We start from the raw sequence: 57671 nt of genomic DNA, 5'->3' as shown, positions 1-57671 counted from the left end.
ATTGTAAAAAGAATATAGAAAGTATAAAGCATGCATAAAGTGAAACTTCCATTAGTATTTTTTTATTCCCACTGATGGAAGACCTGCCCAATCGGACACGTGCCAGCAGTTATCCCCCACCTATCTTCTTTGTTTCTCTCTACATAACGAGTTAATGTTATTTTATAGATACGTCTAAATCTTTAGCAGCTGTATTTAGGTTATCGCGGTTAACTTTAATGAGATTTAAAGCCTTGTTTTTATCTTTACTGTTTAATGCATCCTCTAATGCATCAAATTTGCTGTGCATATCATTCGCATATGTATCTCCTTTTTTGTCTTTCAGAGGACCAAGGATATTAGAATGATATTCCTCATGCATCCCTTCAAGCGTATCACCAGCACCTTTAAAATCGTCCTTGTTAACGTCTGCCTCGATGGTTGTTAGTCCATTTAACTCATCTTGTATTGCTTTTGTTATTTGAGTTTTACCAGGTACGGATTTTGATTGGTCCGATTGATCATGTGTATGTTTTTGTGCAGTGCTACATCCAGCTTGGCCTAAACCCAATAATAGAATGAGTGAAACTGTTAAAAAGCCTTTTACTCTCATTAGTTATATCTCCTTTTCATTCGTTTAACTACTACAGTTTTGTATGATGTTTTGTTTTAAACCACATCCATATACCTGTGATACTCAAAGTAACCATACAAATTGCACCCAAGTCAGTCAACCATATTATTGATATATTACCCAAAGCACCAGAATGAAGAGAAAAAAGGAACATTTGCATTTTCATTGCTGTATCGGAATTATATCCAATAAGAGAACGATGATTAAGTAATATTCCCGTTATCGCCATTATTAAAACTAACAAAGACCCAATTATTCCAGCAATTCGGTGAATCACTCTTAAAATTCGTAACATAAATTTATCCCCTCAATCAGCTGTATATACCTAACTAAACCATTACTATTCTTAATAGAAATATCAATCATTGCAGGTTTTTTTAAAAAAACAGAACATTTAAATTTAAATACAAACTTTTTTCTCAAAACTCTTACTTAGTATATGTTTCGTTAGTTCTTTTAACTACGTAGAAGAATTGTAAATGAATTCAACAAATTTTCACAAATCCCTCACACCTATTATATATATTAAAAATCGATTTAAAATTCTTCATGACATGTGTAAAGAGAAATAAGGACATGAAAGAAATAGGGGGAGAACAAAGTATGCTTGCAGGAGAACAAAAAGTAGACCACTCTGCAACAGAGAATGCAGATAAGTCAGAGGTTTCAAAGGCACAATCTTTATATCGTGCTGTGTGGCGTTGGCATTTTTATGCCGGTATTATTTTTGCTCCATTTGTTATTTTATTGGCAATTACAGGTATCATTTATTTGTTTAAGCCACAAATTGAGAATGTAATGTACAAAGATTATTACTATGTACAAGCAGGGCAAGAAAAGATGACAACCGAAAAGCAAATAGAAGCTGTTAAAAAAGCTTACCCTGATGCGTCTATCACACGATATAAACCTTCTTTTGCAGCAGACCGTTCAGCAGAAGTCGGCATCACTGATAAAAACAGAGTAATGACAGTATTTGTGAATCCCTATAATGGAAAAGTTTTAGGAAACTTAAAGAATGACGAGAAATTTATGAATGAAGTGGAGCGCCTGCACGGTAAACTTATGATAGGGACAGTAGGAGATCGAATTGTAGAAATGGCTGCTTGTTGGGCAATGATTTTACTTATTACTGGATTATATTTATGGTGGCCACGCAATAGAAAATCCATCTTCGGCACGCTCATCCCGAGATTTTTTAAAGGAAAGCGTATTATGTTAAGGGATCTACATTCTGTTCCTGCTTTCTGGTTCTCTTTATTTGTCTCTATTTTTATACTAACAGGTCTTCCTTGGTCTGGATTATGGGGAGATTTCATTAACCGGATTGCAACAACTACACATACAGGATATCCCACAGGATTATGGGACGGTAATTTACCAAATTCAACTGTTCCGTCTAAAGATATAGCGAAAGTTCCTTGGGCTGCAGAAAATTTGCCGGTTCCAGAGTCTAAGGTAGATGCAGCTCCTCTTTCTGTGGAACAAATCATGAAAATAGCAGACGAAAATAAAGTAGGGAAAGGATACTCTATTACCTTTCCAAAAGGAGAAAAAGGCGTATACACAGTAACTGTTTCTCCTGATAAACCAGAAGGACAAGCAACTTTGCATATTGACCAATATAGCGGGAAAGTGCTGGCAGATTTGCGTTTTAAGGATTATGGAATTCTGGCCAAAGCAATTTCTATCGGAGTGGCATTACATGAAGGGCATTACTTTGGCCTAGCAAACCAATTGTTAGATCTCATTATCTGTCTTGGCTTAATTGGTATTTCTTTGACAGGTGTTATGATGTGGTGGAAACGTAAGCCATCTGGTACGCTGGGTGCTCCTTCTTTACCAAAAAACTTCAAATTAATGAAAGGTACAGCAGTTCTTATTATTGTACTAGGTATTGTGTTCCCGTTAGTGGGTGCTTCATTACTTGCTGCTCTTGCACTGGATTGGTTGGTAATAAAGAGACTACCGTCTGTGAAAAAATGGGTAGGATAATAAATTGTAGCATACTGTTTTAGAGTACTTATAGAGTGAAGAGGAATATATGAAAAAGAAAATTTTATCCTATATAGCAGCTGGTGTTTTAATAGCAATTGGTGTGTATCTGTTTATGGGCCACACCAATAAAACACAGGAAACGAAAGATACATCTACACCACCTTGCCATATAAAGAAATAGAATGCAGGAATTACTTGTATTAAATGTCCGTAAAAGTTAAGCTTTACGGACATTTTTATTAAGGGTGAAATTCTTTTAGCTTTACGTATATAAGTATAAAAATATATTGAAATCAATTATGAGAGAAGATTACACGAAAAGGAGTGTGAACACGGAGAATTGGAAGGTGTTGTTTGTAAATTCTGAAGAACAGGCGCCTTAATGATTGGATTTTCAAACAAGATAGAACCATTTGCACAATTGCTATTTCGTGTCTATGCCAAATTAACAAAACAAGTTCCTGTTTTATCTAGGTATGACCATACAACATATAGTGATATGTTGTAGTGAAACTAAATCATGTAACAGGAAACATAACAACGACAAGCTCAATATCCCTATTGTGTTGTCCTCATCGACGATTTGTTTTGATATTGATATTTTATTATGCAACTACCCCAATTTGCGTTGTCTGACAACAAAGGGTATAGAAAAAATAAATTGTTGTATAACAAAAAACTGTTGACTGAATGCTCACTCATCATATAATGGAAATAGGGACTATAAATTCAGAAAATTATTTATTTTTGAAGATTCGAAAAAGGGGATATTACACGGAGAGGGGTTGGCAGAAACATGAATAGCTTATTAATTGTGAATTGGTTGGCGACAATCGCCATCATCGCGTATGCAGCATATTTATTTGTATATCTCATACGAACGAGAATTACCTACATACAATTAGGAAAGAAAGTAGAATTTGATCGCCGCTTCAAAGAAAGATGGGATCTTATTAAGGGGAATGTCTTCGGACAAAAGAAGCTCCTTAAAGATAAAAAGAGCGGTATCATGCATGTTATGTTTTTTTACGGATTTATTCTTGTCCAGTTTGGAGCAATTGACTTCATATGGAAAGGCTTAGCACCAGGATCACATCTTCCACTTGGACCGCTATACTCTGCATTTACATTCTTCCAAGAAATCGTCACACTTATCATTTTAATCGCAGTCTTTTGGGCTTTTTATAGAAGGTATATTGAAAAACTTGTGCGCTTAAAACGCAATTTTAAAGCGGGACTCGTTTTAATTTTTATCGGCGGCTTAATGTTATCTGTTCTCCTTGGTAATGGAATGGGGATCATTTGGCATGGCGAGGAATTATCATGGAGTGAACCAATTGCTTCTGCAATCGCTTACTTATTCTCTGGAATTGGTGAAACAGCTGCGACTGTTGTGTTCTATTTTGCGTGGTGGCTGCATCTACTTATTTTATTAACGTTTTTAGTTTACGTCCCACAATCGAAGCACGCACATTTAATTGCAGGACCAGCAAACGTATATTTTAGCCGTTTAACAAACCCAGGGAAATTAGAAAAAATCGATTTTGAAGACGAAACACAAGAAACATTTGGTGTTGGAAAAATTGAAGATTTCAAACAAACGCAGCTTATTGATTTATACGCATGCGTAGAGTGCGGTCGCTGCACGAATATGTGCCCGGCAACAGGCACTGGTAAGATGCTATCACCGATGGATCTGATTTTAAAATTGCGTGATCATTTAACGGATAAAGGCGCAGCGGTGACATCGCGCGCACCATGGGTTCCAACTGTTGCATTTAATAATACAAAAGGTAATCAGTTAGCCATGATGGCGGCTGGAGATGGACAACATGAATCTGCAGCAACATTGGCATACAACCCAAGCTTAATTGGTGATGTCATTACAGAAACAGAAATTTGGGCTTGTACAACGTGCCGTAACTGTGAAGACCAATGTCCAGTTATGAATGAACATGTTGATAAAATTATTGATTTACGCCGCTATCTTGTTTTAACAGAAGGAAAAATGGACCCAGAGGCGCAGCGTGCTCTGACAAACATCGAGCGTCAAGGCAATCCTTGGGGGCTGAATCGTAAAGAGCGTGAAACTTGGCGCACGATGGAAGAAGAAGTTTCCATTCCAACTGTGAAAGAGAAAGCGAAAGCAGGGGAAGAGTTTGAATATTTATTCTGGGTAGGCTCTATGGGATCATATGATAACCGCAGCCAAAAAATTGCGTTATCATTTGCGAAGCTGATGAACGAAGCTGGTATTTCCTTTGCTATCCTCGGAAATAAAGAGAAAAACTCAGGGGATACACCGCGCCGTCTTGGAAACGAATTTGTCTTCCAGGAGATGGCGAACAAGAATATTGAAGAGTTTGAGAAAGCGGGCGTCAAGAAAATCGTGACAATTGACCCGCACGCATATAACACATTTAAAAATGAGTATCCGGACTTTGGCTTACAAACAGAAGTCTATCATCATACAGAATTGTTAGCACAGTGGGTGAAAGAAGGTCGCTTAAAACCAGTTCACCGCGTAGAAGAAACGATTACGTATCACGATTCTTGTTATTTAGGGCGCTACAACGAAGTGTACGAAGCGCCGCGCAATATTTTAAAAGCGATTCCAGGCGTGAACCTCATTGAAATGGAGCGTAACCGTGAAACAGGAATGTGCTGCGGAGCGGGCGGCGGTCTGATGTGGATGGAAGAGACTGCTGGTTCTCGTATTAACGTTGCACGTACAGAGCAAGCACTTGCTACGTCACCGACGATCATCGGTACGGGTTGCCCGTATTGCTTAACGATGATCAGCGATGGTACGAAGGCAAAAGAAGTAGAAGAACGCGTACAAACCCTTGATATAACAGAGATTTTAGAGCGCTCTGTCATCGGGTCAAAGAAAGAAGCAATGTAACATGTAAGAATTCGTACAACTTTAGAAAAAAGGGGGTGCAAAAGTTGCACCTCTTTCTCACAACAGCTGCACTGAACGAGCGTTCAATCAACGCCGTAAAATGAAGAAATGGGGGAATATGTTTTGACAAGAACAGTAATTTTAAGTGCTGCAAGAACACCTGTTGGGAAGTTTGGGGGAGCTTTAAAGGATGTAAAGGCAACGGAGCTTGGAGGAATTGCAATTGGAGCGGCATTAGAGCGTGCGAATGTTGCAGCAAGTGATATTGAAGAAGTTGTATTTGGAGCGGTTATTCAAGGTGGACAGGGACAAATTCCATCACGCCAGGCGGCAAGAGAAGCAGGGATTCCATGGGAGACGCGCACAGAAACAGTCAATAAAGTATGTGCTTCTGGACTTCGTGCAGTAACATTAGCAGATCAAATTATTCGTGTCGGAGATCAATCGTTAATTGTAGCAGGCGGTATGGAATCGATGAGTAATAGTCCATATATTTTACGCGGTGCACGTTGGGGATATCGCATGGGACATAACGAGGTTGTTGACTTAAACGTGGCAGATGGCTTAACGTGCTCATTTTCTGGCGTGCATATGGGTGTGTACGGCGGAGATGTTGCGAAAGAAGATGGTATTTCCCGCGAAATGCAAGACGAGTGGGCATGCCGCAGTCATATGCGCGCCGTTGCATCACGTAAGGAAGGCCGATTTGAAGAAGAAATTGTACCTGTATCTGTGCCGCAGCGAAAAGGCGAGCCAATAGTTGTTGCTCACGATGAAGCGCCGCGCGAAGATACAACAGTTGAAAAACTAGCAAAATTAAAACCTGTATTTGATAAGAATGCAGCGGTTACCGCAGGGAATGCACCAGGTTTAAATGATGGTGCGGCAGCGCTTGTATTAATGAGTGAAGAGCGTGCAAAGCAAGAGGGAAGAAAGCCGCTTGCGACAATTTTAGGCCATACAGCGATTGCGGTTGAAGCGAAGGATTTTCCGAGAACACCAGGTTATGCCATTAACGAGCTATTAAAGAAAACAGGTAAGAAAGTAGAAGAGATTGATTTATTTGAGATTAATGAAGCATTTGCGGCTGTAGCGATTGCAAGTGCAAATATTGCAGGTATTGATCCAGAAAAGATTAACGTAAACGGCGGAGCAGTTGCGATGGGACATCCAATCGGAGCAAGCGGTGCGCGCATTATCGTTACGCTTATTCATGCATTAAAGCAGCGCGGCGGCGGAATCGGGATTGCATCTATTTGCAGCGGCGGCGGTCAAGGCGACGCAATTATGATTGAGGTTCACTAAAAAAGGGGGTTATAAACATGACGGTACAAAACATTGTTGTAATTGGTTCGGGACAAATGGGATCGGGAATTGCACAAGTATGTGCGATGGCAGGCTATGACGTATATATGCAAGATTTAAAACAAGAACAGTTAGACCGCGGCATGGGGATTATTACGAAAAATTTATCGAGGCAAGTCGAGAAAGGCCGTATGAGTGAAGAGGATAAGCAGGCAACATTAAATCGTCTTACAACAACACTTACACTTGACTGCGTGAAAGAAGCAGATCTTGTCATTGAAGCAGCTGTAGAGAGAATGGACATTAAAAAACAAATTTTTACAAATTTAGACGAGTTAGCGCCTGAACATACGATTTTAGCAACAAATACATCATCGCTGCCAATTACCGAAATCGCAGCTGCTACGAATCGTCCGGAAAAAGTGATCGGCATGCACTTTATGAATCCAGTTCCGGTTATGAAGCTTGTTGAGATTATTCGTGGTTTAGCAACAGAGGATGTTGTATATGAAACGATTGAAGATATTACAAAGAAAATCGGCAAAGTTCCAGTTGAAGTAAATGACTTCCCAGGATTCGTTTCGAACCGCATTTTATTGCCAATGATTAACGAAGCAATTTATACGCTATATGAAGGTGTGGCAACGAAAGAAGCAATTGATGAAGTTATGAAGCTGGGCATGAATCATCCGATGGGCCCGTTGACACTCGCTGATTTTATTGGCTTAGATACGTGTCTATACATTATGGAAGTACTGCACGAAGGATTAGGAGATAGCAAATATCGTCCATGTCCGTTACTTCGTAAATACGTGAACGCAGGCTGGTTAGGGCGCAAGACAGGCCGCGGTTTTTACGTTTACGAATAATATACTTCGGTAGGGCACCTCTTTGCATGCACTAGTGGTCTTACCAAATAGTTGAATTACTATATAAAACAATTTGAGGTGGAGCATATGAACTTTCAATTTACAGAAGAACAACAAATGATGCGTAAAATGGTTCGAGACTTCGCTCAAAAGGAAATTTCCCCCTTTGTTCCTACTATGGAACAAGGGGTGTTTCCTAGAGAAGTCTTAAAGAAAATGGGCGAGCTTGGACTGATGGGAATTCCAATTCCAGCGAAATACGGCGGAGCGGAAATGGACTTTATTTCATATATTTTAGCAATTAATGAGCTTTCAAAAGTAAGCGCTACAATAGGTGTAATTTTAGCAGTACATACCTCTGTTGGAACGAATCCTATTTTGTATTTTGGAACAGAGGAGCAAAAGCAAAAGTATATTCCTAAGTTAGCAGCTGGTGAATATTTAGGAGCGTTTGCATTGACAGAGCCAGGTGCCGGATCAGATGCAGGAAGTTTGAAATCAAGAGCAGTTAGATGCGGTGATGAATACGTAATTAATGGCTCAAAAGTATTTATCACAAACGGCGGCGAGGCAGATACATATATTGTCTTTGCTTCTACGAATCCGGATGCGGGTACACGCGGGATATCGGCATTTATTGTTGAGAAAGATACACCGGGTTTAATTGTTGGAAAAGATGAGCACAAAATGGGATTATTAGGTTCTCGTACAGTGCAATTAACGTTTGAAGATATGAAGGTTCCTGCTGAGAATTTGCTTGGCGAAGAGGGCCAAGGTTTTAAAGTGGCAATGGCAAATTTGGACGTTGGTCGCATCGGTATTGGGGCGCAGTCACTTGGCATCGCTGAAGCGGCGCTTGCATGTGCTACGGATTATGCGAAAGATCGTCATCAATTTGGGAAGCCGATTGCTGCGCAGCAAGGATTAGGCTTTAAGCTAGCGGATATGGCAACATCTGTTGAAGCAGCACGTCTACTCGTATACCGTGCAGCGTCATTAAGGGCGCAAGGCTTATCGTGCGGGAAGGAAGCGTCAATTGCAAAATTATTTGCTTCCAAAACAGCAGTAGAAGTTGCAATTGAAGCTGTGCAGGTGTTAGGCGGTTATGGCTATACAAAAGAGTATCCTGCTGAGCGCTTCTTCCGCGATGCAAAAATATGTGAGATTTATGAAGGCACAAGTGAGATTCAGCGCTTAGTTATTAGCAGAGCTTTGTAAGGAGGGAAATAGAGATGCATTTTAAACTATCAGAAGAACACGAAATGATTCGGAAAATGGTTCGTGACTTTGCGAGAAATGAAGTGGCACCAACGGCAGCGGAGCGCGACGAGGAAGAACGTTTTGACCGCGCTTTATTTGATCAAATGGCGGAGCTTGGCTTAACTGGTATTCCGTGGCCTGAAGAGTACGGCGGAATTGGAAGCGATTACTTAGCCTATGTGATTGCGGTAGAAGAGCTGTCGCGTGTTTGTGCATCTACAGGTGTAACGTTATCGGCGCACACATCGCTTGCAGGATGGCCAATTTTTAAATTTGGTACAGAGGAGCAAAAGCAGAAATATTTACGCCCAATGGCAGAAGGAAAGAAAATTGGCGCTTACGGCTTAACGGAGCCAGGTTCAGGCTCTGATGCTGGTGGAATGAAAACGACAGCAAAGCGTGACGGTGATCATTATATTCTAAACGGTTCGAAAATTTTCATTACAAATGGCGGAATTGCAGATATTTATGTTGTGTTTGCGCTGACAGATCCAGAATCAAAGCAACGCGGCACGAGCGCATTTATTGTTGAAAGCGATGCGCCTGGATTTTCTGTTGGAAAGAAAGAGAGCAAGCTCGGTATTCGTTCTTCACCAACGACGGAGATTATATTTGAAGACTGTCGCATTCCTGCTGAAAACTTACTTGGCGAGGAAGGTCAAGGCTTTAAAGTTGCGATGCAAACATTAGATGGCGGCCGTAATGGTATTGCCGCACAAGCAGTCGGCATCGCACAAGGTGCACTTGATGCTGCTGCTGATTATGCGAAGGAACGTCATCAATTTGGGAAGCCAATTGCTGTGCAGCAAGGGATTGGCTTTAAACTAGCAGATATGGCAACGGGAGTAGAGGCGGCACGTTTGTTAACATATCAAGCTGCTTGGCTTGAATCGGAAGGGCTGCCGTACGGCAAAGAATCGGCAATGTCGAAATTGTTTGCGGGAGATACAGCGATGAAAGTGACAACTGATGCTGTGCAAGTATTTGGAGGATATGGTTATACGAAAGATTATCCAGTTGAGCGCTTTATGCGTGATGCGAAGATTACGCAAATTTATGAAGGAACACAAGAAATTCAACGCCTTGTTATCTCACGTATGTTAACGAAGTAGAATCTAGAAGAAGCGTAGGGAATTTCCTACGCTTCTTCCTGCAAAATGACAGGAAAAGGGGTGAAGGAGATGGTTAAGCACAATGTACAAGCGTCTGTGAAAGATGAAAGACTTATTGCACTTCGGCGTGAGCAAATGATTAAAGGTGCTGTACAGCTCTTTAAACAAAAAGGGTTTCCGCGTACGACAACGAGAGAAATCGCGAAAGCAGCAGGCTTTAGCATTGGTACGCTCTATGAATATATTCGAACGAAAGATGATGTGCTTTATTTAGTGTGCGATAGCATTTATGAACATGTAAAAGAGCGCTTAGAGCAAGTGCTGTGCAGAGAAAAAGGCAGCGTTGATAGTTTAAGAGCCGCGATTACAAATTATTTTAAAGTTATGGATGAGCTGCAAGAAGAGGTTCTTATTATGTATCAAGAAGTTCGTTTTTTACCAAAGGAATCGCTGCCTTACGTATTAGAGAAAGAATTTCAAATGGTAGGGATGTTTGAAGATATTTTGCAGCAATGTGTTCAAAATAAGGTATTTACTTTAACAAAAAAAGAGATTCAACTGCTTGCTCATAATATTTTTATTCAAGGACAAATGTGGGGATTCCGGCGCTGGGCGTTGCAGAAACTTTATACATTGGAAGAATATACAGAAATGCAAATTCGTTATGTATTAAACGGTGCTCATATGATTCCAAGCCATATAAATCCAAATTAAAAAACGACATAAAAGCATTTTTTTAGGTGGGCGAGAGCATCTGGCCATGCATAGAAGCGGACAGGGATTTTTTCTGCCACATGCGAAGTTCAAATACAAGGAGAAAGCGAGTAGTGGCTTCCTTTTTTCTGCATAGCAGTAATCTATATGTCGAAAAATCAAAATGGATTCATATAAAAGGCGAAATAATCTTCAATATGTAGGGAAATCACTTTATGATTCCCTATTTTTTTTGTGGCATATTTGGTGAAGTTTTGTTTATAATGAATAGTATGGATTTTTTTAGAACAGGCCTTTATATAATTAGGATATATTTTAAGAAAGGAAGTGCCGCATAAGTGAATTTAAAGCAATATTCACCAGAAGAGCTAAAAGAATTGTCCATGATCGAAGCTGTACATAGCTTGTTAGAGGAAAAAAAACAAGCAACAACTTTTCACGATCTAGTTCAAGAAATTGCTCAATTACTGGGACTGTCTGAAGAGCAAGTTGCTGCGAGAATCGCACAATTTTATACAGATTTAAATATCGATGGGCGCTTTATCAATCTCGGAGAAAATCGTTGGGGACTACGCGGATGGTATCCATATGAGCAAATTGATGAAGAAATCTTACCTCAACCAAAAGCTAAGAAGAAGCGTAAGGTAGAAGAGGACGAGCTAGATGACTACATCGATGATGAAGAGGACGGCTTCGAAGAAGAGGCAGAGGAAGACTTTGACGAAGATGAAGAAGAAGATGTAGATGATCTTGATGAAATTCTGGATGAAGACGATGACGATCTTGAGGATCTAGAAGACGACGATGATTTCGCCGATGACGATGAGTTAGAATACGACGAATCATCAGAAGAAGAAGAGGAAGAACTGTAGTCCTTGACTTTTTATTATCGTCCATGTAGAATCATTTTTGGGCTCTTTAAAAAAGACGATAATAACTTTTACGTGTAAATATAAAAGAAAATTGCTCCCTACTTATTACTTTCAGTGATAAAGGGAGCAATTTTCTTTTTTGTTTTTTGTTTAGAAAAACGAAAGAGTCTAACAATAAGATAAGGTAAGTGTTATCTACATACGTTGCGATTTGCAGCGGTGATTATATAACAGCAAACTAGAAGGGAGTACTTTCATGACTAAGTATATTTTTGTCACAGGCGGTGTAGTATCTTCTTTAGGAAAAGGTATTACAGCAGCATCTTTAGGAAGACTTTTAAAAAACAGAGGACTAAACGTAACAATCCAAAAGTTTGATCCATACATTAACGTGGACCCAGGGACAATGAGCCCATACCAACACGGTGAGGTTTTCGTAACAGATGATGGTGCAGAAACAGACTTAGACCTTGGTCACTATGAGCGTTTCATCGATATTAACTTAAATAAATACAGCAACGTAACAACAGGTAAAATTTACTCTTCTGTTCTTCAAAAAGAGCGTCGTGGTGAATATTTAGGGGGAACAGTTCAAGTTATTCCTCACATTACAAACGAAATTAAAGAACGCGTATTCCGTGCGGGTCGTGAAACAAATGCAGACGTTATCATTACAGAAATCGGCGGAACTGTTGGTGACATCGAGTCTCTACCATTCCTAGAAGCAATTCGCCAAATTAAGAGCGATATTGGCCGTGACAACGTAATGTACATCCACTGTACATTAATCCCGTACTTAAAAGCAGCGGGTGAAATGAAAACAAAACCAACGCAGCACAGCGTTAAAGAACTTCGCAGCTTAGGTATTCAGCCAAACATTATCGTTGTTCGTACAGAACTTCCTGTTTCTCAAGATATGAAAGATAAGCTAGCGTTATTCTGCGATATTGATCCAAAAGCAGTAATTGAAGCACGCGATGCAGATACATTATATGCAGTTCCATTATCTCTTCAAGAGCAAAATATGGACCAAATCGTTTGCGATCACTTAAAACTAGACAATCCAACTGCAGACATGACAGAGTGGAATGCATTAGTAGAAAAAGTACGCAACCTGTCTAAGAAAACAAAAATCGCTCTTGTTGGTAAATATGTAGAGCTTCAAGATGCATACATTTCTGTTGTAGAAGCACTTCGTCATGCAGGTTATAAATTTGATACAGATGTAGAAGTGAAATGGGTAAATGCTGAGCACGTAACAGCAGAAAACGTGAAAGAATTAGTTGGCGATACAGATGGTATCCTTGTACCAGGTGGTTTCGGTGACCGCGGTGTTGAAGGTAAAATCGCTGCAATTCAATATGCACGTGAAAACAAAGTTCCATTCCTAGGAATTTGCTTAGGTATGCAACTTGCGTCAATCGAGTTTGCACGTAACGTATTAGGATTAGAAGGTGCGAACTCTTCTGAAATCAATCCTGACACGCCTTACGCAATTATCGATTTATTACCAGAACAAAAAGATGTAGAAGATTTAGGCGGTACACTTCGTCTTGGTCTATACCCATGTAAGCTTACACCAGAAACAAATGCTTACAACGCGTATAACGAGCCAGTTGTTTATGAGCGTCATCGTCATCGTTATGAGTTCAATAATCAATTCCGTCCAGATATGGAAAATGCAGGATTCATTTTCTCTGGTACAAGCCCAGACGGCCGTTTAGTAGAAATTATCGAATTAAAAGAACATCCTTGGTTCGTGGCATCACAGTTCCACCCAGAACTTGTATCTCGTCCAAATCGTCCGCAACCATTGTTCCGTGACTTCGTAGAAGCTTCTATTATTAATAAAGAAGGTAAGTAATAAGAAAAAGGCGTCCTATATAGGGCGCCTTTTTTTGTTACTCATATTCATTCATAATGTCATCGATTGTAAATTTTAATCCATGATATGCAAATAAAGCTGTTATTAAACTTGGAAAGCCATAGCGAGAGCCATCGTCATCTGGAATTAATGCTTTTACAAGTTTTGTATCGATATGTGCATCGGTGAATTGCTCTAGTGACAATTCGCCTTTTTGTTTTGCAGAAATACCAACAATGAAATGACCGTTTTCTTGCAACTGTTTTGCTAATGAAATGATATCTTCATCTGTGGAAAAGCGGCTGATAAGTAGTATGCGGTCAGAGGCAGTTACGTCTGCTTGTTTACTATCTTCAAATAGACGTTTTGCATTTTGCATAGGCTCGGATCCATATAAAGCCTCACAAATTACACCTTCCATCTCTTTCGTACCGTGCAAATAAATGTGGCCATCTCCAACTAATGCCTGTGCAAGTAAACGAGCGCTATCTTCTATATTCATCTCTTCTTTCTGAGCAATTCTTGTGAAATAGCCACCTAGCTGAGTGGAAAAAATTTTAAACATAAGGATGCTCCTTTCTAACGTGTTAGACGGCTTTCATTATAGCTTATTTTTTCATAAAGGTGCTAGCGCTAGTAAATAACAGGCGGTAAAATAAGAAAGAATAGGAAGGAATTTGATAAAAAGTAGCGAAAATAATCGAAAGAGATATGAGAAATATAAATTTTGTATTTATATAGAAAGGTTGGATAACATGGAAGGGAAAATCCTAATCGTTGATGATCAATACGGCATTCGTGTTTTATTACACGAGGTGTTTCAAAAGGAAGGTTATCAAACATTCCAAGCAGCAAACGGTTTTCAAGCCCTTGATATTGTGAAAAATGACTGTCCTGATTTAGTTATTTTAGATATGAAAATTCCAGGTATGGATGGAATTGAAATTTTAAAACATGTGAAAGAAATTAATCGAGACATTAAAGTGATTTTAATGACGGCTTATGGTGAATTAGATATGATTCAAGAAGCGAAAGACCTTGGTGCATTAATGCACTTTGCAAAGCCGTTTGATATTGATGAAATTCGCAGCGCTGTGCGAAAAGAAATTACGGTACAAGCGTAATCGTGAATTTTTTATTAAAAAATACAGAAAAAAGCGTTTTCATGGGCTGATGAGCAGGTGAATGCAGTTGAGTTTTTGGGTACAAGTTGGTATCCTATGGAGTGTAGAAAAAAGTCCGGTATGTGATTATACATATTTTTCCTTGTCGTGGTCATACTACCATCGATAAGAACTTATCGGATACAAAAAACGTTTTTTAGGAGGATTCACCATGCCTTTAGTTTCCATGAAAGAAATGCTAAACAAAGCGCTAGAAGGAAAATACGCAGTTGGCCAATTCAACATGAATAACTTAGAATGGACACAAGCTATCTTAGCTGCTGCGGAAGAAGAAAAATCTCCTGTAATTTTAGGCGTATCTGAGGGTGCAGCTCGTCATATGACTGGTTTCAAAACAGTTGTAGCTATGGTTAAAGCTTTAATCGAAGAAATGAACATCACTGTTCCTGTTGCGATTCACCTTGACCATGGTTCAAGCTTTGAAAAATGTAAAGAAGCAATTGATGCAGGTTTCACATCTGTAATGATCGACGCTTCTCACCACCCATTTGAAGAAAATATCGAGACTACTAAAAAAGTAGTAGAATATGCACATGCTCGTAACGTATCTGTAGAAGCTGAGCTTGGTACAGTTGGCGGACAAGAAGATGACGTAGTAGCTGAAGGTGTTATCTACGCTGATCCTCAAGAATGTAAAGAACTAGTAGCTGCAACAGGTATTGACTGTCTAGCTCCAGCATTAGGTTCTGTACATGGTCCTTACAAAGGTGAGCCTAACTTAGGATTCAAAGAAATGGAAGAAGTTCGTGACTTAACTGGTGTACCTTTAGTACTTCACGGTGGTACTGGTATCCCAACAGCTGACATCAAAAAAGCTATTTCTTTAGGTACTTCTAAAATTAACGTAAACACTGAAAACCAAATTGAGTTTACAAAAGCGGTTCGTGAAGTATTAAATAAAGACCAAGAAGTTTACGATCCTCGTAAATTTATCGGACCTGGTCGTGAAGCAATTAAAGCGACTGTAATCGGTAAAATTCGTGAATTTGGTTCTAACGGTCAAGCATAATTCTAAAAATGTTTTTAGAAACCGTCTAGCCTTTTAGACGGTTTCGTTTCGTTGTATAATGAAAGCGTGAACATTTTGTGGGATAGAAAATGTTCTACTTGTTAAGGCGTTTGAAAGGAAATATTTCTGTAATTGTGTAAAAATAGAGGAAACGAATAGCATGTATATACTCATACGTGTAAAAACGTATCCGAAGTGGTGAAATTACCCGTTATAGTGGGGGGCTGGAACGGGAGATGAATTCACAAGAAGGGGGCCCAAAATGGACAAGTTGCTGATTGAAGGCGGTGTGCCTTTACAAGGTTCGATTCGTGTAAGCGGCGCAAAAAACAGCGCTGTTGCGCTTATTCCCGCGACCATCTTAGCAGAAACACCAGTTACAATCGGTGGTGTACCTAATATTTCTGATGTGAAAATACTTGGTGACTTATTGGAAGAAATCGGTGGTTCTGTTGTGTATCATCAAGATGAAGAAATGACAATTGATCCTTCCAAAATGGTAGCCATGCCTCTTCCGAATGGAAAGGTAAAAAAACTGCGTGCTTCTTATTATTTAATGGGAGCGATGCTCGGTCGTTTCAAAAAAGCAGTAATTGGGCTTCCTGGTGGATGTCATCTAGGACCAAGGCCAATTGACCAGCATATTAAGGGGTTCGAAGCACTTGGAGCGCATGTAACAAATGAGCAAGGTGCAATATATTTACGTGCAGATGAACTGAGGGGAGCGCGTATTTATTTAGATGTTGTCAGCGTAGGTGCGACAATTAATATTATGCTTGCCGCAGTGCGTGCAAAAGGTAGAACAGTAATTGAAAATGCAGCGAAAGAACCAGAAATTATTGATGTAGCGACGCTTCTTACAAGCATGGGTGCTCGTATTAAAGGAGCGGGAACAGACGTGATTCGTATTGATGGTGTTGAATCGCTTCATGGTTGTTACCATTCTATTATCCCTGATCGTATTGAGGCTGGAACATATATGATTTTGGGCGCAGCTTCTGGCGGTGAAGTTACAGTTGATAATGTGATTCCACAGCATTTAGAATCTATAACGGCTAAGCTTCGAGAAATGGGTGTAAAAGTAGATACACACGATGATCAAATTGTGGTAAATGGGAGTCGCCAGTTAAAAATGGTAGATGTAAAAACACTCGTTTATCCAGGATTTCCGACTGATTTACAGCAACCATTTACAGCGTTATTAACGAAAGCGAATGGCACGGCAGTTGTAACGGATACCATTTACGGAGCGCGTTTTAAACATATAGATGAGTTGAGAAGAATGAATGCGCAAATTAAAGTGGAAGGTCGTTCTGCTATCGTAACAGGCCCTGCCTCGCTGCAAGGAGCTAAAGTAAAAGCGAGTGACTTACGCGCTGGGGCTGCGCTTGTAATTGCAGGTTTAATGGCAGAAGGAATCACAGAAGTTACAGGACTAGAGCATATTGATCGTGGATATGAAAATCTAGAAGATAAGCTTCGAGGTCTTGGAGCGAAAATTTGGCGTGAAAAAATGACAAGTCAAGAGATTGAACAGATGAAAAATGCATAAAGAGCTTTACATGGGTAAAGTGATATATGTGTACAAAAAGTAAGTAAAGACGGCATAAGGTGAAAATTCTATTAAACGTTAAGTATGAGATAAAGTGAAACTTCCATCAGTGGGGGATTCTCCATTGATGGTTAGTAGAACCAATCGGGCACGTGCCGGCAGTTATCTCCCGCCTATCTTTTCTGTGTTCTCAGAATGTTGAGGTGGAAGTCTTACTGCCTGTTAGCGCGATATAAATATTACGGCTTAAAGGAGAGGGATTACAGTGGAAAGAAGTTTATCCATGGAATTAGTACGTGTAACAGAGGCTGCGGCGTTATCGTCTGCGCGTTGGATGGGACGCGGTAAGAAAGATGAAGCAGATGGTGCAGCAACGTCAGCGATGCGCGATGTATTTGATACAGTACCAATGAAAGGAACCGTGGTAATTGGCGAAGGGGAAATGGATGAAGCGCCGATGCTATATATCGGTGAAAAATTAGGAACTGGATATGGTCCGCGCGTTGATGTAGCGGTTGATCCGTTAGAGGGAACAAATATCGTTGCAGCAGGAGGATGGAATGCATTAGCTGTTATTGCAGTAGCAGACCATGGAAATTTACTGCATGCACCTGATATGTATATGGAGAAAATTGCAGTTGGTCCAGAAGCGGTTGGTGCTGTTGATATTAATGCACCGGTTATTGATAATTTACGCGCTGTTGCAAAGGCAAAAAACAAGGATATTGAAGATGTTGTAGCAACTATTTTAAATAGACCGCGTCATCAAGCGATTATTGAGGAGATCCGTAAAGCGGGAGCTCGCATTAAATTAATTAATGATGGTGATGTAGCTGGTGCAATCAACACAGCATTTGATCGCACAGGCGTTGACATTTTATTCGGATCTGGCGGTGCACCTGAAGGGGTACTAGCAGCTGTTGCATTAAAATGTTTAGGCGGAGAAATTCAAGGAAAGCTTCTTCCGCAAAATGAAGCAGAATTAGAGCGCTGCAAAAAGATGGGCATTGATGATATTAACCGCATTCTTCGTATGGAAGATTTAGTAAGAGGCGACGATGCAATCTTTGCAGCAACAGGTGTTACGGACGGAGAATTACTGCGCGGCGTTCAATTTAAAGGCAGTATCGGGACAACACACTCCCTTGTTATGCGCGCGAAATCTGGGACGGTTCGCTTTGTTGATGGGCGTCACAGCTTAAGCAAGAAACCAAACTTAGTTATAAAGTAAGAAGTGTGCAAAGGATGAGTAGAGCGAAGACAAATTTTATTGTCTTCGCTTCTTGTATTTGTCTCGCAACGTATTGATTAAAATGAGGTAAAAGGGTTACAATAGTGAATATTACCCTACTTGTACGTATTGCCTTTCATTATTACGTATTTGCCTTCCGTAAAATCCCTTACCCATGTGAAAAGAGAATAATGTTAAAGTGTGGTGTCTGAATGAATCTAACAATTTCAGCGTTAGAGAACATGAAATTAAAAGAGTTATATGAGCTTGCGAAAGAATTTAAGATTTCTTATTACAGCAAGTTAACAAAGAAAGAATTAATTTTTGCAATTTTAAAAGCGCGAGCAGAAAAAGAAGGTTTCTTTTTCATGGAAGGTGTACTTGAAATTATTCAATCAGAAGGATTTGGATTCTTACGTCCAATCAACTATTCTCCGAGTTCTGAAGATATTTATATTTCAGCTTCGCAAATTCGTCGTTTTGATTTGCGTAATGGAGACAAAGTTTCTGGTAAAGTGCGACCTCCGAAAGAAAATGAACGTTATTTTGGATTGTTGCAAGTTGAAGCAGTTAATGGGGATGATCCGGAATCAGCAAAAGAACGTGTGCATTTCCCAGCGTTAACACCGTTATATCCAAATCGTCAAATGAAATTGGAGACAGAAACGAAGAAACTATCAACACGCATCATGGATTTAATTGCACCAGTGGGGTTTGGTCAACGCGGTCTAATTGTTGCGCCTCCAAAGGCTGGTAAAACGATGCTGTTAAAAGAGATTGCCCACAGCGTTACAACGAATCATCCGGAAGCAGAACTGATTGTACTTTTAATTGACGAACGTCCAGAGGAAGTAACAGATATTGAACGTTCTGTAAAAGGTGATGTTGTAAGCTCTACTTTTGATGAGGTTCCAGAGAATCACATTAAAGTGGCTGAGCTTGTGCTAGAGCGTGCAATGCGTCTTGTTGAGCATAAAAAAGACGTTATCATTTTAATGGATAGTATTACCCGTTTAGCGCGTGCTTACAACCTTGTAATTCCACCAAGTGGACGTACGTTGTCAGGTGGTATTGACCCAGCAGCGTTCCACAGGCCAAAGCGCTTTTTCGGAGCAGCTCGTAATATTGAAGAGGGCGGTAGCTTAACAATTTTAGCAACAGCTCTTGTTGACACAGGATCCCGTATGGATGATGTCATTTATGAAGAGTTTAAGGGAACAGGAAATATGGAGCTTCACTTAGATCGTTCTTTAGCAGAACGTCGTATTTTCCCAGCAATTGATATTCGTCGTTCTGGTACAAGAAAAGAAGATCTATTAATTCCAAAAGAGCATTTAGACAAGTTATGGGGTATTCGAAAAACAATGAGAGATACACCAGATTTCATAGAAAGCTTCTTACGCAAGTTGCGTCAAACGAAGACCAATGAAGAATTTCTAAAAAATATTCCTGAAGATTCAAAGAGATACGTCGCGATGAAGTAATGCTAAAAACAGGTAGTTGCAAAATGCAGATAGCCTTGTTATAATTTCATCATGTGTGTTTCATCATTATAGTTGTGATTGCAGCTAACGATGAAAAAACTCTGTTTCGAAAATGATTCAGGGCGGAAGGAGATGAAAAGAATGAAAGCAGGAATCCATCCAGATTACAAGAAAGTTGTATTTATGGATACTAACACAGGCTTCAAATTCTTAAGCGGATCTACAAAAGGTTCTAACGAAACTGTTGAGTGGGAAGATGGTAACACTTATCCATTATTAAAAGTTGAGATCAGTTCTGATTCTCACCCATTCTACACAGGACGTCAGAAGTTTGCTACTGCAGACGGACGTGTTGATCGCTTCAACAAGAAATACGGCCTTAAGTAATAACAAACATAAAGCAGGCAAGTGTATATATCCGCTTGTCTGTTTTTTTTGCGAAAATATAAACCTTTACCTACTTACAGTAAGAATAAGTAGACGAAAGGAGGAGCTCTCATGTACTTAATAAATCAAGACGGTTGGATTGAAGTGGTTTGCGGAAGCATGTTTTCAGGGAAATCAGAAGAGCTCATCCGCCGTGTACGCCGGACGCAATTTGCAAAGCAAAATGCAATTGTATTTAAACCGTGTATTGATAATCGTTATAGTGAAGAAGATGTTGTGTCGCATAATGGATTGAAAGTAAGAGCAGTTCCTGTTGCGGCTTCAAAAGAGATGTTTGAGCATGTAACAGAAGATATAGATGTTATAGCAATTGATGAAGTGCAATTTTTTGATGGGGACATTGTGGAAGTGGTGCAAGAATTGGCAAACCGCGGCTATCGTGTGATTGTTGCCGGTTTAGACCAAGATTTCCGTGGTCTACCATTTGGACAAGTTCCTCAGCTTATGGCAATTGCGGAGCATGTGACGAAGCTGCAAGCAGTATGTGCTAAGTGTGGATCTCCTGCAAGTCGTACGCAACGTTTAATTGACGGGGAACCAGCGTCTTTTGATGATCCTATTATTTTAGTTGCTGCATCAGAATCATATGAACCACGTTGTCGTCATTGTCATGCTGTGCCAACTAAACAGAGATAAAAACTCGCTACATAAAGCGGGTTTTTTTAGAAAATACGTAGGAGCGGAATGAGCCGTTTGCGTTTTTAGATGATATCTAGCTCCGGCGGCAAGAATGGTCGGTGGCTTCGCTTCTTCCTGTGAGGCAAAAGGGCGCCTCTACGTCAGAAGCTCCATCCTCCTCCCATTCTGAGCGAGCCGCCTGCGCTTTTAAATATAATTTGCGTTTTTTTTGTTATGTACCATATACTATTTGTATTAGATTAGAGACTAGGATGTTGAGGTGAATATTGTGTTAGATCGTTTGCAAGCTGTAGAAGACCGTTATGAGAAGTTAAACGAGCTTTTAAGTGATCCAGAGATTATAAGTGATTCAAACAAACTTCGTGAGTATTCAAAAGAACAATCTGATATACAAGAGACGGTAGAGGTGTACCGTGAGTATAAAGATACTCGTGAACAATTAAGAGATGCAAAAGCGATGTTAGAAGAGAAGTTAGATGCTGACATGCGTGAAATGGTAAAAGAAGAAGTGTCTGAGCTAGAGGGACAAGAGAAAGAATTAGCAGAGCGTCTGAAAATTTTACTTGTTCCAAAGGACCCGAATGATGATAAGAACGTTATCGTAGAGGTTCGTGGTGCTGCTGGTGGTGATGAAGCGGCGTTATTTGCTGGTGATTTATACCGTATGTATAGCCGTTATGCTGAGGTGCAAGGTTGGAAAACTGAAATTATCGAAGCGAGCTATACAGAACTAGGTGGATATAAAGAGATTATCTTTATGATCAACGGTAAAGGCGCTTTTGCAAAGTTGAAATTTGAAAATGGTGCGCACCGTGTGCAGCGTGTTCCAGAAACAGAATCTGGAGGACGTATCCATACTTCTACAGCAACTGTAGCTGTATTACCGGAAGCAGAAGAAGTAGAAATCGATATTCATGAAAAAGATGTTCGTGTGGATACGTTTGCTTCTAGTGGTCCTGGTGGACAAAGTGTTAATACAACGATGTCAGCGGTACGTTTAACGCATTTACCGACTGGTGTAGTTGTTTCTTGTCAGGATGAAAAATCACAAATTAAGAATAAAGAAAAAGCAATGAAAGTATTACGTGCACGTGTTTATGATAAGTTTAGACAAGAAGCGCAAGCTGAGTACGATCAAAACCGTAAACAAGCTGTTGGAACTGGTGATCGTTCTGAGCGTATTCGTACGTATAACTTCCCGCAAAATCGTGTTACAGACCATCGAATCGGTTTAACGATTCAGAAGCTAGATCAAATCTTACAAGGTAAGTTAGATGATTTCATCAATGCCTTAGTGATGGAAGATCAGGCGCAAAAGATGGAGGCAGCTGAGTAATGCGTGTCTATGAAGCCCTGAAATGGGCTTCTTCTTTTTTACAAGAAAATGGGCGAGATGAAAATGCGGGAGAAATTGTCCTTTGTCATGTATTAAAGACGAATCGAACAGGTTTAATGATGAATATGCGTGAAGAGTTAACGGAAGAACAAGAGCAAACTTTTACAAACTTTATCCACAAGCATGTGGAGGGTATACCTGTTCAGTACTTAATTGGACATGAAATGTTTTATGGGCGGCCATTTTTCGTAAATGAAGAGGTACTAATACCAAGACCGGAAACAGAAGAGCTTGTACTAGGCGTATTAACACGCATTCAACGTAAATTTGGAGATAAACGTGTGCATGTGGCGGACATTGGTACTGGCAGCGGAGCGATTTCGATTACCCTTGCTTTAGAAAATCCACACTTACATGTGTACACAGTGGATATTGCTCCGGAGTCGGTTGAAGTGGCACAGAAAAATGCAGCAGAATTAGAGGCAAAAGTAACGTTCTACCACGGTGATTTATTGTCGCCGTTTCAGGAAACGAAGCAAAAGCTTGATGTTGTTGTTTCGAATCCTCCTTATATTCCAGAAGAAGATTGGAGAGGGCTTTCTTCTGTTGTGAAAGAGCATGAGCCAAAGCGTGCGCTTGTTGGCGGTGAAGATGGACTTGATTTCTATAGACGCTTTATGGAAGAGCTGCCAAAAGTTCTACAAGAAGAAGCGATTGTTGCCTTTGAAGTAGGTGTAGGGCAAGGGGAGGATGTGCGTGCCCTGCTGCAAGAAACATTCCCGCATGCACATGTCGAGGTTGTCTTTGATATTAATGGAAAAGATCGTATGGTTTTTGCGGAAATGTAATTTTAACAAGGGGCTGACCTGAAAATGGACTTTTGTCAGCTCCTTCTAGGTCCACTGATATATCGAAAATAACGGCCGATATATCAGTAGACATGACCTAAAAATTGAATAGATTCTGAATTTAGTAGTTTAGAAAGAAAAAAACTTGTCTACACTGTTTTACTGAAGGGGCGGTGGAGATAGGATGAAAAAACAAGCGATTGCTTATCTACTTTTATTATTAATCGGTGCACAAATGATTGCGCACTTTGGATATATGAAAGCTGATGCAAAGGAACCTGTCGTGATTCCTAAAGAAGCGATTCGATTACGTATTTTGGCTAATAGTGATTCGAAGGAAGATCAAGAGTTGAAACGTAAAGTGCGCGATGAAGTGAAAGCACAAATCGATAGCTGGGTGGCAGATTTAAAATCGTTTGAAGACGCACGTCGTATCATCCGAAGCCGTATTCCAGAACTTGAAAAAACAGTAGCGAACACGTTGAAACGAGAAGGAAGTAAGGAAACTTTTACAGTTCAGTTTAATAAACATATAAAATTTCCAACGAAATTGTATGGGAACTTTATTTATCCGGCTGGAGAGTATGAAGCAGTACTTGTGACAATTGGTAAAGGTGAAGGTGCAAATTGGTGGTGTGTATTATTTCCTCCAATGTGTTTCTTAGATTTCTCTAGTGGTACAGCTGTGAAGAAAGAAGAGAAGGTTGTAAAGGCAGAAACAATTGATGAGGACGATATAGAAGAAAATTATGTGCAAAAGGAAGTTGTAAGAGAAGAAGTAAAGCAATCTCTTAAAGCTAAGAAAGAGACGAATCTTGCACCTAAACAAAAAGTGAAAGCAAAACCTGTACGCGAAAACAGCGTTGAGAAAGAATTACAGGAACAAGAAGAAGTAAAGCAAGATGAACCGCATACAGTTCAAAAAGAAGAGCGCGTGAAGGTAGTGGAAGAAACGGAAGAAAAACCAAAGGTAAAATTGTTTATCGTTGAAGCATTTACATCTTTATTTTCCAAATAAGTTCTAAAAGGTAATCCCTCCTCATATATAAAAGTATGGGGAGGGATTATGTATGAAGCAAATACGTTTTGCTACAAAAACAGATGTAGAAAGATTGCAGGCCTTTTTTGGACAAGCTCATATGAAGGAAGAACGATTAGATCAATTATATGAGAACTTTATGATATTAGAAGAAGATGGACAAATTCAAGCCGCTATTGGATATGAGCAAATTGGAAACGATGCACTTCTTCGTTCTTGTTTGTTCACACCCGCTGTGGATAACGTTACATTCTTGCATTTTTTCGAAACACTTTTGCAGTATATTAAAGAGAGAAGTATTGAACAATTATATTTGCTCACAAACAGTCCGCTGTCAGTTGCAATATTTCAGTTTTTTCAATTTGAAGCTGTGGAAAGGGATGCTGTATCAGAGGGAATTCAGACATTAGAACATTTTTGTGAAAATATAAAACAGCCAAATGTAATTATACTAAATTGTCAGCTATTCACAAAGTTATCCACCGATTAAATTGATTTATCCACATTTTGTGGATAAATCTTATTTGTCTTTTGGATAAATCTCATAGTAAACTACAAATAACAAGTATTTCATGGTAGAAAAGGACGTGGAAAGAAATGAATACAAAAATGTGGGTTGTGGATAATGTTGTGGAAATAAAAAAAGATTATCCACAGTTGCAAGAAGCAGCGCATTTATTACGAGAAAATGAAGCAGTAGCGTTCCCGACTGAAACAGTATACGGACTCGGTGCGAATGCATTAAACGACGAAGCTGTTGCGAAAATTTTTGAAGCAAAAGGAAGACCAAGTGATAATCCACTTATTGTACATATTGGTACGGAAGAACAATTAGATGGCATTGTGGCTCATATTCCGCCAGTGGCGAATGTATTGATGGAACATTTCTGGCCAGGGCCATTAACACTTATTTTTCCGAAAAAAGAAGGCATTTCTGAAAAGGTAACAGCTGGATTACATACAGTGGCAGTTCGAATGCCGGATCATCCGGTAGCATTGGCGCTTATTGAAGCGGCGAATGTACCGGTAGCAGCTCCAAGTGCGAATCGTTCCGGTCGCCCTAGTCCGACACTCGCTTCTCATGTATATGAAGATTTAAATGGAAAAATTGCGGGTATTGTTGATGGCGGGGCAACTGGTGTTGGTGTTGAATCTACTGTAGTAGATTGTACGAGTGAAATACCGACGATTTTGCGCCCAGGCGGTATTACGAAAGAGCAATTAGAGGAAGTGATTGGACCTGTTTTGTTAGATCCAGCATTAAAGGATGAAACGGAAAAACCAAAATCTCCAGGAATGAAATATACACATTATGCACCGAAAGCGCCGCTTAGCATTGTTGAAGGTTCGCGTGCATTTATTCAACAACTTGTGGATAACAAAGAGCAAGAGGGTTATAAAGTAGGTGTATTAACAACAGAGGAATATCAGCATGTGTATAAAGCGGAGGTTGTCCTCGCTTGTGGAAAGCGCAGTGACTTAGCGACAGTTGCGACAAAGCTTTATGACGTATTGCGTACATTTGATGCGAGCGATGTTGATATTATTTTTAGCGAGTCGTTCCCAAGCGATGGAATTGGTAGTGCAATCATGAATCGTTTAACGAAAGCTGCAGGTCATCAAATCATCTTCGAAAAATAAATTCTATCTCTCCTCGGACGTGCATATTTTGAAGTAGCAAGTCCGAGGAGGGACATTATGACGATGGAACATATTCTAAGCGAGTTGTTGCCGCTTTTTATTATGGCATTTGCGCTAGGGCTTGATGCGTTTTCTGTTAGCCTCGGTATGGGGATGATTACACTTAAGCCGCGTCAAATCTTTTATATTGGCATTATAATTGGTATATTTCATATAATCATGCCTTTTATCGGCATCATGCTCGGCCGCTTTTTATCAGAGCAATTTGGCTCCATTACTACAATTATAGGTAGTATTTTATTAATGGGATTAGGATTTCACATTGTATATAGCTCAATCTTTCATGATGATGAGTATAGGAGCGTTCCTGCCGGCGGGAGTTTATTGTTATTTGCTTTTAGTGTGAGTGTGGATAGTTTTTCTGTCGGTTTAAGCCTTGGGATTTACGGAGCACGTACGTTTGTAACCATCCTTATATTCGGCGTTGTAAGTATGCTGCTCACTTGGAGCGGATTGTTAATTGGCCGCAGGGCACAAAGTGTTCTTGGAACGTATGGGGAAGTGCTTGGCGGGATTATACTTGTTGGGTTTGGAATCAAATTACTATTTTCCGTATGAAATGAAACGTCCATTTGTTAAAGAAAGAAGAAGTAGATTTATTTGGTAAGAAGCATGAAGATTTATAACATAAGGAAGTCCAGCCCTAATGAATGACTGGACTTTTTGTAATGTATGTTTAGCTTTTTAGTTGGTCAATTCCATCTTGAACTTTTTGAGCGGTTTCTTTAAGCTTTTCCTCTATTTCTTTTAAGATTTCATATGGGAAATTTTTCAGCTCTTCTTCTGTAATTCCATTGAGATTGGTTAAAGTAGCACTAATGTCTAAAATAATACGTTCTTTTTCATTATTCATCATGAAGTCTCCTTTTTAGTTTTATGGCCTTACAAGTTCAAACTGCTCTCCAAGTTTTGCGTAGTTATGTCCTGCTAGACGGCTTATTGGTTTTAAACCTTCAGCATGAATACGTCCATTTTCGTATAAGTGCTCAGCGATATGGAAACGTACGATGCGTCCGATTAATAGATCGCATGCTGGGGAATCTTCTGTTCCGCCTAGCTGAATAGAGCGCTCTAGTACGCATTCCATACGGATGCTCGCTTCTTTTACTCCTGGTACAGAAATGACATCGCTGTCAATTGGCGTTAGTTTTGCAAGTTCAATTTCACTTTCATTAGGCGGGAGGCTAGCTGCTGTTTCATTGATAGCCTCCGCGTACGATTCATCAGAAATATGCACGACAAATTCTTCTTTTTCCATCGCATTTCTTGCTGTATCTTTTGGCTCTCCATTTTTTCGCTGCACAGAAACGGAGATAAGAGGCGGATTAGCAGCAACGATATTAAAGTAGCTAAATGGCGCTCCGTTTAGTACTCCATCATTGGTAACAGTTGTGACGAAGGCAACTGGGCGCGGAATGATGCTTCCTGTTAATAATTTGTAATTGTCTCTTTCAGTTTGTTCATTTGGATTAATAGACAGCATGTATGTAATCTCCCTTCTAATATCGATAACGCTTCTTTGTTTGTTTACAAGATAAAGGAGGAAAACTCCTGCTGAAAAAATATTTTTCTGCCGATTTTTGTAAAGGTCATGAAAAAATCCCTCACAATGATTTGTGAGGGATTGAATTGATAAATATCTTGAATTCGAGGTATTTGGTTAAATTAAAGTGTAAGCGCCAGGTCCAATAAGAGCAACGCCAACTGCAACTGCGATTAAGATAAGGTTATATTCAAAACCGTTTTGTGTAACCCAGTAACCATTTTTACCATGAACTGTGAAGATAGCTATTAACATTGTACCAACAATAAATAGAGCACCTACCCAAGTGAAAATACCAGCAGCGAATAAGAAACCGCCTAATAATTCAGTTGCTCCGGCCATAAACGCCATAAACACTCCTGGTCGTAAGCCAATTGATTCCATCCAGCCGCCAGTGCCTTTTAAACCATAGCCGCCAAACCAGCCGAATAATTTTTGAGTACCATGCCCCATGAATGTAACCCCGATAATAAGACGAATAATAAGAAGACCAATGTTCATCATTTTATAATACCTCCTAAAAAGTTATTTACTTATCTTATGTAAGTTATGATAAAACAGTTACTTACTTTAGTCAAGTAACTTTAATAAAAAATTTTACAAACGATAAGTAAAAAATTATTATGTTATTAAGACCTCTAGACAACTTGAAGAAAAAAAGCTTAAATAGAAATGAAGAAGTTAACTTCTTTCCGTTTAAATTCAGACTGTCTGAATTGACTGGAATTTTGCAAGGCGATACAATAGGGTTCTGGTTGACAGCGAAAGTGTTCATGCGCCAGTAAAGATTTGAGTTGTAACTAATGAGTTCTATGAAATGTATTATAAGTAAGGATTATAAGGAGGATTATCCTATGTTTAAAAAATTATTTGGCCTTGGTTCTAAAACAAATGCAGAAACAATCGTAGCTCCATTAACTGGAGAAGTGAAAAATATTGAAGAAGTACCAGATCCAGTATTCGCTGGACGTATGATGGGAAATGGTGTTGCAATTGATCCAACTGAAGGTGTAGTAGTATCTCCAGTAGAAGGTGAAATCGTACAATTATTCCATACAAAACATGCTGTAGGTATTAAATCGAAAAACGGTGCAGAGATCTTAATCCACGTTGGATTAGAAACTGTAACAATGGCAGGCGAAGGCTTCGAAGCACATGTAGCTGAAGGACAAGCCGTTAAAGCTGGCGATAAATTAATCTCTTTCGACTTAGACTTAATTCGTGAAAAAGCAAAAAGCACAATTACACCAATCGTTATTACAAACACAGATGCAACAGAGTCTATTGAAACAACTATTGGCGTAGCAGCTACAAAAGGTTCAACATCAGTAATGAAAGTAACAATGAAATAATCGTTTTGATTCATAAGGAATCCATTTCATATTTGAAGTGGATTCCTTTTTTACATCCTCCACTAATGGAATGGCTGGTATTAAAATGAAAGAATAGCAGTAGATTTTTTCCTGTTCTATGTTACTATATTGTAGTCACTTGAAAATAGGGTTTCACATACATAATGAGAGCGCATTTCTTCTAGAAGAAATGCGCTTTTCTGTATATACATTTCTTTTTTTCATTATCATTGTGAGTTATGATGAACATAGATATCCATCATAAGGAGTTGATGTTTGGTGAAGAGAGTATTATTCGTTTGTACAGGCAATACATGCCGCAGTCCGATGGCAGAGGCGTTATTACGGCATTACGGAGAAAGGCATTTTGAAGTGCAATCTGCGGGTGTATTTGCCGCGGTAGGCAGCGATGCATCTGCGCATGCTAAAAGTGCGTTAGAAGAAAAAGGGATTTCAATTGCACATGCTTCTCAGCAAGTAACGGAAGAGTTGTTAGAGTGGTCTGATGTTGTATTAACAATGACAACGGGACATAAGCAGCTTTTACTAGCGAATCATCCAGAAGTAAATGGAAAAGTGCATACATTATATGAATTTGTAGAAGGTACAGATAAGGACATTTCTGATCCTTTTGGCGGTTCGCTTGTTGTTTATAAAGCAACGCTGGAAGAAATGGAACAACTTGTCCAAACTTTGCTGAAAAACCATTCAGAAAGTTAATGTTTCGTGTATAATACCATATTGGAGATTATCTCGATTTAACGGATCTTATATCTCAAAGGTTTGAGATAGAGTCAACTGTTCGGTTCATTTGATATTTGGAGGGGTTTAGAATGAAAGTAGTAGTAGCATCTGATCATGGCGGAATGAATATTCGTAAAGAAATCGTAAGTCTATTAGAAGAGTTAAATATTGAATATATTGATTTAGGTTGTGAGTGCGAAGCTGGTTCTGTAGATTACCCTGATTTTGCATTCCCTGCGGCAGAAATGGTTGCAAATGGTGAAGTGGACCGTGGTATTTTAATTTGCGGAACAGGTATCGGTATGTCGATTGCAGCAAATAAAGTACATGGCATTCGCTGCGCATTAGTACATGATACATTTAGTGCAAAAGCAACGAGAGAACATAACGATACGAACATGTTAGCGATGGGTGAGCGTGTAATCGGAGCTGGGTTAGCACGTGACATCGCGAAAATTTGGTTAACAACGGAGTATGAAGGTGGCCGTCACGAGAACCGTGTAGGGAAAATTAAAGCATACGAAGCGAATTAATCGTATTCTAACTTCTAGTAAGAGTTAATATAATTTGTTGAACCTACCTGCGAAAGGAAGAGCGTAATGAATGAAATATTACAATTAAAAGAGCAGCTGCAAACAGCGCTTTCTGAGTTTCAAGAGCAAGCTTCACTGCGAAATGGAAACATCTTTGTTGTGGGCTGCAGTACAAGTGAAGTGCTAGGCGAAAGAATTGGAACATCGGGAACGATGGAAGTGGCGGAAGCGATTTTTTCTGCGTTAAAACAATTTCAAGAGCAGTGTGGTATTACACTAGCGTTTCAATGCTGTGAACATTTAAACCGTGCGTTAGTTATCGAAAGAGAAGTCGCAGAGAAACACCAGTTCGAAATTGTAAATGTTACGCCTGTCAGATCAGCAGGTGGGGCTCTTGGAACATATGCATATCATAATATGAAAGATCCTGTTATCGTAGAGTTCGTAAAAGCAGATGCGGGTATTGATATTGGGGATACGTTCATTGGTATGCATTTAAAACATGTAGCGGTTCCTATACGTACACGTGTAAAAGAGATTGGGCATGCGCATGTAACGATGGCAAAAACACGTCCGAAGTTAATTGGCGGGGCACGTGCAGTATATGCGGTAAAAGAGGAAACGTTTACTTGTAGTTAAGTCATAAATTTACAGTAAAAAAAAAAGACCGGATTCGGTCTTTTTTTTCTTTTATCATGTGTAGAGTCGTGTTAGAATGTAGTTGAAAACATGAAGGTTTAGAAGAATTGCAACTGGAATTTTCGTTTTTTCTTTGAAAATAAAGAGAAAATGTCAAGAATAGATGTAATTCGTTCAGAAAAGGGGGATTTTGATGGAGCATTTAAAACGTCAAGATGAAAAGGTGTTTGCTGCAATTGAATTAGAATTAGGAAGACAGCGTTCAAAAATTGAACTTATTGCATCTGAAAACTTCGTAAGCCAAGCTGTAATGGAAGCACAAGGATCTGTATTAACGAACAAGTATGCAGAAGGCTATCCAGGGAAACGTTATTACGGTGGTTGTGAGCATGTAGATATCGTAGAAGATATCGCACGTGACCGCGCAAAAGAAATTTTTGGCGCAGAGCACGTAAACGTTCAACCGCACTCTGGTGCACAAGCAAATATGGCTGTATACTTCACAATTCTAGAGCAAGGTGACACAGTGCTTGGTATGAACTTATCTCACGGCGGTCACTTAACACACGGAAGCCCTGTTAACTTTAGTGGTGTACAATACAACTTCATCGAATACGGTGTAGATCCTGATACACATCACATCAATTATGAAGATGTATTAGAAAAAGCGAAAGAGCATAAACCGAAATTAATCGTTGCGGGTGCTAGCGCATATCCTCGTGTGATCGATTTCAAAAAATTCCGTGAAATCGCTGATGAAGTTGGCGCATATTTAATGGTAGATATGGCACATATCGCGGGGCTTGTAGCAGCTGGCTTACATCCAAATCCAGTACCATACGCTGATTTTGTAACAACAACAACTCATAAAACATTACGCGGACCACGCGGTGGTATGATTTTATGTAAAGAACAATTTGCAAAACAAATTGATAAGTCAATCTTCCCGGGTATTCAAGGTGGACCGCTTATGCACGTAATCGCTGCAAAGGCAGTTGCATTTGGAGAAGCATTGCAGGATGACTTCAAAACATATGCGCAAAACATTATCAATAACGCAAGTCGCTTAGCAGAAGGTCTGCAAAAAGAAGGTATTACACTTGTTTCTGGTGGAACGGATAACCACTTAATCTTAATTGATGTTCGTAGTTTAAACATTACTGGAAAAGTTGCAGAGCATGTATTAGATGAAGTTGGTATCACAACAAACAAAAATACAATTCCATTTGACCCAGCTAGCCCATTTGTAACAAGCGGACTTCGTATTGGAACTGCAGCTGTAACATCAAGAGGCTTTGGACTTGCTGAAATGGATGAAATTGCATCCATTATCGCTTACACATTAAAAAATCATGACAATGAAGCAGCACTAGAAGAAGCACGCGTGCGTGTAAATGCTTTAACAGATAAATTCCCAATGTATACAGAACTATAATAGAAAAAAGCTGTTGAAACGTATTGTTTCAGCAGCTTTTTTTAGGTTATGTTTAATTACTTTGTTGATATTTAATAGAAACAAACGTTTCGTAATCTTAATAAGAGAATACAATTGCTTAGAGGATTTGAAATGGCATTGAAAGAATTAATAGAGGAGATTAAAAATTTAAATTCAGAAGAACAACATCGTTTACAAGGTAAACCTTTCATATGTGTTTAAGTTGAATAGGAAAATAAAAAATATTATTTAACAGTTATTCCACAAAAATATTACATATAAGAAAAAGGACATATAAATTGTTCTATGTATGTATACAAGTCATGAATACATTTTAAAAATATAATGAAGGATGTCATTTCCATAATTGGTAAAGCTATTCTTGTATAAGGAAGAAGCGTTTGAAATTTTACCAAATTCACCCTTGAATATTAGTAGCGTTTTCTTTACAATCGTACATAGTGTAAAAAAAGGCGTGTCCTCACGCATTAATATCATCTGAAGGAGAGATTCACATGGGAAAACTGTATGTTTTTGATCACCCTTTAATTCAGCATAAGATTACATATATTCGCGATAAGAATACAGGTACGAAAGAATTTCGTGAACTAGTAGATGAAGTGGCAAGCTTAATGGCGTTTGAAATTACACGCGATCTTCCACTTGAAGAAATTGAAATTGAAACACCTGTAAGTAAAGCGAAAACAAAAGTGATTGCAGGTAAGAAACTTGGTTTAATCCCTATTTTACGTGCGGGCTTAGGGATGGTAGATGGAATTTTGAAATTAATTCCAGCGGCGAAAGTAGGTCATATCGGTTTATATCGCGACCCAGAAACATTACAACCTGTAGAATACTATGTGAAACTTCCAACTGATGTAGAAGAACGTGATTTTATTGTACTTGATCCAATGTTAGCGACAGGCGGATCTGCATCAGAAGCGATTACTTCTTTAAAGAAACGCGGTGCGAAACATATTAAATTAATGTGTATCGTTGGTGCTCCAGAAGGGGTAAAAGTTATACAAGAAGACCATCCTGATGTGGATATTTACGTTGCTGCATTAGATGAAAAGTTAAACGACCATGGATATGTTGTGCCAGGCCTTGGAGATGCTGGTGACCGTTTATTCGGAACGAAGTAAGACAACAGACGAGAAGAAAGCCTTCTCGTCTGTTTTTTTATGCAACATAACATACAGTCGAATTGCATATAATATAGAAACTTCCTACTTGAGAAAGTTATACTACAGAAGTTAAACGTTATATAAGGAAAAAACAATGGTGACAAAAATGTGAACTTTTTTCTTCCATTATAAAGAGAGAAGGTTTAGAAATTAGATATTTATTAACAGTATTTTGAAGGGGAACGTTTTCATTTCTGCCAATAAATGACTAATACTCAAATTTTTTGATTTTTTTCGATTTGACGTTGACACTGTTTAATACCCTATTGTATGCTAACAACGGGGATAGATGATAGGGTTTTCATTGACAATTTTTCGTCTATTCTTTGACAAAAAAGTTAAGTTTCTTATTTGAGTAGAATTTATACAGAATCATGAGTTATTATTAACGCATAGTGAATGAGGCTTTACATATGGAGGGATGAATCCTTGGGAGAAAACAAGCGTAGTCCATTTAAGGCATATGCTTTAATGACTGGAATTCTTTCTCAGCTCGTTGGTGCTATTTTAGTTGGTATTTTTGGCGGGCAGTGGATTGATAGTAAGCTTGGAACATTTCCTTTATTCCTAGTAATCGGTTTATTATTAGGTCTTGGAACAGGGGTTTATGCTATGATTCGACTCATTCGACACTTTTATTCAGGAGAGCAATGATGATAGAGGTACATGAACTTGTCCGAAGACAAAAGAAATATATGTACAACCTTCTCGCACTCTTTGTATTAGGATGGGGCTTTACCTCATACAAAGATGTCTTTCTGGGGCTGATTATCGGAACGATTTTCGGTTTTCTTAGTTTGCGCATTGTTGCACACAAGACGGACAGGCTGTTAGATCGCGTTACACAAGGAGAGAATGTAAAGTATAAAGCGACCGCAGTGAGTACATATTCGAGATTAGCCGCGATAGGGCTATTAATTTTATTTGCAGCGAAATATCAACATTTAATGGCGATGTGGAGCTTAGGAGTAGGATTGCTGACAGGGTATCTTGTCATGATCATAGATTTTCTTTATTTACAGTATAAGAGCAGGGAAGAGAGGTGAATTACTAGTGGAACACGGTAAATTAGTTGAATTTCTAGGTTTAACGTTCGACTTGTCCGCTGTTATGATGACGACTGTTGCGGCAGTAATCGTATTTATTATCGCTGTTATTGGTACACGTAGCTTAGCTTTGCGTCCAACAGGAATGCAAAATTTCCTTGAATGGATTATGGACTTTGTGAAGGGTATGATTAGCAGTACGATGGATTGGCAAACAGGCGGACGCTTTTTAACGCTTGGAGTTACGCTCATTATGTACATATTTGTAGCAAACATGCTCGGTTTGCCGCTCATGATTACGATTGCTGAGGGTGGTGAGCACCTTGCAGGTTGGAGATCTCCAACGTCTGACCCAGCAGTTACTCTAACATTGGCCGTGATGGTAGTTATCCTCACCCATTACTATGGTATTAAGATGAAGGGTACGAAGGAATATTTAAAAGGCTATATTCAACCAATGAAATTCTTATTCCCGCTAAAGATAATTGAGGAATTTGCTAATACATTGACGTTAGGTCTTCGTTTATTTGGTAACATCTATGCCGGTGAGATTTTATTAACATTACTTGCTCAGTTAGGTGCAAGCGGTGTGTTTGGCGCGTTAGGTGCTGTCCTGCCGATGTTAGCATGGATGGGCTTCAGTATTTTCGTAGGTGCTATCCAAGCATTTATCTTTACAATGTTAACGATGGTATACATGGCTCATAAAGTAAGCCACGACCATTAATATATTTAATGTAAGTACAAAATTTATTTTTTATTGATAAAAAGGAGGACTTTTAAAATGAGTTTAGGTGTAATCGCAGCTGCAATTGCAATTGGTTTATCTGCACTAGGTGCTGGTATTGGTAACGGTCTTATCGTATCTCGTACAGTTGAGGGTGTTGCTCGTCAACCAGAATTACGTGGTACTCTTCAAACAATTATGTTCATCGGGGTAGCGTTAGTTGAGGCGCTTCCAATCATCGGTGTAGTAATCGCATTCATCGTATTAAACAAATAAGGGATAGCTCCCCTTACAATAAGTGGCGAAGATCGTTTTGGGACCTTCTTCGCCATTGCTTTATGAATGAAACATTACTTGTCTGTTCATTTATTTAATTTAGATTTTGAAGGGAGTGAATCCTTGTGCCAACTCTATTATTAGGAGCTGCTGCTGTTCCATACGGAACAATGCTTTATACATTAGTCGTTTTCCTAATTCTATTAGCATTGCTTCGTAAATATGCGTTTGGACCTTTAATGGGAATTATGAAGGAACGTGAAAATCATATTTCTAGCGAAATCGACGCTGCGGAAAAGAACCATGCAGAGGCGAAAAAGTTAGTAGAAGAACAACGTGAAATGTTAAAACAATCACGTGTTGAAGCGCAAGAATTGATTGAGAGAGCGAAAAAGCAAGCAGAGGATCAAAAAGAAAGTATCATTGCTGCTGCAAAAGAAGAAGCAGTATCTATTAAAGAATCTGCTGTACAAGAAATCCAACGCGAAAAAGAGCATGCGATTGCTGCTCTGCAAGAACAGGTTGCTTCTTTATCTGTACAAATTGCTTCTAAAGTAATGCAAAAAGAACTAAAAGAAGAAGACCAAGTTCAATTAATTCGCGATTATATTAAAGAGGTAGGAGAAGCGCGATGAGCAATGAAATTGTAGCTAAACGTTATGCTGTCGCTCTTTTTCAAATCGCAAAAGACAAACACGTACTAGAAATGTTTGAGGAAGAACTGCGCCTTGTACAAAGTGTTTTTGTTAGTAGTAACGAACTACATACTTTTTTAGGACAACCAAGCATTTCAAAAGAAATGAAAAAACAATTCCTTTCTAACGTGTTTTCTACTGTTTCTCAACCAATTTTAAATACTTTATATATTTTAATCGATAATCATCGCGAAACATTAGTACCTGAAATTGTAGATGCGTATGTTGCACTTGCAAATGAAGAGCGTAACGTAGCTGATGCAATTGTTTACTCTACTCGTTCTTTATCAGAAGATGAGAAGCTTAGCATTGCAGAAGTATTTGCAAAGAAAACAGGAAAAGATGCGATTCGCGTTCAAAATGTTGTAGATGAAGATTTACTAGGCGGTATTAAAGTACGCATTGGAAACCGCATTTACGACGGTAGTTTACAAAGAAAGTTAGCACGTATCCAGCGTGAACTTATGAAGAATAGATAGGGGTGAAGCGCATGAGCATCAGAGCTGAAGAAATTAGCGCACTGATAAAGCAACAAATTGAAAACTATCAATCTGAGATCGAAGTTAGCGATGTTGGTACAGTTATTCAAGTTGGTGACGGTATTGCACGTGCTCATGGTCTTGATAACGTTATGGCTGGTGAACTTGTTGAGTTCGCTAACGGCGTTATGGGACTAGCACAAAACTTAGAGGAAAATAACGTAGGTATCATTATTTTAGGACCTTATACTGAAATTCGTGAAGGTGACGAAGTACGTCGTACAGGTCGCATCATGCAAGTACCAGTAGGGAAAGAATTAATCGGTCGTGTTGTAAACCCATTAGGGCAACCAGTAGATGGTTTAGGTCCAATTCATACAACAAAAACTCGTCCAATCGAAAGCCCAGCACCAGGTGTAATGGACCGTAAATCTGTTCATGAGCCACTTCAAACTGGTATTAAAGCGATTGACGCTCTTGTACCAATTGGCCGCGGACAACGTGAGTTAATCATCGGTGACCGCCAAACTGGTAAAACAGCTGTTGCACTTGATACAATCTTGAACCAAAAAGATCAAGATATGGTTTGTATCTATGTAGCAATCGGACAAAAAGAATCTACAGTTCGTAACGTAGTTGAAACATTACGTAAGCATGGTGCATTAGAGTACACAATCGTTGTAACTGCATCAGCTTCTCAACCAGCTCCATTATTATACTTAGCTCCATATGCTGGTGTAACAATGGGTGAAGAGTTCATGTACAATGGTAAACACGTATTAGTTGTATATGATGACTTATCTAAGCAAGCAGCTGCATACCGCGAGCTGTCATTACTATTACGTCGTCCTCCAGGTCGTGAAGCATATCCAGGGGATGTATTCTACTTACACTCCCGCTTACTAGAGCGTGCGGCAAAATTAAGTGATGCAAAAGGCGCTGGTTCTTTAACAGCATTACCTTTCATCGAAACACAAGCAGGGGACGTATCAGCTTACATCCCAACAAACGTAATCTCTATCACAGATGGACAGATTTTCTTACAATCTGATCTATTCTTCTCTGGTGTACGTCCAGCGATCGACGCAGGTACTTCTGTATCTCGTGTTGGTGGTGCGGCTCAGATCAAAGCGATGAGCAAAGTATCTGGTACACTTCGTCTTGACCTTGCATCTTATCGTGAATTAGAAGCGTTCGCTCAGTTCGGTTCTGACCTTGATAAAGCAACACAAGCGAAATTAAACCGTGGTGCACGTACAGTAGAAGTATTAAAACAAGGCTTACATAAGCCATTAAAAGTAGAGAAGCAAGTTATGATTCTTTACGCATTAACACGCGGATTCTTAGATGATATCCCAGTAGCAGATATCACTCGTTTCGAAGACGAGTTCCATGCTTGGTTAGATTCAAATGCTGCTGAATTATTAACTGAAATTCGTACAACAACAAAACTTGCTGAAGACGAAAAAATGGCAGCAGCTATTAACGGCTTCAAAAAAGTTTTCGTAGCGTCTGAATAATAATAAAAAGCGGAGCCGGCTCTTTAGGCCGCTCCACTTCTATATAAACAGGTAACTCTTACATAGAGTGCTAACGGATATGTAGAGGAAAAGAGTAGGTGCACCTATTCTTTTCCTTCAATCATGAACAAGTATAGCTTGTTAATTAGATTAGAAAGATGAACAAACGGAGAGCCTTTCTAATCATGCCAACTTCCGGAAAAAAGGTGGTGAAAACCTGTGGCATCTTTACGCGATATAAAAGCAAAAATTAACTCGACAAAGAAAACGAGTCAAATTACGAAGGCGATGGAGATGGTATCTGCATCAAAATTAAGCCGTGCAGAGCAAAATGCTAAATCTTTCGTTCCGTATATGAATAAGATTCAAGAAGTAGTAGCGGACATAGCGCAAGGTAGCGGGGTAAATCACCCAATGTTAACAGCGCGTCCTGTGAAGCGAACAGGATACATCGTTATTACATCGGATCGCGGACTAGCAGGTGGATATAATAGTAACGTTTTACGTGCAGTAAGCAATGTAGTGAAAGAGCGTCACAACATGGATGCAAACCAGTACGCGATTATTGTACTAGGACGTCTAGGCCGTGATTATTTAAAACGTCGTGGTTTTAATATCATTGATGAAGTAATTGGATTATCTGATCAACCGTCATTTGCTGATATTAAAGAAGTTGCTTCAAGAGCAATTTCTATGTTTACAGATGGTGCGTATGATGAATTGTATATTTACTACAATCATTATGTAAGTAAGATTTCGCAAGAAGTAACAGAGAAGAAAATTTTACCTCTTACGGATGTGGCATCTGAAAAAGCAAGAACTTTATATGAGTTTGAACCGTCTGAAGAAGATATTTTAAAAGTATTATTGCCTCAATACGCAGAAAGCTTAGTGTACGGTGCATTGCTAGACGGTAAAGCAAGTGAGCACGCAGCGCGTATGACAGCAATGAAAAGTGCTACAGACAACGCAATGGAAGTTATCGATACACTTACACTTTCTTTCAACCGCGCTCGTCAAGCAGCGATTACGCAAGAAATTACGGAAATCGTCGGCGGTGCAGCAGCGTTAGAATAAAAAGCGGAAGCAGCTCGCTTAGAATGGAGGGGGATGGAGCTTCAGACGTAGAGGTGTTCTTTGCCTCATAGGAAGAAGCGAAGCCACCGACCATTCTAGCCGCTGGAGCTGGATTGATAAAAAGCAGAATCGATAGTCTTGATGTGAAATATAAAAAAATTTAAAGCCGATTGCTCGTAGAAAAGCTGGCTAATTTAAAGAAAGCTAGGAGGGAACCCGATGAATAAAGGGCGCGTTACGCAAATCATGGGTCCGGTTGTAGACGTTAAGTTTGACGGCGGAAAGCTACCTGAAATCTACAATGCCCTTAAGATTAAACAAGATGCAATTAACTTAACTTTAGAAGTTGCAATTCATCTTGGTGATAATACAGTTCGTACAGTAGCAATGTCTTCTACAGACGGACTTGTTCGTGGTGTAGAAGTAGAGGATACTGGTAAAGCAATCTCAGTTCCAGTTGGTGATGCAACACTTGGCCGTGTATTTAACGTATTAGGTGATGCAATTGACTTAGGTGAAGAGGTAGCAGCGGATGTACGCCGTGATCCAATTCACCGTCAAGCACCTGCATTTGAAGAGTTATCTACAAAAGTAGAAATTCTTGAAACTGGTATTAAAGTAGTAGACTTATTAGCTCCTTATATTAAAGGTGGTAAAATCGGTCTATTCGGTGGTGCCGGTGTAGGTAAAACAGTATTAATCCAAGAATTAATTAACAACATCGCACAAGAGCACGGCGGTATCTCTGTATTCGCTGGTGTAGGTGAGCGTACTCGTGAAGGTAACGACTTATACCATGAAATGAGCGATTCTGGCGTAATCAAGAAAACAGCGATGGTATTCGGACAAATGAACGAGCCGCCTGGAGCACGTCAACGTGTTGCACTAACAGGTTTAACAATGGCTGAGCATTTCCGTGATGAGCAAGGACAAGACGTACTTTTGTTCATCGATAATATCTTCCGTTTCACGCAAGCTGGTTCTGAAGTATCTGCCCTTCTTGGTCGTATGCCATCTGCGGTAGGTTACCAACCAACACTTGCAACAGAAATGGGTCAATTACAAGAGCGTATTACATCAACAAATAAAGGGTCTATCACGTCTATCCAAGCGGTATATGTACCAGCCGATGACTACACTGACCCAGCACCAGCAACAACATTCGCTCACTTAGATGCAACAACAAACTTAGAGCGTCGTTTAACACAAATGGGTATTTACCCAGCGGTAGACCCATTAGCGTCTACATCTCGTGCACTTTCTCCAGAAATCGTTGGAGAAGAGCATTATGAAGTTGCTCGTAAAATTCAGCAAACATTACAACGTTATAAAGAGCTTCAAGATATCATCGCTATCTTAGGTATGGACGAGTTATCTGAAGAAGATAAATTAGTTGTACATCGCGCTCGTCGCGTTCAGTTCTTCCTATCACAAAACTTCCACGTAGCAGAGCAATTTACAGGTCAAAAAGGATCTTATGTACCTGTAAAAGATACAGTTCGTGGATTCAAAGAAATTCTAGAAGGAAAATATGATGACCTTCCAGAGGACGCATTCCGTCTTGTTGGTGGTATTGAAGAAGTTGTTGAAAACGCGAAGAAAATGATGGCGTAAGGCCTTAGGAGGGACGAATTATGAAGACATTTCCAGTCAGTATTGTAACTCCTGATGGACCGGTTTATGAAAACGAAGTTGAAATGGTAAGCGTAAAAGCAGAGAGCGGGGAAATGGGGATCTTGCCAGGTCACATTCCGACTGTTGCACCACTTAAGGTTAGTGCAATTCGCTTGAAAAATGGTGGACATACAGATTACGTAGCAGTTAGCGGTGGCTTTATTGAAGTTCGCCCTGAGAAAGTAACAGTATTAGCACCATCTGCTGAAACAGCAAATCATATCGACGTTCATCGTGCAAATGAAGCGAAGCGCCGTGCTGAGCAACGTCTGCAAGATAAACAAGCACATGTTGACTTCAAACGTGCAGAAATGGCACTACAACGTGCAGTGAACCGTTTGAACGTTTCAAATATGAAGTAAAGAAAAAAGCCGTAAAGGGATAAACCTTTGCGGCTTTTTTGTAGTTATTAGCAGTAAGAACCTTAGTGAAGAAAGCTTCCTATCAGTGGGGTTTTCTTGCCAATTCACCGATAAACTGAAATACCGTTTTTTCCTTTATTTTTTGCTTCATACATCGCCATATCAGCATGCTGCAGAAGTGATATAGCGTCGTCTCCCGCGTCTGGGTAAGCGGCAATCCCGATACTTGGTGTAATTTGCAATGTGTGACTTTCTAGTTGAAATGGTTCATTTATGACTCGTAAAATGTTATTTGCGATTGTCTCAACTTCTGAGAAACTGTCGTAGTTTTCGATTAGAACCGTAAATTCGTCTCCGGCAAGCCGAGCCACTTTGCTATTTTGTCCAGCGGCATATTGCAATCGCTTTGCAACTTCGACTAAGAGAAGATCTCCAATTTTATGACCCAGTGTATCGTTAATCATTTTGAATCGATCTAAATCGAGAAACATAATTGCGAATTGAGCTTTTTCTTTGTTGGCTTGAATGATTGCATGATTCAGCTGCTCTTCAAATGCACGACGGTTAGCAAGCTGTGTTAATGTATCATGATACGCTAAAAAGTTAATTTGTTCTTGCTGCTTTTTGCTCTCGGTAATATCTTTTACCATTACATAAATCCCCATAATTTGTTCTTTAAATATGATTGGTACCGCTGTTACATGTAAATAATAAATATCTCTATTTTGATGATATGCGCGTATATCTAAAGCTGCGGAATGTCCCTTTTTCACATAACGAAAAACGTCCACAATAGTTTCCAAATCTTTTTCATACACAAGGGAATGGTAAGATTTGTGCAAAATTTCATCTGCTGGATAGCCAAGCAATGTGATTCCAGCATTATTTATATTTAAAAATTTTCCCTGTAAATCTAATGTGAAAATCGGATCAGGATGATGTTCGTATAATGATTTAAACATTTGTTGACTTTGAAATAATGCGTTTGTTTTGTTTACTAAGTCTTCTGTCCGCAGTTCAATTTGTTTTTCTAACTCCAGATTAAACTGCTGCTCTTTTTGTAATAGTTGTGCATTTTGATTTCGTACTAACAGGTGGCGAATGAGCACGAAGAAAAACATTAAGAAAACTCCTTTCACTAAAATGGGTGAAAAGGTGTTTTCATATAAAGTAAATAGAACTAATGCAGCAACTGATAGATAAGGAATTGATAACCGAATTATCTCGCCCATTTTGGTAGGTAAAAGAGCTTGCATATATTTGTTTTGTTCGCTTGTATGAAGCAGACAAGCGATTGCAACTATCCCTAATATAACTTGATAAAGAGGTGCTACGGTAAATGTAGAACCATGTGGCAAAAAATATTTAATGTACGCATAGGTAGAGTCAACGAATGCATATAAGATGAGCGAACAACTTAGCAATGAAATAACTAGCTTGGAAGTAATCGCTACGGGTCGAAATAATAAACAAATTCCAATCAATAAAAATAGTAAATTCGCAACTGGATACGCAAGTTGAACAAATTCAGAAATGAAAGAGATTTTATTTTGGTTCACAGCGTTTTTGATGAACAGATAATAGTTTAAAGTAAATATTGCTGTAATGAGGATACAGATATCACATAAAATAAATATTCTTTTCCAATTTTTGCGGTCATGCATACATTTATAGAAAAAAGCTAGCGTATAGAAAAGTAAAAATAATAAATAGAATGCATCTGATGAATCTGCAAATGTTTTGTATTCGTGCAAAATTAAACGTTGATACGCAACAATTGTATCGCCAATAAAATGAAAAAACGAACCGGTTGCTAATAGCATCCAAAACGTGTAGGCGTGTCCCTTTTTGCGGAAAGTAGAATGAAATAAAGAACTACATATCACTAGATCAATGATGAGAGTAGTTATATTTGTTTCCATTTGAAAAAGAAGCGAGGACTCGTCCCATATTTGTAAAGCTATATAATGCGAAGTTATATAAATTAATAAAGAACCCAAAAGAAAAAACAAATGGTTTTTTTCATTTTTTGTCATAATCAGTCACCTGTGATGTTAGATGTCATGCTTTTGTTATAAACATACAACATTTTTTCTCATATTTATAGTATGCCATTTTCTTTTAAAAGGAATAGTCTTTTTAAGACATAAATTCAATTAGAGGTTGTGATGTGAAATGAAAGATAAGCAACCTTTAAAGAGGCAGTAAAGCTTCGCAGGACTCATACTTGTGAAGCTTTTTTAGTAAATTGCTAATACTTTTCTGTCCTTCATATTGTATATTTTTATATATACAAATAGTAAAATAATAATGGGATTTATTTAGACTAAAATTCATGAATATCCACGGTCAACAGAAAAAGGGGGAACAATATGTTTCAAAAAATGAGTATTCGAGGTCGCATTATAAGTTTAGCTGTTGTTCTTATGTTATCTCTTGTAATTGGATTTGGAATTTTTACGAATGTAATATTGAGAAGTGGTGTTGAAAGCAGTATTGCTACATTTGGGATAAATATTGAACAAGCAATTGCCAAGAATTTTGACGTAGATTCTTATAAAGAATGGCTGCAGAATCCAAAGAAAGACGACACTTACTGGAAGCTTCGCGATCGTTTAAATACGATTCGTGAAAACAATGGAGCTTTATACCTTTATACATTAGAAATTAAGAATGGCAAGACATATATGATTATTGATGGACAACCAAAGGATTCAAAGATACAAGTTGCTATTGGAGAAGCGACAAGCATGAACTATCCCGATATAGACCAAGTATTGTCGGGCACAGCAATTCATACTGGTATTATTAAAGACCAAACGTATGGAGATTATATGACTGTCATTGTACCTATTAAGGATAAAAGCGGCAAAGTACTTGGTGCTCTTGGGATGGATATAGATGCGTCCAAAGTTAAAGATATTGCAGGGGAGGTTGCCAAGGAACATGTTCCAAAATTACTTTTATTTATCGTAGTGATTTTTGTTCTCGCTTTTATTATCTTAACTGTATTTATTCGTCGTATCTTAAAGCCGCTTGACGCAGTAGAACAAGCAGCCGCACGTATAGCACAGGGGGATTTACGGGATACAAACATTGCATATACAAGAGAGGATGAAATAGGGCGTATTGTAGGAGCTTTTCAACATATGACGGTCTATTTGCGATCTTTAGTCAATGACGTGCAGACAACGGCGCAGACAGTCAAACAAGCATCCGGTAATCTTGTATCTTCTTCTCGCTATCTTCAAGAGCAGAATAATATGATACTGGCTGCAAGTGATGAAATAGCATCTAGTAATACCCATACGGTTCAGTCTATGGAACGTACGACTGAAAATATTCAAAGTTTTGAACAAGAAGTCAAGGGAGTCGCAGAAGCTGTTGAACAGATGGATGTTATTTCAGAAGTTGTGAAAAAAGCCGGCCATGAGGGGGAGCAATCTCTGCAAGAGTCACTGAATCGGAGTGAAGTGACTGGAAAGAGCTTTGAGGCATTCTGGAATACAATGAATATCCTGTTAGAGCGTGTTAAGGGGACCGAAGAAATTGTACAAACCATTGACGATATTGCAATACAAACAAACTTGCTTGCCTTAAATGCCTCCATTGAAGCGGCACGTGCGGGGGAAAGCGGAAGAGGATTTGCGGTTGTAGCAGAAGAAGTTCGCAAGCTGGCTGAAAAAACAGCAGAGCACACTGACCGTATCCAGAAAATAACGCAAGATATCCGTAGTGAAACAGAAGAGGCTAATCTAGAACTGACTGTTGCTTTAAAGAAATATGGCGAACAAAATAACCAGGTCAAAGAAGTAAAAAATCAAATGCAGGGATTAAAGAATGTAACGAATGAATTGAATGAAGCGCTCCAAAATGTAACAAATCGTGTTCATTCCATTCAGCAGCAACAAACATCTATTCAAAATGAAACATTATCTGTCATGTCTGCTAGTGAAGAAACTGCCGTGGCGACAGAACAAGTAAATGAAATTATTCAAACAACAGCTGAAAAAATCAATGAATTTGTAACTGAAGTGAATGTTATTGATCGGGATGTAAAAGAGCTTGTTCAAAAAACAAATCAATTTATTTTATTTTAACCTTAGCAGTTAGGGTAATTGTTATAGTGTGGATGAATACGGAAAAGGTCTGTTCACAGGGTGCTGAAACAGGCTTTTTCCGTATTTCTTTTCTACCTTTTTCCGATATGTCGACATAAGAATTTGAAATTTGATATAATAATTATAATCGCATTATTTAGAAAAATTAAAAAATAATAAATAGTGCAAATGAATCATAACGTTTACTAAGTGAACTTGTATTTGTGAGGGGGGAGAGAGTTTCACAATGGCAAATGTATATGAAAATAGTTATATGATTGTCGTCATTTTTTTGCTATTGGGTATATTACTGCCGATTGTAGCACTCACATTGGGGAAGCTGCTGCGTCCACATAAACCGAGTGCGGCGAAGGAAACAACATATGAAAGTGGAATTGAGCCGTTTCATGATGCGAACGTCCGCTTCCATGCCCGTTATTATATTTTTGCATTGCTTTTTGTCATTTTTGATGTAGAAACTGTATTTTTATATCCGTGGGCGGTAGCGTATGACAAGCTGGGGTTATTTGCATTAGTGGAAATGCTCATTTTTGTTATTATGTTACTCATTGGTCTTGCATATGCTTGGAAAAAGAAGGTGTTACAATGGCTATAAACTTTGAAGATATTCATCCACAAGAACGCGCTGAGTTAGAAAGAAATATATTTTTTACGACACTGGAACAAGTAAAGGGCTGGGCTCGCAGTAATTCGCTATGGCCAATGACATTTGGACTGGCATGCTGTGCGATTGAGATGATGGGAGTAGGCTCTTCCCATTATGATTTAGATCGATTTGGCTCTTTCTTCCGTACATCACCGCGTCAATCAGATGTCATGATTGTATCTGGAACAGTAACGAAGAAAATGGCACCAATCGTTCGTCGTTTATATGATCAAATGCCGGAACCGAAGTGGGTCATTGCGATGGGATCTTGTGCAACAGCGGGAGGACCATATGTGAATTCGTATGCTGTTGTAAAAGGGGTCGATCAAATCGTACCGGTGGATGTATACATTCCTGGCTGTCCGCCAAATCCAGCAGCTTTAATTTACGGTATTAATAAATTAAAAGAGAAAATTCGTTACGAAGCAAAGACAGGAAAGCAGGTGACGAATAAATGAGCGACCAAGATAAAAATATAGATGATGCGAAAAAAGAAGCGGCAAAACGTGCAAAGGAAGAAGCGCAGAAGCGACTGGCGGCACGTCAGGAAAATGAGATTCCTATTGTAGAAGAAAAAGAGAAAGCGCTATCAAATGAGGGCGAAATAGATGCAGCAGAAGCAAAGCGCCACGCGGCAGAAGAAGCGAAAGAAAAGGCGAAGGAACTAGCGGCGCAAAAGGCAGCGGAAAGACAAGCATCTGGTGATGATGAAAAAGCAAAAGCAATCACAGAGGCGAAGGCAAAAGCAGCTGCGGCAGCAAAAGCGAAAGCGGCAGCATTAGCGAAGCAGAAAGAAAAGGAAGAAGAACTGCCAGAAGGTGACGAGAAAGCAAAAGCAATCGCAGAGGCGAAGGCAAAAGCAGCAGCCGCAGCAAAAGCAAAAGCGGCGGCATTAGCGAAGCAGAAAGAAAAGGAAGAGGAATCGCCAGAAGGTGACGAGAAAGCAAAAGCAATCGCAGAGGCGAAGGCAAAAGCAGCAGCCGCAGCAAAAGCAAAAGCGGCGGCATTAGCGAAGCAGAAAGAAAAGGAAGAGGAATCGCCAGAAGGTGACGAGAAAGCAAAAGCAATCGCAGAGGCGAAGGCAAAAGCAGCAGCCGCAGCAAAAGCAAAAGCGGCGGCATTAGCGAAGCAGAAAGAAAAGGAAGAGGAATCGCCAGAAGGTGACGAGAAAGCAAAAGCAATCGCAGAGGCGAAGGCAAAAGCAGCAGCTGCAGCAAAAGCAAAAGCGGCGGCACTAGCGAAGCAGAAAGAAAAGGAAGAAGAACTGCCAGAAGGTGACGAGAAAGCAAAAGCGATTGCGGCAGCGAAGGCAAAGGCAGCGGCAGCAGCGTTAGCGAAGCAAAAGGGTCAAGAAGAAGCTCCGGAAGACGATGAGAAAGCAAAAGCGATTGCGGCAGCGAAGGCGAAAGCAGCGGCCGCGGCAAAGGCTCGGGCGGCTGGAGGAAAGAAAGAGGAAGAAGAACCGAAAGTAGAAGAGCCATCACGAAACCAGCCATATTTAGATGCGTACGTTCAGGCAATTACAACGAAATTTGGTGAAGATGTGTTAGAAGATTTTTATATTAATACATTGTCCAAGGATGTGCCAACGCTTATTGTGAAGCCGAAACATTACTATGAGGTGATGGAATTTTTAAAGATGGATCCCGAATTTGCATTCGATTATATGTCAGAATTGCATGCGACAGATTTTACGGTGCATATGGAAGTGTACGTGCATTTATATTCTTATGGTAAGAAGCAATCTGTAGCGGTAAAAGTAAAGCTGGACCGGGACGAGCCGAAAGTGTCTTCCATTGCACCATTATGGAGCGGGGCTGATTGGCCGGAGCGCGAGGCGTATGATTTACTTGGTGTTGTGTTTGAAGGGCATCCCAATTTAAAGCGTATTTTGATGCCGGACGATTGGATTGGTTATCCGCTGCGAAAAGATTATGAGCCGTTTGATGTGGAGGTGTAGCAAATATGATTCGTACAGAAGAAATGCTTTTAAATGTAGGGCCGCAGCATCCGAGTACGCACGGTGTATTTCGGCTCGTTATTAAAATTGACGGGGAGATCATTAAAGAAGCTACGCCTGTCATTGGATATTTGCACCGCGGCACAGAGAAAATTGCGGAAAGCTTGCAGTATACGCAAATTATTCCGTACACAGACAGAATGGATTATTTATCAGCGATGACAAATAACTACGTCATTTGTCACGCGGTTGAGACGATGATGGGATTAGAAATACCAGAGCGCGCTGAATATTTACGCGTACTTGCAATGGAGCTCGGGCGTGTGGCAAGTCACCTCGTTTGGTGGGGGACAAATTTACTTGATATCGGAGCGGTGAGTCCGTTCTTATATGCATTCCGCGAACGGGAGATGATTATTAACCTACTGAACGAATTATGCGGAGCTCGTTTAACATTTAACTATATGCGCGTTGGCGGGGTGAAGTGGGATGCCCCGGATGGCTGGATTGAAAAGGTGCGTGAGTTTGTTCCGTATATGAGAGAGCAGCTAAAGGGATATCACGACCTTGTGAGCGGCAATGAAATTTTCTTAAACCGCGTAAAGGGAGTCGGTATTTACTCGGCAGAGGATGCATTGCAATATTCATTAAGCGGAGCGAATCTGCGCTGCACTGGGGTTAAATGGGATCTTCGCAAAGACGAACCGTACTCGATTTATGACCGCTTTGACTTTGATGTTCCGGTGGGTAAGGTAGGCGATGCTTGGGATCGTTATATTTGCCGAATGGAGGAAATTGAAGAGTCGCTGAAAATCATTGAGCAAGCGGTAGAGCAGTTTCCAAAAGAAGGAGCCACTTTAGCGAAGGTACCGAAGATTATTAAAGCACCGAAAGGTGAGGCGTTCGTTCGAATTGAATCACCGCGCGGAGAGATTGGCTGTTACATTGCGAGCGATGGAAAGAAAGAGCCGTACCGCTTAAAGTTCCGCCGTCCATCCTTCTATAATCTACAAATCTTACCGAAGCTTTTGAAAGGCGAGAATATCGCAAACTTAATTACAATCTTAGGCGGCATTGATATTGTACTTGGGGAGGTTGATGGATGATGATACAAAACCTCTTAGCGTCACCCGCAAGCTGGACCAACTTTCTTATCTTTTTCGGATTAGCAACGCTACTATTGTTTGTCGTTCTTGGCTTTGTTACATATGGGATTTTAGCAGAGCGAAAAGTAATGGGATTTATGCAAGGGCGCATAGGGCCAAACCAAGTAGGCGGCCGTTTTGGGCTCCTGCAAACAGTAGCGGACGTATTAAAGCTTCTATTAAAAGAAGATACGATTCCGAAAGCTGCCGATAAACCACTCTTCATATTAGCACCTGTCATTGCGTTTGCGCCGGCATTTATGGTACTAGCGGTCATTCCGTTTACAGATAAATTGCAGTTTGCTGATATTGGCGTTGGCTTACTGTACTACATTGCAATCTCTGGTATTACCACAATTGGCGTTGTTACTGGGGGATGGGCGTCTAACAATAAATACTCCTTACTAGGAGGAATGCGCGCCGCAGCACAAATGATTTCCTATGAAATTCCACTGGTTATGAGCGTAATTGGAGTAGTTCTTCTAACAGGCAGCTTGAATTTAAATGAAATTGTCGAGGCGCAAAAAGGGGTTTGGTACATTTTCGTGCAGCCAGTTGGTTTTGTCGTATTCTTAATTGCAGCTGTTGCCGAATTGAACCGGACGCCGTTTGATTTACCGGAAGCTGAATCGGAACTTGTTTCTGGATATCATACGGAATATTCAGGATTCCGCTGGGCGTTCTTCATGCTCTCTGAGTACGTGTATTTCTTTGGAATGGCATCGCTTATGACGGTACTATTCTTAGGGGGCTGGCAGCCAATTCCGTTTCTATCGTTTATTCCAGGTGCCGTTTGGTTTGCGTTGAAATTTAGCGCTGTTGTGTTTCTGTTAATATGGTTCCGCGTGACGTTTCCGCGTATACGAGGCGATCAATTAATGGAGTTTGGCTGGAAAGTACTATTGCCAGTAGCGCTTGCAAATATTTTCTTAGCTGCATTTATAAAAGAATTGTTCTTCTAAACTAAAAAGGGGGGTAGGAGTACAATGAAAGGATTATTTAAAGGTTTAAAGTATACGCTTAGTAACTTAAGTAAGAAGAAAGTAACGTATGACTATCCAAATCAGCCACTACCACTTCCAGATCGCTTTCGCGGTATTCAAAAGTTTTATCCAGAAAAATGTATTGTCTGCAATCAATGCGCAAATATTTGCCCCACAGACTGTATTCAACTAACAGGGAAAAAGCATCCGGATCCAGAGAAGAAAGGGAAGATCATAGATACGTATGATATTAACTTTGAAATTTGTATTCTTTGTGATCTTTGTACAGAAGTTTGTCCGACAGAAGCAATTGTGATGACGAATAACTTTGAGCTGGCGGAATATTCGCGTGATGATTTATTTAAAAATTTACAGTGGCTGGATGAAAATGATCAAAACGTGAGAAGGGAGAATAAAGCATGAATGGCGAGTTAGTAGCATTTTTAGCATTAGGCCTGCTTGCGGTGATGGGCGGTGTACTTATGCTGAACTTAACGAAAGTGATGCATATGATGCTCGCTCTAGTGTTTACGTTCCTTAGTATTGCTGGGCTGTATTTTATGCTATCAGCAGAATTTGTCGGGGTTGTCCAAATTTTGATTTACTCCGGTGCGATTACGATCATTATGATTTTTGGCATTATGTTAACGAAGCATAATGATGAAGAAGAAATACGTTTTGGATGGCGGAAATTGTTTGTCTTTCTTGCAGTTGTGGTATTCGGTGCCGTGATGTATTTTGCAGTGAATAATGTGGATTTTGAGAATGGGCGTGTGCAAGATGGGATCGCACTTCATGAGCAAAATACACTTCAGGTTGGGAAATTGTTGTATTCGAAATATATAATACCGTTCGAACTAACATCTATTTTGTTACTTGTTGCACTTGTTGGCGCCATTGTACTTGCGAAGAAGGATGAGAAAGAGGGGGATTCGCATGAGTAGTATTCCAGCTTCTGCGTACCTGACGCTTGCAATTATACTGTTTTGCATCGGTTTATTTGGAGCATTAACGAAGCGTAATACAGTAATTGTATTAGTTTGCATTGAACTGATGCTGAACGCGGCGAATTTAAATTTAGTTGCCTTTAGTAAATTAGGGATGTTTCCAAATTTAAAGGGACAAATTTTTTCACTGTTTACAATGTCCGTCGCTGCAGCAGAAGCTGCGGTTGGCTTGGCAATTTTAATCGCTTTATACAGAAACCGCGCAACGGTGAATGCGGACGAAATGGATTCATTAAAGCATTAATGTTGTGACCGAAAAGGGGGGAGAAACTAATGATGGATTATGCATGGCTAATACCGCTTTTCCCGCTTGTATCTTTCGTTTTACTCGTGATGTTTGGCAAGAAGCTGAAAGAAGGAAGCAGCTTACTTGGCACCTTTCTCGTTTTTCTTTCATTTGCGGGCGCGGTACTTATATTAATAGAACGGCTATCGGCAGAAACCGTAAAACAGCAATGGACGTGGCTGCAAATCGGAGATGTGAACATTTCCTTCGGTTTTGAAGTAAATGCATTAAACGCATTGATGCTCTTTATTGTCACACTTGTGAGCTTGCTCGTTCATGTGTATTCGAAGGGGTATATGCACCGCGATGAAAGGTTCCATATTTTTTATGCATACTTAGGGTTATTTACGTTTGCGATGCTTGGGCTTGTGATCTCAACTAACTTATTACAGCTTTATATATTCTGGGAGTTAGTAGGGCTCGGCTCCTTCTTGCTAATTGGGTTCTATTTCTTTAAAGAAGAGGCAAAGGCAGCCGCAAAAAAGGCGTTTATTATGACGCGTATTGGAGATGTCGGCTTATTTATCGGGATGATTCTATTATTCTGGCAAGTTGGCAGCTTTGACTACGATGCAATTTTTAAGGCGGTACAAGCTGGAGAGATTTCAGGAACGATGATTACACTAACGGCGATTTTAATTTTTGTCGGCGCCATTGGGAAATCCGGTCAGTTTCCGCTGCATTCGTGGCTTCCAGATGCGATGGAAGGACCAACGCCAGTATCAGCGCTTATCCACGCAGCAACGATGGTTGCAGCTGGGGTATATTTAGTTGCTACCATGTTTCCGCTTTTCTCAGCGAGCGAAGCAGCGATGCAAACTGTGGCAATCGTTGGCGGCGTTACGGCAATCTTCGCGGCATCCATTGGTTTAGTACAAACAGATATTAAGCGTGTGTTAGCATATTCCACGGTGAGTCAGCTTGGTTATATGATGCTTGCACTAGGTTCAGCAGGATACGTGGCTGGTGTTTTTCATTTAACGACGCACGCATTCTTTAAGGCGTTATTATTCTTAGCAGCCGGAAGCGTCATTCATGCCGTACATACGCAAAACATCGAAGAAATGGGCGGCTTGTTTAAGAAGATGAAAATAACCGGCTCATTATTTTTAATTGGTACGCTTGCAATTAGCGGTGTCCCCCTATTTTCTGGATTCTTTAGTAAGGATGAAATTTTAGCGGCGACGTGGGAACGCGGCAATTACGTTTTATTTGTCCTTGCGGTGATCGCAGCTTTCTTTACTGCCTTCTATATGTTCCGTCTTTACTTCCTTGTCTTTACGGGAGAGGCGCGCGGGGAACAGAAAAATGTGCATGAATCTCCGGGCGTCATGACAGTGCCGATGATGGTTCTTGGTGTCTTGGCGATTGTAGCGGGCTATGTGAATACGCCTTGGTTCGGAACATTTCTTGGGGATTGGCTCACAAAAGATGCAGCGTTTCAGGTGAGGGAAGTTCATGGTCCGGCCTGGATCATGATTGTGGCAACGCTCGTTTCATTAGCAGGGATTTTCTTAGCGTATTTAATATATGGAAAACGCACAATTTCTCGTGATTGGATTGGCGGCGAGCAGACTCCAATGTACAGCTTGCTGAAGGAGAAATATTATATTGATGAATTGTATAGCGTAACAGTGCTTCCGCTCGTAAAAGGAATTGCCTATGTTTTGAATCTCTTTGAAACGTACATTGTCGAAGGGATTGCGAAGCTAATCGCTGGTGTTGTAAGAGGTGTGAGTGCAGCCCTCTCGAAATTGCAAAACGGGCAAGTACAAATGTACGGCACAGTTACAGCTATTTGTTTAGCTGCATTAGTAATGATTCTGCTATTGACAGGGGGGCATGGACAATGAATTCCTTTCTATTATCTTTCTTCATTTTCTCCCCGCTGTTATGTATCATACTGTTGGCATTTGTACCGAAGACGAAGGAGAGAGCGGCAAGGATTGTCGGTCTGCTTGGCACATTACTTCCCCTCGGTTCCGCGCTCTTTATCGCGAGTACATATGCATCGGGAAAAAGCTTAACGATGTTTGCTGAAAAGGTAAAGTGGATTCAATTTGGAAACTTTCCAGGTATAGAGAAAGAATTGTTTACGATCTATTATGAACTGGGTATTGATGGCTTCTCGCTCGTTATGATGCTTTTGACAGCATTGTTAGCAACATTAGCGGCCATTACGGCGTTTTCTATTACAAAGCATGTAAAAGGTTTCTACATGCTGCTGCTTATGCTTGAAATCGGAATGCTTGGTGTCTTCGCTGCGGAAAACTTGCTGCTGTTCTTCGTTTTCTTTGAAATTACATTGCCAGCTATGTTTTTACTCGTTGGTAAATGGGGTAAATTCAGCAGTGAAAAAGCAGCGTACAGCTATTTAATTTATAACGGCATTGGTTCTGCGATTTTGCTCATTGCCTTTTCAATTTTATTTGCAAGGGCAGGTACAACGAATATAGCAGAGCTGCAAGCCGTTTTAGTAAGAGGAAAATTAACAGCATTCGGTGAATTGCTGCCAGATTCCTTGCAAATTGGGCTATTTCTAGCCATTATGATTGCATTTATGATTAAACTTCCGGTCTTTCCGCTTCATCGCTGGATGGTAAACGTTCATGTTCAAGCGCACCCGGCAATTGTTATGCTGCATGCAGGTGTTCTTTTAAAGATTGGGGCATACGGGATTGTCCGCTTTGGAATGGGTCTTTTCCCAGAGCAGTTTGAAAAGTTTGCGTTTGTCTTAGGGATTTTAGGGGTGATCAACCTACTGTACGGTGCTATTCTAGCGCTTGTTCAAACAGATTTCCGGAAAGTTCTCGCATATTCAAGTATTTCACATATGGGAATTGTGCTGATCGGTTTATCCGCGCTGAACGCGGCGGGGATGAAGGGGGCATTGTTTCAAGTCGTTTCCCACGGTTTAATCGCGGCGTTGTTATTTTTCCTTCTTGGCATCATCGAGCAGCGCTTTGGTACTTCTGACATTACAAAACTTGGCGGCTTAGCGAAGCGAGTACCAATCCTTAGTGGTTTCTTATTGGCAGGAAGCATGGCTTCACTCGGACTTCCTGGAATGTCTGGGTTTGTGAGCGAATTTCTAGCGTTTCTTGGTTTGTTTCAAGCACATCCAATCTTAGCGGCGGCCGGAGCAATCGGCATAATTTTAACAGCGGTGTATGTACTTCGGGCAGTTATGCAAGTTACATTCGGAAAAAGGGAATGCGAAGCGAAAAGCGATATGCGTGGATTGGAGTATATTCCTGTTGTGATCTTGCTAGCGTGTATTCTCATTATTGGTATTCTGCCAGATGTACTTGGTGAACCGCTTCGCGATACATTACAATCGTTAGGGGGTAGATAGAAGATGGATATGAAAACATTACTAGGATTATCATGGCATTTAATGACGCCGGAGTTCATCCTCATTGGCGGTGCTATTCTTCTATCTCTTCTTGATCTGTTCGCGAAACAAACGTTTCATCGCCGGAATTTATCGTACGGAGCAATTGGAACTGTTATACTCGCACTTGTTGCGCTCGTTACTTTGTACGGTGCACCGGCCGGAGAGATTTTAGATGGATCATTTATACTAGACGGATTTTCAAAGGCATTTAAAACACTCTTATTGCTTGGCGGTCTTCTCGTTTTATTCATTGCAATGGGCGACGATGCCAAGCAGCCGATTGAAGACCTGGGAGAATATTATTACTTATTTTTAACGGCGCTTCTTGGTGCGATGGTTATGGCGTCTAGCAGCGATTTTATTACATTGTTCATCGGCCTTGAATTATTATCATTGTCTTCGTACATTTTAGTCGGCATTCGTAAGAACAATAAAGCTTCGAATGAGGCGGCAATGAAGTACGTAATTAATGGTGGTATTTCTACAGCAATCACGCTGTTTGGAATGAGTTATTTGTACGGACTGACGGGTTCAACAAATATTTTAGATATGCAGGGTTTGTTTATACAAGGAGTGAGCGGTGATATACAACTTTTGCTGGCACTTGCGTTTATCCTGCTCTTTGTCGGTTTGTCTTTTAAAATTGCGACCGTCCCATTTCACATGTGGGCGCCTGACGTGTATGAAGGAGCAGCAACGCCTGTTACAGCGTTGTTAGGAACAGTATCAAAAATTGCTGGATTTGTGATGATTATTCGCATTTTCTTAGTTATTTTCGCAGCAATTCCTGTTCAAAATGAAACAACATCACTATTAAGTAATATGGGCATCTATATTGCAGTTCTTGCTGGTATCACAATGATTATTGGAAATAGTGTTGCCTTAAAGCAGTACAATATAAAACGAATGCTTGCGTATTCAGGAGTGGCGCATGCTGGTTATTTACTTGTACCGTTCGTAGCGTTGTCACCATTCCTTATGGATAGCATGTGGTTTTACATGCTTGCTTATGTACTGATGAATATCGGAGCATTTGCGATTATTCACGGAATAATCTTACAAACGGGACAAGAAAATATATCTGCTTTTGCAGGTTTATATAAACGATCACCGTTTGCAGCGGTCATGATGACAATTTTTATGTTGTCACTTGCTGGTATTCCGGGGACAGCGGGATTTATTGGGAAGATTAACATCTTTTTAGGAGCCTTTATCGTCCAGCCGGCTCATTACGTACTAGCATCAATTATGATGGGGACAACGGTAATCTCGTTCGTCTATTATTTCCGCATTTTGCAGCAAATATTTTTCCGCCGCGCAGAAAGTGAAGAGCGTATCGTTCTTCCGGTTAACTTGAAAATAGTTGTAAGCCTTTGTGCAATTGCAACAGTCGTGCTTGGTATATTGCCAGCAATCGGATACCATTTCTTTTACGATTATTTTCCACTTATGAAGGATTTCTTCTTTGTTGGGAACGTGGTACAATAGTAAAAATTGAAAGTGTAGAGCATGTACTCTACACTTTTTATTTTGGTTATTTTTTGTTTACTATACAAGTAGTAAGTGGATGGAACCAATCGAGTTCATACGAGCAGTTATGCATCAGGATATGCGAAAATTACTGCCTGTTAGAGCGTGATAAAGTGAAACTATCTTTTGGGAACGATTTTTTTCCAAAAAGATTAGTTGAACCAATCGGGTTCATACGGGCAGTTATGCATCAAGATATACGAAAGTTACTGCCCGTTAGAGCGGGATGAAGGGGTCGATTTTCTATGGCGCAAATTTTAGGGCAACAAGCACTCATTGCGATTGTGTCGCATTTACTGTTTATTACCATTACGTGGTGGGCGCTGCAGGGCCTTCACGTAGAACGCCTGATGAAATCAGGAAAAGTACTGCAAATGAGAGTATTCATGATCCTTGTAACGATTGCCATCGGTGCATCTGTGAGTAACTTTTTCCTTGATTATTTAGGGTATTCAAAGAGCTTAACGTACCTTGTAAAGTAAAAAGTACAACGTATAGAACCATCCTTCTCCGTCAACAATGGGGACTAGGAGGGGATGAACGTGAAAAAGATGCAAGCCGTGCTTTTGATTGTTGTGAGTGCTGTTATATTTTTAGCTGGGTATAGAGAAATGAAACCTGTTAGCGATCAGGAAAAAATGGAAAGTATGATCGCAGCTTTAGAGAAACATGGTGCAGATGTTGAGCATTGGTCTTGGTTAGCGCGGGAAACAAAGACAATTTCAAATATACATACGTTTGAAGAGTTACTTAGTCAAATTAAGCAACGTGCAAATGTAGAAGAATGGAAAATTGAACACTCTAGGGACGGTTATAAAGCAACAGCACAAAAAAGTTTTTCTTCTCATGAAGAAAGGCTAGTAGTTACGTGGACAATGGAAAATACTAAAGAAAACACTTTCATTATATATGAAGTGAGCGGGGCAAATTGGGACCCAAAATATATTGATAAAACGAATAAAATTTTTAATACAAAACCAAAAATTTATACTTGTATTCAAGGTGCGCTCAGTGATAAGATTGAAGGTGTTTTGCAAGATAAAGCCAATGAAGTTTTGAAAGATCTTTCAGCAAGAATGATTGAAAAAGTAGAAGAAAGAGCATTTGTGTCAGTCTCCGCATATAATAAAAAATGGAATGACGCTCTTTCAACAAATAAAGAGAAAATCAATGTGCAAATAGCAATACGTTCTACGAACAACAAGAATACAATTGTGGTTGGCACACCGATCATAACTTCTGAGTATTGAATATATGTGAAAAAAGGACACGGAGGGGAATAACTTGGAAAAGATCATCGTCCGTGGCGGAAAGCGGTTGAACGG

The 57671-nt window shown here is 39.8% G+C and carries 61 protein-coding genes (1 of these 61 cut by a window edge); 54 read left to right on the top strand and 7 right to left on the bottom strand.

Annotation, left to right across the window (positions count from 1 at the left end; translation table 11 throughout):
- Window positions 1–157: 157 nt before the first annotated feature.
- Window positions 158–592: a hypothetical protein gene (locus AB1284_RS21950; RefSeq protein WP_429752999.1), complete on the bottom strand. Its 435-nt coding sequence runs from the start codon at window positions 590–592 to the stop codon at window positions 158–160.
- Window positions 593–623: 31 nt separating this feature from the next.
- Window positions 624–908 carry a hypothetical protein gene (locus AB1284_RS21945; RefSeq protein WP_429753000.1) on the bottom strand — a complete coding sequence of 95 codons (285 nt, stop codon included), beginning with the start codon at window positions 906–908 and terminating at the stop codon, window positions 624–626.
- 281 nt (window positions 909–1189) lie between these two features.
- Here AB1284_RS21945 and AB1284_RS21940 point away from each other — a divergent pair, with 281 nt between their 5' ends.
- From AB1284_RS21940 to pyrG, 10 genes are all read left to right on the top strand, one after another.
- Entirely contained in the window at window positions 1190–2608 is a 1419-nt protein-coding gene (locus AB1284_RS21940) for a PepSY-associated TM helix domain-containing protein (protein WP_429753001.1), read from the top strand.
- Between the two features lie 49 nt (window positions 2609–2657).
- Window positions 2658–2792 (top strand): hypothetical protein, encoded by a 135-nt coding sequence (locus AB1284_RS21935; RefSeq protein ID WP_429753002.1) that lies wholly within the window; start codon window positions 2658–2660, stop codon window positions 2790–2792.
- Window positions 2793–3407: 615 nt separating this feature from the next.
- Complete coding sequence (locus AB1284_RS21930; protein WP_429753003.1) at window positions 3408–5516, top strand: heterodisulfide reductase-related iron-sulfur binding cluster; 2109 nt, start codon at window positions 3408–3410, stop codon at window positions 5514–5516.
- A 123-nt stretch (window positions 5517–5639) separates the two neighbouring features.
- Window positions 5640–6821 (top strand): acetyl-CoA C-acetyltransferase, encoded by a 1182-nt coding sequence (locus AB1284_RS21925; RefSeq protein ID WP_429761861.1) that lies wholly within the window; start codon window positions 5640–5642, stop codon window positions 6819–6821.
- A 17-nt stretch (window positions 6822–6838) separates the two neighbouring features.
- Window positions 6839–7690, top strand: a complete 852-nt coding sequence (locus AB1284_RS21920) for a 3-hydroxybutyryl-CoA dehydrogenase (RefSeq protein ID WP_429753005.1) — start codon at window positions 6839–6841, stop codon at window positions 7688–7690.
- Window positions 7691–7777: 87 nt separating this feature from the next.
- Entirely contained in the window at window positions 7778–8908 is a 1131-nt protein-coding gene (locus AB1284_RS21915; protein ID WP_429753006.1) for an acyl-CoA dehydrogenase, read from the top strand.
- A 14-nt stretch (window positions 8909–8922) separates the two neighbouring features.
- On the top strand, window positions 8923–10062 hold the full coding sequence (gene acdA / locus AB1284_RS21910; RefSeq protein WP_429753007.1) for an acyl-CoA dehydrogenase AcdA: 1140 nt from the start codon (window positions 8923–8925) through the stop codon (window positions 10060–10062).
- A 69-nt stretch (window positions 10063–10131) separates the two neighbouring features.
- Window positions 10132–10776 (top strand): TetR/AcrR family transcriptional regulator, encoded by a 645-nt coding sequence (locus AB1284_RS21905; RefSeq protein WP_429753008.1) that lies wholly within the window; start codon window positions 10132–10134, stop codon window positions 10774–10776.
- Between the two features lie 338 nt (window positions 10777–11114).
- Window positions 11115–11648, top strand: coding sequence for a DNA-directed RNA polymerase subunit delta (gene rpoE / locus AB1284_RS21900; protein ID WP_429753009.1), 534 nt, complete (start codon window positions 11115–11117; stop codon window positions 11646–11648).
- 256 nt (window positions 11649–11904) lie between these two features.
- Window positions 11905–13512, top strand: coding sequence for a CTP synthase (gene pyrG / locus AB1284_RS21895; RefSeq protein ID WP_429753010.1), 1608 nt, complete (start codon window positions 11905–11907; stop codon window positions 13510–13512).
- 37 nt (window positions 13513–13549) lie between these two features.
- Here pyrG and AB1284_RS21890 read toward each other — a convergent pair whose 3' ends face one another.
- Window positions 13550–14077: a DUF2529 domain-containing protein gene (locus AB1284_RS21890; protein ID WP_429753011.1), complete on the bottom strand. Its 528-nt coding sequence runs from the start codon at window positions 14075–14077 to the stop codon at window positions 13550–13552.
- A 190-nt stretch (window positions 14078–14267) separates the two neighbouring features.
- Between AB1284_RS21890 and AB1284_RS21885 the strand changes: the two genes are divergently transcribed.
- The 13 genes from AB1284_RS21885 (at window position 14268) to AB1284_RS21825 (ending at window position 26540) form a co-directional block, all read left to right on the top strand.
- Window positions 14268–14636, top strand: a complete 369-nt coding sequence (locus AB1284_RS21885) for a response regulator (RefSeq protein WP_429753012.1) — start codon at window positions 14268–14270, stop codon at window positions 14634–14636.
- A gap of 211 nt (window positions 14637–14847) precedes the next feature.
- Entirely contained in the window at window positions 14848–15705 is an 858-nt protein-coding gene (locus AB1284_RS21880) for a class II fructose-bisphosphate aldolase (protein WP_429753013.1), read from the top strand.
- Window positions 15706–15967: 262 nt separating this feature from the next.
- Window positions 15968–17257, top strand: coding sequence for a UDP-N-acetylglucosamine 1-carboxyvinyltransferase (locus tag AB1284_RS21875; RefSeq protein WP_429753014.1), 1290 nt, complete (start codon window positions 15968–15970; stop codon window positions 17255–17257).
- A 265-nt stretch (window positions 17258–17522) separates the two neighbouring features.
- The gene (gene glpX, locus AB1284_RS21870) at window positions 17523–18488 is read left to right on the top strand and encodes a class II fructose-bisphosphatase (RefSeq protein WP_377880407.1); all 966 of its coding nucleotides are present in this window, start codon (window positions 17523–17525) and stop codon (window positions 18486–18488) included.
- Window positions 18489–18700: 212 nt separating this feature from the next.
- Window positions 18701–19972, top strand: a complete 1272-nt coding sequence (rho, locus tag AB1284_RS21865; RefSeq protein ID WP_098310040.1) for a transcription termination factor Rho — start codon at window positions 18701–18703, stop codon at window positions 19970–19972.
- Window positions 19973–20113: 141 nt separating this feature from the next.
- A complete protein-coding gene (locus AB1284_RS21860) occupies window positions 20114–20359 on the top strand; it encodes a type B 50S ribosomal protein L31 (protein ID WP_000643433.1) in 246 nt (81 codons plus the stop codon).
- A gap of 111 nt (window positions 20360–20470) precedes the next feature.
- Window positions 20471–21055 (top strand): thymidine kinase, encoded by a 585-nt coding sequence (locus AB1284_RS21855; protein ID WP_377880409.1) that lies wholly within the window; start codon window positions 20471–20473, stop codon window positions 21053–21055.
- Window positions 21056–21326: 271 nt separating this feature from the next.
- On the top strand, window positions 21327–22394 hold the full coding sequence (gene prfA, locus AB1284_RS21850; RefSeq protein ID WP_429754395.1) for a peptide chain release factor 1: 1068 nt from the start codon (window positions 21327–21329) through the stop codon (window positions 22392–22394).
- Window positions 22394–23242: a peptide chain release factor N(5)-glutamine methyltransferase gene (gene prmC / locus AB1284_RS21845; protein WP_429753015.1), complete on the top strand. Its 849-nt coding sequence runs from the start codon at window positions 22394–22396 to the stop codon at window positions 23240–23242. The genes prfA and prmC overlap by 1 nt, the downstream gene beginning before the upstream one ends.
- A gap of 184 nt (window positions 23243–23426) precedes the next feature.
- The gene (spoIIR, locus tag AB1284_RS21840; protein WP_429753016.1) at window positions 23427–24260 is read left to right on the top strand and encodes a stage II sporulation protein R; all 834 of its coding nucleotides are present in this window, start codon (window positions 23427–23429) and stop codon (window positions 24258–24260) included.
- A gap of 52 nt (window positions 24261–24312) precedes the next feature.
- A complete protein-coding gene (locus tag AB1284_RS21835; protein ID WP_429753017.1) occupies window positions 24313–24771 on the top strand; it encodes a mechanosensitive ion channel protein in 459 nt (152 codons plus the stop codon).
- A 107-nt stretch (window positions 24772–24878) separates the two neighbouring features.
- Window positions 24879–25922, top strand: a complete 1044-nt coding sequence (locus AB1284_RS21830) for an L-threonylcarbamoyladenylate synthase (RefSeq protein ID WP_429753018.1) — start codon at window positions 24879–24881, stop codon at window positions 25920–25922.
- Between the two features lie 57 nt (window positions 25923–25979).
- A complete protein-coding gene (locus tag AB1284_RS21825) occupies window positions 25980–26540 on the top strand; it encodes a manganese efflux pump MntP family protein (protein WP_429753019.1) in 561 nt (186 codons plus the stop codon).
- Between the two features lie 118 nt (window positions 26541–26658).
- Here the strand turns inward: AB1284_RS21825 and AB1284_RS21820 are convergent, their stop codons facing one another.
- From AB1284_RS21820 to AB1284_RS21810, 3 genes are all read right to left on the bottom strand, one after another.
- Window positions 26659–26835: a hypothetical protein gene (locus tag AB1284_RS21820; RefSeq protein WP_429753020.1), complete on the bottom strand. Its 177-nt coding sequence runs from the start codon at window positions 26833–26835 to the stop codon at window positions 26659–26661.
- Window positions 26836–26856: 21 nt separating this feature from the next.
- Complete coding sequence (locus AB1284_RS21815; protein WP_429753021.1) at window positions 26857–27465, bottom strand: flavin reductase family protein; 609 nt, start codon at window positions 27463–27465, stop codon at window positions 26857–26859.
- A 177-nt stretch (window positions 27466–27642) separates the two neighbouring features.
- Window positions 27643–28029, bottom strand: coding sequence for a DoxX family protein (locus AB1284_RS21810; RefSeq protein ID WP_377880416.1), 387 nt, complete (start codon window positions 28027–28029; stop codon window positions 27643–27645).
- A 350-nt stretch (window positions 28030–28379) separates the two neighbouring features.
- Here AB1284_RS21810 and AB1284_RS21805 point away from each other — a divergent pair, with 350 nt between their 5' ends.
- The 16 genes from AB1284_RS21805 to AB1284_RS21730 all read left to right on the top strand — a co-directional run bounded on the left by AB1284_RS21805 (window position 28380) and on the right by AB1284_RS21730 (window position 41271).
- Window positions 28380–28877 (top strand): PTS sugar transporter subunit IIA, encoded by a 498-nt coding sequence (locus AB1284_RS21805; RefSeq protein ID WP_429753022.1) that lies wholly within the window; start codon window positions 28380–28382, stop codon window positions 28875–28877.
- Between the two features lie 279 nt (window positions 28878–29156).
- Window positions 29157–29597: a low molecular weight protein arginine phosphatase gene (locus AB1284_RS21800; RefSeq protein WP_429753023.1), complete on the top strand. Its 441-nt coding sequence runs from the start codon at window positions 29157–29159 to the stop codon at window positions 29595–29597.
- Between the two features lie 113 nt (window positions 29598–29710).
- Entirely contained in the window at window positions 29711–30154 is a 444-nt protein-coding gene (gene rpiB, locus AB1284_RS21795) for a ribose 5-phosphate isomerase B (RefSeq protein WP_429753024.1), read from the top strand.
- Between the two features lie 66 nt (window positions 30155–30220).
- Window positions 30221–30793: a TIGR01440 family protein gene (locus AB1284_RS21790; RefSeq protein WP_429753025.1), complete on the top strand. Its 573-nt coding sequence runs from the start codon at window positions 30221–30223 to the stop codon at window positions 30791–30793.
- 193 nt (window positions 30794–30986) lie between these two features.
- The gene (glyA, locus tag AB1284_RS21785; RefSeq protein ID WP_429753026.1) at window positions 30987–32228 is read left to right on the top strand and encodes a serine hydroxymethyltransferase; all 1242 of its coding nucleotides are present in this window, start codon (window positions 30987–30989) and stop codon (window positions 32226–32228) included.
- 515 nt (window positions 32229–32743) lie between these two features.
- Window positions 32744–33373: a uracil phosphoribosyltransferase gene (gene upp, locus AB1284_RS21780; protein ID WP_020061432.1), complete on the top strand. Its 630-nt coding sequence runs from the start codon at window positions 32744–32746 to the stop codon at window positions 33371–33373.
- A 471-nt stretch (window positions 33374–33844) separates the two neighbouring features.
- Entirely contained in the window at window positions 33845–34069 is a 225-nt protein-coding gene (locus tag AB1284_RS21775; RefSeq protein WP_429753027.1) for an AtpZ/AtpI family protein, read from the top strand.
- Window positions 34069–34461: an ATP synthase subunit I gene (locus tag AB1284_RS21770; protein WP_336482177.1), complete on the top strand. Its 393-nt coding sequence runs from the start codon at window positions 34069–34071 to the stop codon at window positions 34459–34461. Before AB1284_RS21775 ends, AB1284_RS21770 begins: the two co-directional genes overlap by 1 nt.
- A gap of 7 nt (window positions 34462–34468) precedes the next feature.
- Window positions 34469–35188, top strand: coding sequence for a F0F1 ATP synthase subunit A (gene atpB / locus AB1284_RS21765; RefSeq protein ID WP_429753028.1), 720 nt, complete (start codon window positions 34469–34471; stop codon window positions 35186–35188).
- Between the two features lie 57 nt (window positions 35189–35245).
- Window positions 35246–35464 (top strand): F0F1 ATP synthase subunit C, encoded by a 219-nt coding sequence (gene atpE / locus AB1284_RS21760; RefSeq protein WP_251226953.1) that lies wholly within the window; start codon window positions 35246–35248, stop codon window positions 35462–35464.
- 125 nt (window positions 35465–35589) lie between these two features.
- Window positions 35590–36099, top strand: coding sequence for a F0F1 ATP synthase subunit B (atpF, locus tag AB1284_RS21755; protein WP_429753029.1), 510 nt, complete (start codon window positions 35590–35592; stop codon window positions 36097–36099).
- On the top strand, window positions 36096–36638 hold the full coding sequence (locus AB1284_RS21750) for a F0F1 ATP synthase subunit delta (RefSeq protein WP_429753030.1): 543 nt from the start codon (window positions 36096–36098) through the stop codon (window positions 36636–36638). Before atpF ends, AB1284_RS21750 begins: the two co-directional genes overlap by 4 nt.
- An 11-nt stretch (window positions 36639–36649) precedes the next feature.
- Entirely contained in the window at window positions 36650–38158 is a 1509-nt protein-coding gene (gene atpA, locus AB1284_RS21745) for a F0F1 ATP synthase subunit alpha (RefSeq protein ID WP_429753031.1), read from the top strand.
- A gap of 219 nt (window positions 38159–38377) precedes the next feature.
- Window positions 38378–39235 (top strand): ATP synthase F1 subunit gamma, encoded by an 858-nt coding sequence (gene atpG / locus AB1284_RS21740; RefSeq protein ID WP_429753032.1) that lies wholly within the window; start codon window positions 38378–38380, stop codon window positions 39233–39235.
- Between the two features lie 219 nt (window positions 39236–39454).
- Window positions 39455–40849, top strand: a complete 1395-nt coding sequence (gene atpD / locus AB1284_RS21735) for a F0F1 ATP synthase subunit beta (protein WP_429753033.1) — start codon at window positions 39455–39457, stop codon at window positions 40847–40849.
- 20 nt (window positions 40850–40869) lie between these two features.
- Window positions 40870–41271, top strand: a complete 402-nt coding sequence (locus tag AB1284_RS21730) for a F0F1 ATP synthase subunit epsilon (RefSeq protein WP_230574301.1) — start codon at window positions 40870–40872, stop codon at window positions 41269–41271.
- A gap of 104 nt (window positions 41272–41375) precedes the next feature.
- Here the strand turns inward: AB1284_RS21730 and AB1284_RS21725 are convergent, their stop codons facing one another.
- Window positions 41376–43307: a diguanylate cyclase domain-containing protein gene (locus tag AB1284_RS21725; RefSeq protein WP_429753034.1), complete on the bottom strand. Its 1932-nt coding sequence runs from the start codon at window positions 43305–43307 to the stop codon at window positions 41376–41378.
- Window positions 43308–43643: 336 nt separating this feature from the next.
- On the opposite strand from AB1284_RS21725, the gene AB1284_RS21720 reads away from it, so the two are divergent.
- From AB1284_RS21720 to murA, 15 genes are all read left to right on the top strand, one after another.
- Entirely contained in the window at window positions 43644–45371 is a 1728-nt protein-coding gene (locus AB1284_RS21720) for a methyl-accepting chemotaxis protein (RefSeq protein ID WP_429761860.1), read from the top strand.
- Between the two features lie 247 nt (window positions 45372–45618).
- Complete coding sequence (locus AB1284_RS21715) at window positions 45619–45987, top strand: NADH-quinone oxidoreductase subunit A (protein WP_154710224.1); 369 nt, start codon at window positions 45619–45621, stop codon at window positions 45985–45987.
- Window positions 45978–46496 carry an NADH-quinone oxidoreductase subunit NuoB gene (gene nuoB / locus AB1284_RS21710; RefSeq protein ID WP_020061447.1) on the top strand — a complete coding sequence of 173 codons (519 nt, stop codon included), beginning with the start codon at window positions 45978–45980 and terminating at the stop codon, window positions 46494–46496. The genes AB1284_RS21715 and nuoB overlap by 10 nt, the downstream gene beginning before the upstream one ends.
- Window positions 46493–47998 carry an NADH-quinone oxidoreductase subunit C gene (locus AB1284_RS21705; protein WP_429753035.1) on the top strand — a complete coding sequence of 502 codons (1506 nt, stop codon included), beginning with the start codon at window positions 46493–46495 and terminating at the stop codon, window positions 47996–47998. The genes nuoB and AB1284_RS21705 overlap by 4 nt, the downstream gene beginning before the upstream one ends.
- A gap of 5 nt (window positions 47999–48003) precedes the next feature.
- The gene (nuoD, locus tag AB1284_RS21700) at window positions 48004–49104 is read left to right on the top strand and encodes an NADH-quinone oxidoreductase subunit NuoD (protein WP_429753036.1); all 1101 of its coding nucleotides are present in this window, start codon (window positions 48004–48006) and stop codon (window positions 49102–49104) included.
- Window positions 49104–50105: an NADH-quinone oxidoreductase subunit NuoH gene (gene nuoH / locus AB1284_RS21695; RefSeq protein WP_336482508.1), complete on the top strand. Its 1002-nt coding sequence runs from the start codon at window positions 49104–49106 to the stop codon at window positions 50103–50105. The genes nuoD and nuoH overlap by 1 nt, the downstream gene beginning before the upstream one ends.
- A gap of 24 nt (window positions 50106–50129) precedes the next feature.
- The gene (gene nuoI / locus AB1284_RS21690) at window positions 50130–50549 is read left to right on the top strand and encodes an NADH-quinone oxidoreductase subunit NuoI (protein ID WP_336482189.1); all 420 of its coding nucleotides are present in this window, start codon (window positions 50130–50132) and stop codon (window positions 50547–50549) included.
- On the top strand, window positions 50546–51070 hold the full coding sequence (locus tag AB1284_RS21685; protein WP_429753037.1) for an NADH-quinone oxidoreductase subunit J: 525 nt from the start codon (window positions 50546–50548) through the stop codon (window positions 51068–51070). Before nuoI ends, AB1284_RS21685 begins: the two co-directional genes overlap by 4 nt.
- Window positions 51063–51377, top strand: a complete 315-nt coding sequence (gene nuoK / locus AB1284_RS21680; RefSeq protein ID WP_429753038.1) for an NADH-quinone oxidoreductase subunit NuoK — start codon at window positions 51063–51065, stop codon at window positions 51375–51377. Before AB1284_RS21685 ends, nuoK begins: the two co-directional genes overlap by 8 nt.
- Window positions 51378–51406: 29 nt before the next feature.
- Complete coding sequence (gene nuoL / locus AB1284_RS21675; protein WP_429753039.1) at window positions 51407–53272, top strand: NADH-quinone oxidoreductase subunit L; 1866 nt, start codon at window positions 51407–51409, stop codon at window positions 53270–53272.
- The gene (locus tag AB1284_RS21670; protein WP_429753040.1) at window positions 53269–54774 is read left to right on the top strand and encodes an NADH-quinone oxidoreductase subunit M; all 1506 of its coding nucleotides are present in this window, start codon (window positions 53269–53271) and stop codon (window positions 54772–54774) included. The genes nuoL and AB1284_RS21670 overlap by 4 nt, the downstream gene beginning before the upstream one ends.
- Before the next feature lie 9 nt (window positions 54775–54783).
- Window positions 54784–56304 (top strand): NADH-quinone oxidoreductase subunit NuoN, encoded by a 1521-nt coding sequence (gene nuoN, locus AB1284_RS21665; RefSeq protein WP_429754397.1) that lies wholly within the window; start codon window positions 54784–54786, stop codon window positions 56302–56304.
- A 287-nt stretch (window positions 56305–56591) separates the two neighbouring features.
- Entirely contained in the window at window positions 56592–56828 is a 237-nt protein-coding gene (locus AB1284_RS21660) for a DUF1146 family protein (protein WP_336482194.1), read from the top strand.
- A 69-nt stretch (window positions 56829–56897) separates the two neighbouring features.
- Window positions 56898–57596 (top strand): YwmB family TATA-box binding protein, encoded by a 699-nt coding sequence (locus tag AB1284_RS21655; protein WP_429754398.1) that lies wholly within the window; start codon window positions 56898–56900, stop codon window positions 57594–57596.
- Window positions 57597–57630: 34 nt separating this feature from the next.
- Window positions 57631–57671: the 5' end (the start) of a UDP-N-acetylglucosamine 1-carboxyvinyltransferase gene (gene murA / locus AB1284_RS21650; RefSeq protein WP_429753041.1), read on the top strand. It continues 1264 nt past the right edge of the window; 41 of the gene's 1305 nt are visible here — the first part of the coding sequence; it begins with the start codon at window positions 57631–57633; its stop codon lies off the right edge, out of view.

Origin of the sequence: Bacillus sp. S2(2024), from assembly GCF_050474045.1 — a bacterium.
Classification (GTDB): domain Bacteria; phylum Bacillota; class Bacilli; order Bacillales; family Bacillaceae_G; genus Bacillus_A; species Bacillus_A yunxiaonensis.
The sequence above is the reverse complement of the archived record's forward strand: the minus strand, read 5'-3'. Positions and strand labels throughout refer to the sequence as shown.

Bases quoted from the DNA above. Each gene is read 5' to 3' on its own strand.
- AB1284_RS21950 (WP_429752999.1), bottom strand. From the start codon at position 592: ATGAGAGTAAAAGGCTTTTTAACAGTTTCACTCATTCTATTATTGGGT.
- AB1284_RS21945 (WP_429753000.1), bottom strand. From the start codon at position 908: ATGTTACGAATTTTAAGAGTGATTCACCGAATTGCTGGAATAATTGGG.
- AB1284_RS21940 (WP_429753001.1), top strand. From the start codon at position 1,190: ATGAAAGAAATAGGGGGAGAACAAAGTATGCTTGCAGGAGAACAAAAA.
- AB1284_RS21935 (WP_429753002.1), top strand. From the start codon at position 2,658: ATGAAAAAGAAAATTTTATCCTATATAGCAGCTGGTGTTTTAATAGCA.
- AB1284_RS21930 (WP_429753003.1), top strand. From the start codon at position 3,408: ATGAATAGCTTATTAATTGTGAATTGGTTGGCGACAATCGCCATCATC.
- AB1284_RS21920 (WP_429753005.1), top strand. From the start codon at position 6,839: ATGACGGTACAAAACATTGTTGTAATTGGTTCGGGACAAATGGGATCG.
- AB1284_RS21915 (WP_429753006.1), top strand. From the start codon at position 7,778: ATGAACTTTCAATTTACAGAAGAACAACAAATGATGCGTAAAATGGTT.
- acdA (WP_429753007.1), top strand. From the start codon at position 8,923: ATGCATTTTAAACTATCAGAAGAACACGAAATGATTCGGAAAATGGTT.
- AB1284_RS21905 (WP_429753008.1), top strand. From the start codon at position 10,132: ATGGTTAAGCACAATGTACAAGCGTCTGTGAAAGATGAAAGACTTATT.
- pyrG (WP_429753010.1), top strand. From the start codon at position 11,905: ATGACTAAGTATATTTTTGTCACAGGCGGTGTAGTATCTTCTTTAGGA.
- AB1284_RS21890 (WP_429753011.1), bottom strand. From the start codon at position 14,077: ATGTTTAAAATTTTTTCCACTCAGCTAGGTGGCTATTTCACAAGAATT.
- AB1284_RS21885 (WP_429753012.1), top strand. From the start codon at position 14,268: ATGGAAGGGAAAATCCTAATCGTTGATGATCAATACGGCATTCGTGTT.
- AB1284_RS21880 (WP_429753013.1), top strand. From the start codon at position 14,848: ATGCCTTTAGTTTCCATGAAAGAAATGCTAAACAAAGCGCTAGAAGGA.
- AB1284_RS21875 (WP_429753014.1), top strand. From the start codon at position 15,968: ATGGACAAGTTGCTGATTGAAGGCGGTGTGCCTTTACAAGGTTCGATT.
- rho (WP_098310040.1), top strand. From the start codon at position 18,701: ATGAATCTAACAATTTCAGCGTTAGAGAACATGAAATTAAAAGAGTTA.
- AB1284_RS21860 (WP_000643433.1), top strand. From the start codon at position 20,114: ATGAAAGCAGGAATCCATCCAGATTACAAGAAAGTTGTATTTATGGAT.
- AB1284_RS21855 (WP_377880409.1), top strand. From the start codon at position 20,471: ATGTACTTAATAAATCAAGACGGTTGGATTGAAGTGGTTTGCGGAAGC.
- prmC (WP_429753015.1), top strand. From the start codon at position 22,394: ATGCGTGTCTATGAAGCCCTGAAATGGGCTTCTTCTTTTTTACAAGAA.
- spoIIR (WP_429753016.1), top strand. From the start codon at position 23,427: ATGAAAAAACAAGCGATTGCTTATCTACTTTTATTATTAATCGGTGCA.
- AB1284_RS21835 (WP_429753017.1), top strand. From the start codon at position 24,313: ATGAAGCAAATACGTTTTGCTACAAAAACAGATGTAGAAAGATTGCAG.
- AB1284_RS21830 (WP_429753018.1), top strand. From the start codon at position 24,879: ATGAATACAAAAATGTGGGTTGTGGATAATGTTGTGGAAATAAAAAAA.
- AB1284_RS21825 (WP_429753019.1), top strand. From the start codon at position 25,980: ATGACGATGGAACATATTCTAAGCGAGTTGTTGCCGCTTTTTATTATG.
- AB1284_RS21820 (WP_429753020.1), bottom strand. From the start codon at position 26,835: ATGAATAATGAAAAAGAACGTATTATTTTAGACATTAGTGCTACTTTA.
- AB1284_RS21815 (WP_429753021.1), bottom strand. From the start codon at position 27,465: ATGCTGTCTATTAATCCAAATGAACAAACTGAAAGAGACAATTACAAA.
- AB1284_RS21810 (WP_377880416.1), bottom strand. From the start codon at position 28,029: ATGATGAACATTGGTCTTCTTATTATTCGTCTTATTATCGGGGTTACA.
- AB1284_RS21805 (WP_429753022.1), top strand. From the start codon at position 28,380: ATGTTTAAAAAATTATTTGGCCTTGGTTCTAAAACAAATGCAGAAACA.
- rpiB (WP_429753024.1), top strand. From the start codon at position 29,711: ATGAAAGTAGTAGTAGCATCTGATCATGGCGGAATGAATATTCGTAAA.
- AB1284_RS21790 (WP_429753025.1), top strand. From the start codon at position 30,221: ATGAATGAAATATTACAATTAAAAGAGCAGCTGCAAACAGCGCTTTCT.
- glyA (WP_429753026.1), top strand. From the start codon at position 30,987: ATGGAGCATTTAAAACGTCAAGATGAAAAGGTGTTTGCTGCAATTGAA.
- upp (WP_020061432.1), top strand. From the start codon at position 32,744: ATGGGAAAACTGTATGTTTTTGATCACCCTTTAATTCAGCATAAGATT.
- AB1284_RS21770 (WP_336482177.1), top strand. From the start codon at position 34,069: ATGATAGAGGTACATGAACTTGTCCGAAGACAAAAGAAATATATGTAC.
- atpE (WP_251226953.1), top strand. From the start codon at position 35,246: ATGAGTTTAGGTGTAATCGCAGCTGCAATTGCAATTGGTTTATCTGCA.
- AB1284_RS21750 (WP_429753030.1), top strand. From the start codon at position 36,096: ATGAGCAATGAAATTGTAGCTAAACGTTATGCTGTCGCTCTTTTTCAA.
- atpA (WP_429753031.1), top strand. From the start codon at position 36,650: ATGAGCATCAGAGCTGAAGAAATTAGCGCACTGATAAAGCAACAAATT.
- atpD (WP_429753033.1), top strand. From the start codon at position 39,455: ATGAATAAAGGGCGCGTTACGCAAATCATGGGTCCGGTTGTAGACGTT.
- AB1284_RS21730 (WP_230574301.1), top strand. From the start codon at position 40,870: ATGAAGACATTTCCAGTCAGTATTGTAACTCCTGATGGACCGGTTTAT.
- AB1284_RS21725 (WP_429753034.1), bottom strand. From the start codon at position 43,307: ATGACAAAAAATGAAAAAAACCATTTGTTTTTTCTTTTGGGTTCTTTA.
- AB1284_RS21720 (WP_429761860.1), top strand. From the start codon at position 43,644: ATGTTTCAAAAAATGAGTATTCGAGGTCGCATTATAAGTTTAGCTGTT.
- AB1284_RS21715 (WP_154710224.1), top strand. From the start codon at position 45,619: ATGGCAAATGTATATGAAAATAGTTATATGATTGTCGTCATTTTTTTG.
- nuoB (WP_020061447.1), top strand. From the start codon at position 45,978: ATGGCTATAAACTTTGAAGATATTCATCCACAAGAACGCGCTGAGTTA.
- AB1284_RS21705 (WP_429753035.1), top strand. From the start codon at position 46,493: ATGAGCGACCAAGATAAAAATATAGATGATGCGAAAAAAGAAGCGGCA.
- nuoD (WP_429753036.1), top strand. From the start codon at position 48,004: ATGATTCGTACAGAAGAAATGCTTTTAAATGTAGGGCCGCAGCATCCG.
- nuoH (WP_336482508.1), top strand. From the start codon at position 49,104: ATGATACAAAACCTCTTAGCGTCACCCGCAAGCTGGACCAACTTTCTT.
- nuoI (WP_336482189.1), top strand. From the start codon at position 50,130: ATGAAAGGATTATTTAAAGGTTTAAAGTATACGCTTAGTAACTTAAGT.
- AB1284_RS21685 (WP_429753037.1), top strand. From the start codon at position 50,546: ATGAATGGCGAGTTAGTAGCATTTTTAGCATTAGGCCTGCTTGCGGTG.
- nuoK (WP_429753038.1), top strand. From the start codon at position 51,063: ATGAGTAGTATTCCAGCTTCTGCGTACCTGACGCTTGCAATTATACTG.
- nuoL (WP_429753039.1), top strand. From the start codon at position 51,407: ATGATGGATTATGCATGGCTAATACCGCTTTTCCCGCTTGTATCTTTC.
- AB1284_RS21670 (WP_429753040.1), top strand. From the start codon at position 53,269: ATGAATTCCTTTCTATTATCTTTCTTCATTTTCTCCCCGCTGTTATGT.
- nuoN (WP_429754397.1), top strand. From the start codon at position 54,784: ATGAAAACATTACTAGGATTATCATGGCATTTAATGACGCCGGAGTTC.
- AB1284_RS21660 (WP_336482194.1), top strand. From the start codon at position 56,592: ATGGCGCAAATTTTAGGGCAACAAGCACTCATTGCGATTGTGTCGCAT.
- AB1284_RS21655 (WP_429754398.1), top strand. From the start codon at position 56,898: ATGCAAGCCGTGCTTTTGATTGTTGTGAGTGCTGTTATATTTTTAGCT.